A 57,671-nucleotide genomic window follows, 5' to 3' on the forward strand; every position below is an offset into this window, starting at 1 on the left:
CTTTGAATAGTGCTAATAATTGAGTATCTTTAATACCTGTACTGGAGTTCTTTTTTAAAGTCATTACTTGAAGAATAATGCTTTAATATACTGAATTCCAGTATTTTATGCAATATAAAGAAGATTAAAATTTACTTTACTTTGTTAAAAATCAAATAGTTAAACAATTTTTGTCGTGTACTAAACTAAAATTTGTACTTTTGTTTTATTATGAAGCAAGTATTCCGCAAAATATTATCATTTTTCATGGCTTTTATAGTCATGATTTCTACAATGTCATTTGTTGTAGATCTACATTATTGTGGAGAAACTTTGGTCGATAAAGCGATCTTTCATACAGTGGAAACTTGCGGAATGGACATGGAAAATCCTCTAGCTGACGGATGTTCTATCGAAAAAGAAAGTTGCTGCAGCGATGAGCAATTAGTTCTTGATGGTCAAGACGAATTGCAACAATCTGCGAATAAAATAACATTCGAGCAGCAAGTCTTCATAGCTTCTTTTATTTACACGCACATCAATCTTTTTGAAGGACTGGAGAAGGAAGTTATTCCTTTCAGAGATTACAAACCTCCCTTTCTTATAAGGGATTTTCAAAAGATCCACGAGACCTATTTAATTTGATTTTTAGGAGTTGATTCTATAGCAAAGCCTTTGCGTTAGAATCTTTTTGAGTTTTGAAGCAATGTATCATTGACTTCAAAAACGATTGTACTTAATACTTTGTACCAACTGCTAAAATCTTATTACAAATGCTAAACAAAGGCATAAAATTTCTCATAGAAAATAAACTCGTTGCTGTATTGCTGCTCGTGTTTTTTGTCGGTTGGGGTGTTGTCAATGCACCTTTTAACTGGAATACAGGATTTATACCTACCGATCCTGTGGCTGTTGATGCCATTCCTGACATTGGAGAGAATCAACAAATTGTATTTACAAAATGGGAAGGTCGATCTCCACAAGATATTGAAGATCAAATCACTTACCCATTAACCACTTCATTATTGGGGATTCCTGGCGTGAAAACCATTCGTAGTTCTTCTATGTTTGGTTTCTCTAGTATTTATATCATTTTTGAAGAAGATGTTGAATTTTACTGGAGTAGAAGTCGTATTCTCGAGAAATTAAATTCTTTACCAAATGGATTACTTCCTGATGATGTTAATCCATCTTTAGGTCCTGATGCTACTGGTTTAGGACAAATTTATTGGTACACTTTAGAGGGACGAGATAAAGATGGAAACGTCACTGGCGGATGGGATTTACACGAACTTCGAAGTGTGCAAGATTATTATGTGAAATATGCGCTTTCTTCAGCAAGTGGTGTTTCTGAAGTTGCTTCTATTGGCGGTTATGTTCAAGAATATCAAATAGATGTTGATCCAGAGAAAATGCGACAGTATGATGTTGCCTTAAGTGATATTGTGACCTCTGTTAAGAAAAGCAATAAAGATATTGGCGCACAAACTCTTGAAATTAATCAGGCAGAATATTTAGTGCGTGGTTTGGGTTATGTAAAGTCTATTTCTGATATAGAAAATGCCGTCGTCACATCTGAAAACTTTACCTCAATACGCATCAAAGATATTGCTGAAGTTGGTTTAGGGCCAGCACCAAGACGAGGAATTTTAGACAAAGAAGGAGCAGAGGTCGTCGGTGGCGTTGTTGTTGCCCGATATGGTGCTAATCCTATGGAGGTGATCAATAATGTTAAAGATCAAATAGAAGAACTTCAAGCTGGTTTACCTTCAAAAGAACTGGCAGATGGCCGTACTTCTCAATTAACTATTGTTCCGTTTTATGACAGAACAGAGCTCATTCAAGAAACTCTAGGAACGCTTGATGAAGCTTTGACTCTGGAAATTCTCATTACCATTTTTGTGATTATCATTATGGTGTTCAATTTAAGAGCCTCAATTCTTATTTCTGGATTACTTCCAGTAGCGGTTTTGATGGTTTTTATTTCGATGAAACTTTTCAATGTTGATGCCAATATAGTCGCATTATCTGGTATCGCTATTGCTATTGGGACGATGGTTGATGTGGGTGTGATTCTCTGTGAAAATATCATCAGGCATCTCGATGATGAAAAAGAACGATTTGAAAAAACAGGCAAAAAACAGCCTATCAATACTGTTGTGTTTAATGCGACTTCAGAGGTGTCAGGAGCTATATTGACTGCAGTATTAACCACCATTATTAGTTTTATACCTGTTTTTACGATGATAGGTGCTGAGGGAAAGCTGTTTAGACCTTTAGCTTTTACTAAAACGATGGCTTTAGTCGCTTCCCTGATTGTTGCTCTGTTTTTAATTCCTCCTTTTGCATCTTTTTTATTCCGTAGGAAAAGTATCAGACAAACTAGTCAACTCTTGATTAATGCTTTATTAATTATTATAGGCATAACAGCAATTTTATTTGGTTATTGGTTAGGTCTTATATTAATCGTTTTTGGAGTGACGGCATTTTTAAAGGATGATAAAATCACTTCTAAAATTTCACCAAAATTAGCTATAACAGAGAAGCGAGCAAACAGCATAAATATTCTTATTTCTGCTTTAGCAATTGTCTTTTTACTTGCAGAATATTGGCGACCACTGGGTGTTGATGAAAGTATTTTTTGGAATTTACTTTTTGTCGGAGTCATCTGTTTTGGTTTATTAGGCGCGTTTTGGTTATTCCAAAGCTACTATACCAGAATTTTACGTTGGGCACTTAGAAACAAGTTTTTATTTCTTTCCGTACCTACTCTGATCGTCATTTTTGGTATCTTAATTATGCAAAATACAGGAAAGGAATTTATGCCGTCTCTAAATGAAGGTTCTTTTCTTTTGATGCCGACCTCTTTGCCTCATGCTGGAATAGAAGAGAATAAAAGAGTCCTGCAACAATTAGATATGGCGGTGGCAAGTCTTCCAGAGATTGAAACTGTGGTTGGTAAAGCCGGACGCACAGAATCTGCTCTTGATCCTGCGCCACTTTCAATGTATGAAAATATTATTCAGTATAAATCTGAATATATGTTAAATGAAAACGGAAAGCGTCAGCGATATAAAATTAATGAAGACGGATTGTTTGTTTTAAAAAATGGGAATTTGGTGGTAAATCCCAATCACGATGTGGTTGAAAATAAAAGTTATACTGATTCAGAAATTGAAGATCCTTTTCAAGTCAAAAGTCAAAACCTCATTGCTGATGAAGATGGAGAGTTTTACAGAAACTGGCGTCCAGAAATACAATCACCAGATGATATTTGGAACGAAATTGTTCGGGTCACTAAATTACCTGGCGTGACTTCAGCTCCTAAATTGCAACCTATCGAAACCCGTTTAGTCATGCTGCAAACAGGCATGCGTGCACCGATGGGAATTAAAGTAAAAGGCCAAGATTTAAAAGAAATTGAAGACTTTGGAATGCAACTAGAAAACATTCTTAAACAAGCTGAAGGCGTCAAGGAAGAAGCTGTTTTTGCGGATAGAATTGTGGGGAAACCTTACCTTTTAATCGACATTAAAAGAGAACAACTTGCAAGGTACGGAATCTCTATTGAAGATGTTCAAGAAGTCTTAGAAGTTGCCGTCGGTGGGATGCCACTCACCCAAACCGTAGAAGGTAGAGAACGTTATAATGTGAGAGTAAGATATCCGCGTGAGTTGCGAGCCAATCCTGATGATATAAAAGGAATATATGTGCCTGTCGAAAAAGGCAGTCCAGTACCACTTGGAGAATTAGTTGATGTTCGATACGAGCAAGGCCCTCAAGTGATTAAAAGTGAGGATACCTTTTTAGTCGGTTATGTTTTATTTGATAAATTGGATGGTTTTGCTGAGGTTGATGTCGTTGAAAATGCGCAGGCCTTGATTCAAGATAAAATTGACAATGGCGAGCTAAGAATACCAAAAGGAATTAATTATCAATTTACTGGAACTTATGAAAATCAAATACGAGCAGAAAAAACTTTAAGCATTGTTGTTCCAATGGCTTTGGCAATCATTTTTCTAATCCTCTATTTTCAGTTCCGTTCTGTATCCACTTCATTAATGGTATTTACTGGTATTGCAGTGGCTTTTGCAGGTGGCTTTTTAATGCTATGGTTTTATGGTCAGGATTGGTTCTTAAACTTTAGTTTTTTTGGTGAAAATCTAAGGGATTTATTCCAGATGCATCCTATTAATTTAAGTGTAGCCGTTTGGGTAGGATTTATTGCCCTTTTTGGTATTGCGACTGATGATGGCGTTGTGATGGCAACTTATCTCACCCAAACTTTTGATCGCAATAAACCAGAGAACAAAATGGAAATACGCAATTCAATTGTAGAGGCTGGACAAAAAAGAATTCGTCCGTGCTTAATGACAACAGCCACGACAATCTTAGCCTTATTACCAATTCTAACATCAACAGGAAGAGGAAGTGATATTATGATTCCGATGGCGATTCCAAGTTTTGGTGGGATGCTCATCGCACTGATTACACTTTTTGTAGTCCCAGTTTTATTTAGCATGAAAAAAGAATTTCAACTTAAAAGAAAAAACAAATGAGATATATAATTTTAATAGGATTTGCTTTTTTCGCTTTTACAAAAGTTAATGCTCAAGATTTGCAAAGTCTTATTCAGGAAGCAATATCAAATAATCCGCAGATTCAAAAGTTTGATCTTCAGCACAAGATTGCGCTCGAAAAAATCAATGAAGCTAATAGTTTACCAAATACTGAGTTTAATGCGGGTTATATGGCGATAGCTCCTGAAATGGAAATGCCGATGGAAAGATTTAGTGTTTCTGTCATGCAGATGCTACCTTGGTTTGGAACTATTTCTGCCAGAGAAAATTACGCCGAATCAATAGCTGATGCTCAATATATTGAAGTAACCATTGCTAAACGTCAACTGGCACTTTCTGTGTCTGAGTTTTATTATTTGCTCTATGAAATTAATGCTAAAAAAGAAGTGCTTAAAGATAATATTGAACTCTTACAGACTTATGAAGAATTAGCGCTTAATTCAGTTGAAGTCGGTCAGGCTTCTGCTGTTGATGTGTTGAGATTACAAATGAGACAGAATGAATTAGAGCAAGAAATAGAAGTTTTAAATCAAAAAAGTAAAGGTATTCAGGCCGCATTAAACAGTTTGATGAATCGTGAATTTGATAAAAATGTTTCCGTGATCTCTACTTTAGAAATGCCAGAAAATGATGATTTCTATAGTTACGATAATTTATCTGTCAATCCAGAACTACTGAAATATGACAAACTTTATGAGTCTGTAGAACAATCTGAGTTATTAAACCAAAAAGAAAGTGGTCCTCTAATAGGTTTTGGTGTGGAATATATCAATCAAGAAAACAGCCCGATGATTACGAGTTCTTATAAAGATATGGTGATGCCAATGCTTTCCTTGTCGATACCAATTTTTAACAAAAAATATAAATCTCAGACAAGACAAAATGAATTGCGTATGCAGGAGATAAAATCTCAAAAAAATGAACGTTTAAATACGCTCAAAGCTGATTTATCCCAAGCAATATCAGAAAGGAATCAATCACGAATTAAATTTAATACGCAAAAGAAAAACCTAAAACAAGCTGAAAATGCTCAAGAAATTCTCATTAAAAATTATGAAACAGGAGATATCAATTTTAAAGAGGTTTTAGATATTCAGGAGTTACAGTTGAAATTTCAGAAAGCTCAGATTGAATCAGTAAAAATCTATTACGTTCAATCTGCTCTTATTAACTATTTAACAAATTAAGGCATGGGAAAGACTTACTATATAAAAAGTATAGCTTTCAAGCGTAGAATTATGATTTTAAAATAAACAACAGTTAAAAATAAATATTAATAACACTAATTCAAATTAAATCAAAATGAACAAATTAAGATCAACATTAGGTGTAGTTGCAATAGCATTTATAACCTTAACGATAATGTCTTGTAAAGAAAACAAAAATGAGCATAATAATGCAGATGGTCACCATTCTAAAATGAGTTCTGGAGAAGATCATTCAAAAATGAATCACCAAGATGGTATGATACACGACAAGATGAATATGTCAAGTACTATAATGGATTCTGAAACACAAAATTCAGCTTCACAAAAAGTATTGGCTGATTATATGACGCTTAAAGATGCCTTAGTGGAAACTGATAAAAATAAAGCAGCTCAAGCCAGCAATAAATTGAATAAAACTCTAAACGAATTTGATCTTAGCGAGTATAATTCAGAAGAACAAAAAGAACTAAAACAAATTATCGCTGAAGCCAAAGAGCACGCAGAATATATCGGCAAAAACGAAATGAAAAAGCAACGTGAACACTTCGAAACATTGAGCAAGAATATAATGGATATGGTTGCAATTACTGGCACTGAAAATACTTTGTACCAACAATTTTGCCCGATGTATGCTGATAATGGCGGTGTTTGGGTAAGTACTGATAAAAATATTAGGAATCCATATTTCGGTAGTAAAATGATGAAATGCGGAGAAGTTCAAAAAGAGATTAATTAATCAAAATTTGAATTCAAGCCTAAGTTTTGTCTTGGAACTTTATCGCGCATTTATGTCGAGTGTTTGGATCGCCACTCGTGACTAATTAAAAATAAATTCAAGTGAAGATCCGCAACAGCATAGGGTTTAAGAGTTTTGATGACCTTCAAACCCTATGCTAATAAGTCATAAATAATTAAAACCTCATTATGAAACACACATATCACATACACGGAATGACTTGCCAAGGTTGCCGCAAGCATGTAGAAGAAACACTTTCAAAAGCGGAGGGTGTTTCTAATGTATCAGTTAATTTAGAAGAAGAAAATGCAACAATCGAAATGAAATCGCATATTCCTCTTGAAAAATTTCAAGATGTTTTAAAAAATGATGGAGGAACTTACAGCATTCATAAACTAGGTGAAAAACCTCAAACTAAAGAAAAAAAAGATTTGCAACCTAAAGGGAAAGGAACAGGAACTTTTTATTGTCCCATGCATTGCGAAGGCGATAAAACCTATGAAGAACCTGGCGATTGCCCTGTTTGCGGAATGGACTTAGTCGAAGAGCAAAATTTATCTGCTTCTACAGGTGATCAATGGACATGCCCAATGCACCCAGAAATTGTTAAGGATGAAGCAGGTTCTTGTCCTAAATGTGGGATGGACTTGGTGCCAAAAGAACCAGATTTGTCCGCTGAAGAAAAAACCTATAAAAAATTATTAAAAAAGTTTTGGATCGCAAGTGCTTTTACATTGCCAATTTTTATTATCGCCATGAGCGAGATGTTGACTAACAATCCATTATACGATCTCATGGATCAAAAAAAATGGAATTGGATTCAATTTGCTTTATCAATTCCAGTCGTATTTTATGCCACTTGGATGTTTTTTGAGCGTGCGTATAAAAGTATAGTCACTTGGAATCTCAATATGTTTACGCTTATTGGTATTGGTGCAGGCGTAGCTTGGCTTTTTAGTGTATTTGGAATGTTTTTTCCAAATTTCTTCCCAGAGCAATTTTTATCTGAATCTGGTGCTGTACACGTCTATTTCGAAGCAGCAACCGTTATTTTAACGCTTGTGCTTTTGGGTCAGCTTTTAGAAGCTCGTGCGCATAGTAAAACCAATTCAGCTGTAAAAGAATTACTAAAACTAGCGCCAAACAAAGCCGTCAGGGTTGAAAATGGAGAGGAGATTGAGGTCAGTATTGACGAGATTGAACTTGGCGATATATTAAAAGTAAAACCCGGCGATAAAATTCCTGTTGATGGTGTCATTACTGAAGGCGAAACCAGTATAGATGAATCCATGATTACTGGAGAACCTATTCCTGTTAATAAATCAGTAGATGACAAAGTAAATAGCGGAACAATCAACGGTAATCAATCCTTTTTAATGAAAGCCGAGAAGGTGGGGAGCGACACATTACTCTCTCAAATTATTCACATGGTCAACGATGCTAGCCGAAGTCGCGCCCCAATTCAAAATTTGGCAGATAAAGTGTCAGGTTATTTTGTACCGATAGTTGTTATTATTTCAGTAATAACCTTTGCAGTATGGGCTATTTGGGGCCCAAAGCCTGCTTATGTTTATGCTTTGGTTAATGCGATTGCCGTTTTAATTATTGCTTGTCCTTGCGCTTTAGGTTTGGCAACTCCGATGTCGGTTATGGTTGGTGTTGGTAAAGGCGCTCAAAATGGGGTATTGATTAAAAACGCTGAAGCCCTCGAGAAAATGGATAAGGTTGATACGCTTATCGTCGACAAAACAGGAACAATAACTGAAGGCAAGCCTACTGTCGAAACTGTTGGTGCTTTTGGTAATTCATATAACGAAAAAGAAGTCTTGCAATACATTGTATCATTAAATACAAATAGTGAACACCCTTTGGCAGAGGCAACTGTAAAATATGGAAAAGAAATTCTTACTGACTCTGAAACTTCAGAACTAAAGTCCAAAGATTTTAGCGCAGTAACAGGTAAAGGCGTTGAAGCCAAAATTAATGGTAAAAATGTGGCATTAGGTAATCCTAAAATGATGGAACATGCTAAAGCAGAAATCAAGGAGGAGATGCAGAAGGAAGCTAAAACTTACCAAAAACAAGGCAAAACAGTTTCTTATTTAGCTATAGAAAAAAACGTTATTGGTTATGTCATCATTGGCGATAAAATAAAAGAGACAAGTGGCAAAGCTGTTAAAACGCTTCAAGACAAAGGTATTGATGTCATTATGCTTACTGGCGATAATCACGATACAGCCCAAGCTGTTGCTTCAGAATTAAACCTGGCAGATTTTAAAGCCAGTATGTTACCTGAAGATAAACTTAAAGAAGTTGAAAAATTACAAAATAATGGACATGTCGTTGCCATGGCAGGCGATGGTATCAACGATGCGCCAGCTTTAGCTAAAAGCGATGTTGGTATTGCAATGGGAACAGGCACAGACGTTGCAATTGAAAGCGCGATGATAACCCTAGTTGAAGGTAATTTACATGGAATAGTTAAAGCCAAAAACTTAAGCCATGCAGTTATGAAAAACATTAAGCAAAACCTGTTTTTTGCACTTGTTTATAACGCTTTAGGTGTGCCCATTGCAGCAGGTGTTTTATTTCCGATTTTCGGAATTTTATTATCGCCTATGATTGCTGCTTTAGCCATGAGTTTTAGTTCGGTTTCTGTTATTGGAAATGCGTTGCGATTAAGAAGTAAAGAAATTTAATAATGAAGCAAGAAGATATTTTATTTGGGCGCTCGAGCGGGCTTTACGCTATATCTTTTTTTGTTATGAAAAAAACAAAAAAAGGATGCCACTTCAATCCCTAGCGCAAATGCAGTGCCTTAGTAAATCAATCAGGTATAAATAAAATTAGATTTCAAGGCCAAAAACAACATAAATTTAAACGAGTATTAATGTAAAAATTTAAAATTATGAATACACAAAAAGATAAAAACAAAGAAAACGGAATGAGCAACTACACAAAATTCTTTTTGATGTTAGGCGGATCTTTTGTTGCAATGTACATCACCATGTATCTTAATACTTATGAAATTGATCACGTTTGGTTTAGTTTAACAAGGGTTTATATGGTTTGTTTAGGCATCTCGGCAATGGCATTAATTATGTTTTTCTTTATGAAAAATATGTACAAGAATAAAAAGAAAAATATAGGTATTATTTTAGGAAGTATCCTGCTTTTCTTTGGAGCCTTAGGATTGGTACGTGACCAAAAATCAACAGTTGGTGATGTGTTATGGATGAAAGCTATGATTCCGCATCACTCCATTGCAATATTAACAAGTGAAAGAGCAGATATCAAAGATCCAGAAGTTAAAAAGTTAGCAGAAGAGATCATTAAGGCACAACGAAAAGAAATAGAAGAAATGAAAACGATGATAAAACGATTAGAAAATGAAAAATAATAAAATATTTATATACATAGGCTTGCTTGCAGCAGGTGTACTTTTAGGATGGCTGTTTTTTGGAAACTCATCAGAAGAAAAAACAGAACATCAGCATGATGAAGTTGCAGAAACCAATCAAATGTGGACTTGCTCAATGCATCCTCAGATTATGCAACCAGAACCTGGCGATTGCCCGATTTGCGGAATGGATTTGATACCAGCAGAATCTGGAGATGATGGTCTATCTGTAAATGAAATTAAAATGACAAAAAATGCAATGGCATTGGCAAACATACAAACCAGTATCGTTGGGAATAGTGTTGGTGAAAACGGTAACACAACTTCCTTGTCAGGTAAAATTGTGAAAAACGAAGAAGGAAACTTTGTACAAGCTAGTTATTTTGATGGACGTATTGAACGTCTAAATGTTAATTATGAAGGACAAGAAGTTCGTAAGGGACAGCTTTTAGCAACTATATATTCGCCTAATCTCGTTGCTGCACAACAAGAACTTTTAACCACAGCTTCTTTAAAAGAAAGTCAACCAGCGCTTTATAAATCAGTGCGAAATAAATTAAAAAACTGGAAACTTTCAGAAAAACAAATCAATAGTATTGAAGAATCAGGAAAAGTACGTGAATTTTTTCCGATTTACGCTACTGTTTCAGGTACGGTTTCAGAAAAAATGCTAAACGAAGGTGATTACGTTAAGCAAGGTCAGCCTATTTTAAAACTGAATAACCTCAGTACTGTTTGGGCTGAATTTGATGCTTATGAAAATCAAATTTCACAATTTAAAAAAGGTCAAAAAATTAAAATAAAAACCAACGCTTATCCTGAAAAAGAGTTTGAAGCAACAATTTCTTTTATTAATCCTCTTTTAAATACCCAAACAAGAATAGTGACAGTCAGGGCAACGATAAATAATAAAGATAACTTGTTAAAGCCAGGGATGTTTGTTTCCGGTCAGGTCGAAGGTGTTGATTCATCAAAAGAAAAGCTGCTCATCGTGCCAGCTTCAGCCGTTATGTGGACAGGCGAGCGCTCGTTGGTTTACGTCAAAACAAATCCTGACCAACCTACTTTTGAAATGCGAGAAGTCACGATTGGCAACCGAAATGGAGAAACTTACATGATTACAGGAGGTCTTGATAATGGAGACGAAATTGTGACACACGGCACATTTACAGTCGATGCTGCAGCTCAGCTACAAAATAAAAAATCTATGATGAATCAAGATGGTGGAAAAACAACAACTGCTCATGATCATCATAAAGCAACCAGCAGTCATTCATCTGAAAATACAAGTGCTTACACTAAAACAAATAAGCGTTTCGAAGTACCTCAAACTTTCCAAAAGCAATTAAATAAAGTTTATAAAAATTATATTGATTTAAAAGATGCATTAGTCCAAGACAATACAGCTAAAGCAACTGAAGATGCCAAAGCTTTACTCAATAATTCGAGTCAAGTCGATATGACATTAGTTAAGGGTGAAGCGCATGAAAATTGGATGTCGTTGTCAAAAGAGATCAAAGCTTCTGCAACTGCTATTTCTGAGACATCAGATTTAGAAGAACAAAGAAAATATTTTAGAGATTTGTCTTTACACTTCATTAAAGCTGTGCAAATTTTTGGTGTCAATGAAAAAGTTTATGTGGAATTTTGCCCAATGGCAGATAGCTATGAAGGCGCATATTGGTTGAGTCAAGATGAGAAAGTTATCAACCCATATTTTGGAGACGCAATGCTGACCTGTGGCGAAGTGAAAGAAATTATTGAATAAATGATTGCTATTAAAAACAAAAAAAGACCGTTGAAAAACGGTCTTTTTATAATAAGTTTTCACCTGTAAGAGGTAAATATTATTGAGAATTAATCTATAACTTCTACATTGATAGCGTTTAATCCTTTTCTTCCTTGTTCAGTGTTAAACTGTACTTTATCATCCTCTCTGATATCATCTCTTAAACCAGAATTGTGTACGAAAATATCTTCGCCTGTTTCTGATGATTTAATAAATCCGAATCCTTTTGAGTTGTTGAAAAATTTTACTGTGCCTTCTTGCATCTTTGTTTAATTTTAAATTATTAATTATTTTTTCACAATAAAACTTCCTAGTTAAGAAAAACATACTAAAGATTTATAACTAAATTGTGATAACAACCTGTTAACTAAAAAAATACTATTGAAAAAGTAATTGTAAAAATAAAATTTGAAAGAAGAGATAAACTCGAAATAACTAATTGTACTATATAATAACTTAAAATTCTATAGGAATTTTTATTGTGCTGCAAAGATGCATCATTTTTTTATATAAAAGTGTGTTTTGTTTAAAAAATAATAATTTGAATTGTGTTGTTGTGAAAAAATCAAAGCTTTTTTAGCTTTCTGTATTTAAAAAACGATGCTAGAGAAAAAGCGTTTTACACTTATTAATACTCCGTTTCTTCCCCAGCAAATTCCCAACCTGCAAGAATTACATGAGATTCTTTAGTCAGCATCATAACAAGGTTTTCCATTAATATTTCTTTCTTCCCAATACTAGCAATTTCGATACTGATACTTATTTCATGAGGTCTAGATTCTTTTGTTTCACGATTAATTGATCGCAATAATAACTGATCATTATTTTCAATATAAGTCAATACCAGTCCTCTGACGTTAGATTCATTATTGATACCACACTTAATGAACACGCGATAATAGGTTTCAATAACTTTATTTTTTCTGTAAGCTGATATTTTGGCAAGCCGATTACTGATAGGTCTTAACAATACGTGAGATAAGACGACTGCAATTGTCGTTAATAAGGCTTCAATTACAAATCCCATTCCTGCTAATGTGCCAACTGCAGCAGAACACCAAATGGTTGCAGCCGTATTTAAGCCTCTGACATTAAAACCATCCTTCATAATAACGCCAGCACCTATAAAACCTATACCTGTAACAATTTGTGCTGTAATTCTGCTCAGGTCGCCACCTGTTAATTCGTGAAGATTAACTGATAATAATACAAAGGAAGCTGCACCAATCGCTACCAAAGTGTTGGTTCTTAAACCTGCATTTTTTTGATGCCACTGCCTTTCAAAACCTATAATGCCTCCTAATACAAAGGCAGTTGATAAGCGTAAAATGTATTCGGTTATTTCCATTAAATTTTTTTAAAAAAAAAGATTATATCAGCTTGCTAAACTAATTATGTAATTGGCTTGTTGTTAATCAAAGGTAAAGAATATAAAATTTAGCTTTTCTTTTCAGGCTTATATTTAAATCTTATTTTTTAAATAAGAAGCATAAATCCTTGATTATAAGTATAATGAATATAAAGACTATCATTTTGAAAACTTAGTAAAACGACTTTTCAAATCGTATTAAGCTCATTTAAAGACTTATCTTTGTCTTTTGAAAACAGCAGAGTATGGCGATTCACAGATCAACTTTAAGAAATAAGAAAAATACCCTATCTCTTGATCAACTTCACTTAAAAAAAGAAAGCAGAAAGCAAATTAATCAACTTATTGAGGAATTTACTTTTCTGGAAGCACTCAAAAAGTATGATATTCCTGTTGCTAATAAAATATTATTATACGGCCATACAGGTTGTGGCAAAACAGCCACGGCTCATGCTATTGGTCAGGCTTTAGAAAAAGAAGTTGTCACTTTAAATCTCGGTGGTTTTGTGTCTTCTAAATTAGGTGAAACTGGTAAAAATGTGACAGATGTTTTCAGAAAGGCTTCTTTTGGTGATACCGTTTTGTTTATTGATGAATTTGATTTTATAGGTAAAGTAAGAGATTATGATAATCAAGATTCTGGTGAAATGAAACGTTTAGTCAATACATTGATTCAGCAAATAGATCAATTACCAGAAGATACTTTACTGATTTGCGCAACCAATCATGTTGAAGTAATCGATACAGCTTTGCTCAGGCGCTTTCAAATCAAATTAAAATACGAGCTGCCAAGTCAAGAAAAACTCGATGTTTACTACGATGATATTTTAGAACGCTTTCCGGATAATCTTACGAATATTAAAAGAGTTTACGATATATCTTATGCAGAAGCAAAAGACGTTGCTTTACAGCAAGTGAAAACAAAGATCATCAATCAAGAGAAGTTGAAGTTAATATCTGAAGTTAATTAAAATCAACTTCTACCCATAGTAGAATATGATCTGAAATTTTTCTAGCTAATTTCATGTTTTCAAAATCTTCATAAAAATGAATAACACCACAATCTATAATTGAAAGATTGTCTGTTTTTAAAAAGATATGATCATATTCAGAAGCTAAGCAATCGCCATCAATACATTTGGTTCTTAAAGAGGTTTTCTGATTTTCAAAGACAGATATAAAGTTCATTTTTTTAAGTGGATTAAAAACTGAATGAGAATTTGGGATATTGAAATCTCCTAAAAAAATCAATTCATCTTCGGGATATAAAGCAGGGTATTTTTTGAAATATTTAATCTCAGTTTCAGGTTGTTTCTTTTTAGGAACGGCATGAAAACTAACAACAGTGAAAACATGTCCATCATTATCTTTTAGTCTGATAAAATAGGGTTCGCGCTCAATTTTATCGATAAAATTCTCATCTAACCAAGCCTTGCCAACAATTTTTAGCCGGCTTGTTTTCCATAAGTAAGCATAGCGTTCGCTACTGTAAGGCGAACTTTTTGTCGGGTTACTAATGCTGTAATCCCATTTTGCACCCTTTCTGTTGAGTTCGTCAGCCAATCTTGCAACAGCCTTTGCGCCTCCTGGTCCAGCGACAACTTCTTGTATCGCAATGAGATCATGTGTTTTTAAAGCATCAGCGATATATGAAATCTCTTCATCAGATTTTGATTTTCCCATGTGCTGAATATTCCATGTACTCAATTTAACCTGAGCAATACTAATAGAAAAGCAGAAGAAAAATAGGATAAAGCTAAGTTTACTCAAAGCTTGAGAAAAATTCTTCATGTATAAAGATTAAAAGGATTTTTTGACGCGTTAATAAAAATTAGATTTCGATCCAATAACAATTGCAACAAGCTTATCGTCTCTTTCAATTGACCTGATAATTTTGGTTCATCATTTTCAATTTTGCCTTGTTCAAAGATTTATATAAAAAATATAATCAAACCAAACATGCAAATAACAAATCTAATATTTTAAGATGAATCAAGATGAAGAAAAGTTAACATAAAAAAAGCTGAACAATAAAGAATTGCCCAGCTTAATATTAGTAAGTATTTATAATATAAAAATTAAAGAAAGTTTAAAGGTGTTATGATTCCAAAGGACAATCTTCCTGTATCTCCATTGGATAGATTAAATGTATCTTCAGCGAAATCTGTGTAACGGAAAACTCTACCCACATAATTTACAAATAGCTTGACGTTGTAATCTTTAAAAGGGTAGTATTCAATAGCAGGTATGTATGAATATGCATTTCTTACTTTTTTGTAATCACCCATTTCATTTTTTACAGATGAGAAATCAACAAATGCAGTTAAACTTAATTGCCATTGCGGATGTATTCGATGCTGTACACTCAGCCAGTGACTTTCGTATCGTGTGTTTCTTAAAACGTATGTTTGATCATTAGTCGAGATAAGATTCCTAATGATACCAGTTCTATCTACATCTTCTAAACTTAATTTGTAGTCATAGGCGATACTCCATTTATTTAAGTTAAGTTGTTGACCAAAGGCCATGTAGTTCTGGAAATCATCATCACCCTCATTAAATACAGAGTAATGCCATAAAGTATTTAATTTTCCATCAAAGAAGCTACCGCGCCAGTTGAAAACACCAGCCCAAGGCGCTTTTGCAGTTTCAATATCCCCTCCGATAATGACATCTTCACCGTAGATTTCTTCGGCTGTCTGTGTTCTTGGGTTAAGAAGTTGTAATCCAAATGAATGGTCTTTTGTTGCTTGGTATGTAGCTCCTACACCAGCGAGATAGTTGTCAGCTTGTTCGATAATGTCTGAATAAGTATAGATATCAATAGGGTTCAAGTCAAATTCGATACCACCCCAATCTGTCGCCATTTTACCGGCAGTAATAGACCACTTTTCATTTACTTTAAAAGTTAATGCGGCGTAATCAACCCCTTTTATAATGTTATCAACACTTTGTGGTTCAAAAGAACTAGTATAACGGTGTCTAAAACGGAAATATAATTTTTCTGTCACCCATCCTCTTATTTCCATTCTAAATTGATTCATGTTAAATTTAGAACCTTGCCAGCTGCCATCATCCCAGTCACTACTGTGGCCAAATTGCATGTTTGCAATCAAATCTACATTGCTCAGTAAACTTTGTCTTTCAACAGGAATTATAGACTTGTAAGTTGATACTGTATCGGCTTGTTTCAATTGTGAAAAACTTATTTGGGAAGCTCCAAAAACCAGAATAAGTAGTAAAAGATTTTTAAGTTTCATGATTATAATTTTAATGTTCATAAATTAAACTACACACTTCATAAAAATCAGTCTCATCAGTCTGAGACTGATTTTATAAAGGTTAAATCATATAAAACTCAAGCTCGTTAAGCTTTGTATGATAATTAAAACGTAAAACAAGAATTATTAATAATTGAAAAATATTTCTTGGATTTCGTTGAGGCTTCGGTCTTTTAAGAGAGTTAGCATTAATAAAACTCTTGCTTTTGCAGGATTAAGTTCATCAGAAACAATGGTTTTGTACTCATCGTCATTGACTTCTGCATTTCGCAATACATCACCAAGAGGAACACGTGTACTTCTAACGACAACAATTCCTTTATCTGTTGCTTTCTTAACTTCTTTAAGAGTTGCTGCATTCATATTTCCATTACCTACACCTGCTATAACGATGCCTTTTGCACCTTTTTTAATAGAACTTGTTACAAAATCTGCAGGCATATCTGCATAAGCATAAATAATATCTACACGAGGAAGAGATTTAACGCCCTTAACAGAAAATACGCTTTTTGTTGTATGTGTACTGTATGGTTTTCTGAAGTATTCTATATCGCCATAAATCACACTACCGATTTGACCTTCTATTGGTGACATAAAACTCTGTACAGCTGTTGTGTTAAACTTGGTCACATCATGCGCTGCATGAATTTGATCGTTCATAACAACAGTTACGCCATGCCCTTTTGATTTTGGACTTGCAGCTACAGCTACAGCATTGTAAAGATTCAACGGCCCTTCAGCACTCAGAGCAGTCGCTGGTCGCATTGCTCCAGTAGTGACAATAGGTTTGTTACTGTCAACAACTAAACTCAAGAAATAAGCTGTCTCTTCTTGTGTATCAGTTCCGTGTGTGATAACGATACCATCAACATCATCTGAAGCTAATAATTCATTCGCTTTTTTAGCGAGCTTTAACCAAATGTCTATTGACATATCTTGTGAGCCAACGTTAGAAATTTGTTCTCCAGTAATATTGGCTAGTTCTTTAATCCCTGGTGCTGCATCAATCATCGTATTGATGCCTAATTGTCCAGCTGTGTATCCTGCTTGATTACTACCTTCAGCTGTACCAGCAATGGTTCCTCCAGTCGCGAGAATGACCACGTGAGGAAGGTCTTTGTTTTGAGCAAAACTTATATTAGTTAAACCAATAACTAAAACAAGTAAAAGCGCATGTCTAAATAATTTGAAAGTTTTCATTTTAATGAGATTTATGTATTAAACATTAATTAATTTGCTTATTAAGCATGATAGTTTTATTCTAAAAAACTATTAACAGTCATTGATGTGCTCCAGTGATTTTTTTACATTTTTTTAATCAGCTACAAAATTTTGCTTTCACATAGCGAGCATTTCCATTATTTCTATCACTGGTTAATTTTATAGCAATATTTTATTTTTTAATCACTGCAGTATATTTCGGATGCATAAGGTTCTCAGGACTTAAAATTTTATCCAATTCCTCTTCAGAGAGCAATTCTTTTTCAAGAATAAGTTCTCTAATTGTTTTTCCTGTTGCAACTGCTTCTTTCCCGATTACATCTCCCATATGGTGACCTATATAAGGATTAAGAAAAGTGATTAATCCTACAGAGTTGTAAACCATTTTTTTGGTATGTTCAGCGTTAGCTGTGATGCCTGAAATACATTTTCTAGCAAGTGTTTCAATGGCATTTGACAATAGTTCCATTGACTCAAATAAGCATTGTGCCATCACAGGTTCATAAACATTAAGTTGCAATTGTCCTGCTTCAGCAGCAAAAGAAACTGTTGCATCATTACCTATAATTTTAAAACAAACTTGGTTCACAACTTCTGGAATAACAGGATTAACTTTAGCTGGCATAATAGATGACCCAGCTTGCATTTGCGGCAGATTAATTTCATTTAATCCGCAACGAGGTCCTGAAGAAAGCAAACGTAAATCGTTACAGATTTTTGAAACTTTGACAGATGTTCTTTTTAAAGCGCCAGAAATAGTCACATAGTCACCACAATCTGATGTTGCCTCAATAAGATCTTCAGCTTCAACAAAACTTGCCTTTGTAAATTTTTGTAAATATCCTATTGAAAGTTCTGTAAATCCATCAGGTGCATTGACGCGTGTTCCTATTGCTGTACCGCCTAAATTAACCGGTAAAATAAGGTCTCTACAAGCCTTGAGATTTTTTGTTTCTTCTTTTAAATTTGTTGACCAAGCTGAAAACTCGTCACCTAAAGACATTGGGACTGCATCTTGCATTTGTGTTCTTCCCATCTTAATAACTTTTCTAAATTCAGCACTCTTTCTATCAAATTGATTAGTTAGAATATTGATTTTTTCAAGCAAATGGTTGATATAATAAAATATGGCAACGCGAAAACCAGTTGGATAAGCATCATTAGTCGATTGAGATTTATTAACATGGTCATTCGGATGCAGAATATCATAACTGCCTTTTGGGTGGCCATTTAAAGTAAGTGCCACATTCGTAATAACTTCATTGGTATTCATGTTAACTGAAGTTCCAGCGCCTCCCTGAAAAACATCAATCGGAAAGTATTCGATATATTTTTCCATATTATTCAAGATCTCGTCACAAGCCTCAATAATCATGTCTGCTTGTTTTTTAGGGACCGTTCCGATATCTTTATTAGCAAAGGCACAAGCTTTTTTAGTTGTGACCATGCCTTTTATAAATATTGGATAATCACCTATCTTTCCATTTGAAATTTGGAAATTATTGAAGGCACGTTGAGTGTGTACACCAAAATAAACATCATCATTGATATCTAATTGTCCTAATAAATCTTCTTCTTTTCTAGTTTTCATAATATTTATTTTTTGATCAATAGCTTATTTTAATAATTTTAAAGTATTAAACCTCCTATCACAAAGCCGAACACGACACTTAATGCAATAGTTATTATTCCTGGGATGAGGAAAGAGTGGTTAAAAACATACTTTCCTATTTTGGTGGTTCCAGTATCGTCCATCTCTACAGCAGCGATTAATGTTGGATAAGTTGGTAGTACAAACAATGCGCTCACCGCTGCAAAAGATGCTATCGCAGCAACTGGACTCACTCCTAAAGAAAGTGCAGCCGGCATCAAGGCTACTGTTGTTGCAGCCTGAGAATAAAGCAGCATACTCGCAAAAAATAGTATGACAGCCAATAACCAAGAGTAACTATTTAAAAGTCCTCCTGCAGCTTCTTTGATTTCTTCAATATGATTACTTACAAAAGTATCTCCTAGCCAAGCAACTCCGAGAACACAAACACAAGCACTCATACCTGATTTGAAAGTGGACATGCTCGTCACTTTACCGATATCTATTTTGCAAACTAAAGCAATAACTGCTGCTGTTAAGAGCATAATAGCGATGATGGCTTGGTTACGAGAAATAGTCACATTTGTGATAATCCCAATATTCTCAGATGTTAATGTTGCATAAGCGACAACGATGATAATTGCTGCAAGAAAAATTCCTACAGAAAATTTAGCGCTTTTAGAATCTTTATGATCTTTTTTGTCTAAATGTTTGACTAAACCTTTTGCTTCTCTCTTTAAATAAACAGGATCTTGATCTAAAGGTTTTTCCATCAAGTTTGCGATAAAGGCGCTACCCATAACTGCTAAGAAAGTGGTAGGAATCGCAACTGCTAACAATTGAAGATATGATACGCCGAGAGGCTCAAGATAGTCTGCGAAAATAACAACAGCTGCAGATATTGGAGATGCTGTAATTGCTATTTGAGATGCAATGACAGATATGCTCAAGGGTTTAGAAGGTCTTACATTTCCTTCTTTAGAAACTTCAGTAATGACTGGCAATGCGGCATAGACGGTGTGGCCTGTGCCTGAAAGTAAAGTCATGAAATAAGTGACTAATGGAGCTAAGAAAGTAACGCGTTTAGGATTTTTACGCAATATTTTTTCGGTAACGTGAACGAGATAATCCAATCCACCTGCGTTTTGCATTGCTGCAATTGCTGCAATAACAGACATAATAATCAGTATAACATCCACAGGAATAGAGCCAGCCTCTAAACCGAAAACCATAGTAAGGACAATAACGCCAGCACCACCAGCGTAGCCAATTCCGATACCTCCCATTCTGGCTCCAATGAGTATAAATAAAAGGACGATTAATAGTTCAACCCAAATCATAAGATATAATTTTAGCGTTTGCAGAGATTTGATATAACCTCTTTAATCTTGTTAATAAATTTTGTAATGGATTCAGTGGTGTGGTATGTCGATTAACATTTACAAATGGCCATTCTAATTAATGGGAATTAGACCGCCTTCTGAATTTTTCCATTCTGCGAATGAACTGTCTAAAGCTTAAGAAGTAATAATACCTTACAAAAAGAGCTTTTCTAAATCTGAAGATTTGCAAATTTTCGCAATCTACTATCAGATTACAATACAAAATTACGCTTCATAAGGATCGCAGTAGATGATTTATATCAGTTATGATTGTTAATGATTTGGTAATGATTTAATAATGCTATTTTAATCTTATTATTTGAAGCTTTATGTCTCTATAAATTAATGTAGAATACTGATAATCATCTTGAATAAGAATATTGATAATCTCACATTTAATTTTGATTTAAATTAATATGGATTTCTGTGCCTAATGCATTCCCATCTTCGTCTTTTTTATCGATGATTTTTAAACTAATTTTTCCTGGGTTTGATTTATTATAAAGCTCAATACGTTCTTTAATAATCTGCATTCCCATGCTTTTGTGAGGTTTTTTCCTTTTACGATTTTTGTTTTTATCTCTACCGACACCGTTGTCTTTAATAATGATCTGAGCTTTATGTTGATTAATAACAATATGGATACTCAATTTTTTCTCAGGATTTTCACTTAATAATAGGCCATGCCAAATTGCATTTTCTAAAAAGGGTTGTAAGAGAAGAGGCGGAATAAATACATTTTCTATCTTCTCTGAATTGTCACCTGTAATATTAAAAATAAAATCTTTTTCAAATCTATTTTCTTCAAGCATCATGTAATACTGTGCGAGTTTGAGCTCTTCTTGTAAAGGAATAACATGATGTTTTGAAGTTTCCAAAACCATCCTTGTATAGCGACTAAATATTTTAAGATACTTAATCGCCTTTGCGTTTTGTTCACTTTGTATTAAATAAGTTATGGCATTCAAGCTATTAAATAAAAAGTGAGGATTGACGCGTAATCTTGTTACCAAAATTTCTGCTTGAGCAATATTACGCTCGTAAATTGCATTCATTTTTTCTTTTTCTTCCTTAGAAATGCGTTCGGATGTTTTTTTCTTAGTTCTGTAATTTCTGTATTGTAAAGCAAAAATGATAAGAATGAAAATCAAACCAATGCTCAACAAGATAGTTACAATCCGTCTGCGTTCAAGCTGTTCTTTTTGTTGTTCAACAACGGCTTTTTGTAAAGCTTTATCTTTTTCTAAAAGTTGAATATGGCTTTCTTTTTTTTCAAGATTGTATTGACGTGTGAGTGCTTCTATTTTGATGTTTTGATCTTCTATTTTAATACTGTCTTCATAAGTTTCAGATATTTTATAAAACTCTAAAGCTTTTTTATAGTCCCCTTTTTTTTCTAAAAGTTGAGATATCTTAAATGTGTTAGCGATGATCAAGCCTAATTGATTGATTTGTTGCGAAATCTCAAGTGATTCACTAAAATAGTCTTCAGCCTTATTGTAATTTTTTTTATTATAGTTTACTTGACCTATTCTATATAATAGGCCAGCAACTTTACGTTTGTTTTTTAATTCTTTAAATAAATCGAATGATTTCTCATAATATGATATGGCTTTGTCATAGTTTTTAGCTTCTTTTAGATATGAAGTGCCGAAATATTCATAAGTGATTGCTAGACCAAATATGTCATTTCTATCTTGGTTAAGTTTAAGTAATTTCTGTAGGTATTGTCGTGCTGTTACGTAATCTTTTTTGTCAACATAATAATCAGCAATAGAGAGATAATTCATTGCAGCACCAAGTGTATTTCCAAGTTCTAATTGAGTTTTAAGAGCTCTTTCAAAATAAGATAGGCTTTCATCTTCACGACCTGGTAAGCCGCTTAAAGCGTTCCCGATACCATTACAAGCAATACCTATATTTTTGAGATCATTTTCTTTTTCAGCAATTGATAGGGCTTTCATGTAATATGAAATGGATGTATCATACTTTTGATTGTAGCGGGCAGCAACGCCAGCATTGTTAGCGAAAATCATTTTTTGAAGCGTTTCTACATCTTTATCCTCAACAAGTTTAAAAGCTTTGATGTGCAAGTTCAGAGCTTGATCATAAAGTTGATGATATCGGTTAAGCAAGCCTAGGTTATCCAAGGCTTTAGCATAAAGTAAGGTGTCATTTATTTTAAGCGCTAAATTAACTGCGTCTTCTGCATAAGATATTTCAATAGCTTCATTATGTTGCTCTCTGTGAATCTGCCTGGCAAGCTTCATCTGGTAATCGACTTTTAGTTTTGCTACTGTCGTGTTTTTAACTAGAGATTTTAGGCTGTCAATTTTAGATTTTTGTTGAGCCGATAATTGATTAAAACTAATGACATAACAGATTAAAAGAACAACTTTTAAAACTTTATAGAATACATTTTTTGAAGAAAGAATTAAAGTGAGTTGAGGTTTCAAATTTTTCAGATATTGGTTAGTGAATTCTATGATTTAATTACTAGAGATTAAGTTAATGATTTTTAAGATATTAGACGTTGTCAATCTGATATTTTTGTACTAATGGTAATATTGAATTGGCTTATTTGTATTTTAGTTCGAGTATAACTTCAGTTCCTGTGGCTTCATTATATTTATTTTTTAGATCATCGATTTTAAACGTATAGTTAAGACCATGTTTTTGATTGAAGTGTTGTAAACGTTGTTTGTTTATTTTTAGACCAATAGGCTCTTTTTGTCTTAATTTTCGACTAGAATAATGCTCTGATTTTTCTCGGCCAATACCATTGTCTTTTATTTTTAAAACAACTTTATTTTCAGTTTTTTCAAATGAAATGTCAATTAACTTATCTTCCTTTTTGAGCATTAAACCATGCCAAATTGCGTTTTCGATAAAGGGTTGCAAAATCATAGGCGGCACCATGATTGTACTGAGGTTTATATCATTAGGTTTACGAATTTGAAGTTCGATTTTTTCTTCGAATCTGATGTTTTCTAAACTTGCATATAACTTTGTAATTGTGAGTTCTTCATCCAAAGTGATGCTGTCGAGTTCGGTACTATTAAGTATATGTCTGATAAGTTTTGAAAATTTATTGAGATAATAAACAGCTTTTTCTTTTTGATCTTCAATCAAGAAAACTTTAATGGAATTTAAGGCATTAAAAATAAAATGTGGATTCATCTGGCTTTGTAAAGAAACTAAATGAAGATGGTGTATCTGCTCTTCAAACTTTGCCTTTATAGTTTCTAATCTTTCTTTTTCTGCATTTGCTGTTAATTCAAGTATTTCTTTTTCTTGCTTTTTTAATTGATCTTCTAAAAGTCTGTTTTGGTTTGCCTTAATGTTATGATTTTCTATTGATTTATTGATGAGTTGAGTGTTAATCAAATTGATTTTATAAGCTAAGCCTATTGCAAAAACAATTTGTTCAATAAAAATCCCTATATAAAAAAGAATGAATGGATTGATGTTAAGAAAATTCCATCCCATGATAGGGAAGAAAAGAGCAATCATAGCCAGAGTGATAAAAGTACCCCCTCCTAATATGAAAAAATATTTGAGTGAACCTGGAAGTTTAAATGCTTTGTAAAGAGTATAAACTGCAAAGCAAAAAACAATAGGTACAAAAACATAAATATAGAAAATATCATAAAGCCTTGTGTTGTCAACATAGATTGTGTAAATAAGAAACAACGTACTGATTAAGAATGCAATAGAAACAACTTTAGTAATGAATTTATAAAATTGTTTTAAATGCTGCTTGATGTCTAGGAAATAAAGGAAAAAGATAAAATAGGAGCAATTATAGATTACCTGAAGATACCATTTGAGAGAACTAAACGATGATGAACGAATGCTTTCTAACCATTGTGCTTCATAAGGAGACATAATGATGAAATATGCTAAAAGAAAAAAGGTGTAATTTGAATACAGTAAAAAGCTTTTCTCGCGTGAGTTGAAACCAATAACGAAGCTTAAGGCACAAAACACGACTAATGTACATACCATTAATTGCCAGAAAAATACGGATGGTTCAAATAGCATGGGGTAAAATGTTTAAGATCTAGTTATATCTTATCTAAAAATTCTGATTTTTTATTACGTGAAACAGGAATTTCTTGTTGATTATCAAGGATAACGTAGCCTTCAGTTTTTAGATATTCACTAACTTTTTTTAGATTGATTAGATAACTGTTGTGAACTCTAAAAAAATCTTGATTGGATAACAAGCTTTGAATTTCTTTTAATTTCTTTGAAATAAAAAGAGGTTTTCTATTTTCAAGATGAATTTTACAGTAATTGCCATCGCTTTTACAATATATAATTTCATCTGTGTTAATGAATACAAGCTTCCCTTCAACAGGGATTGCAATGCGTTTATCAGTATGTGCTTTCAAACGTTCTTCAAGAGCATCATAAGTACGTCCATTTCTTTTATCCGCTCTTACCTTTTCTATGGTTTCGGTTAAATCATCAGAGTCAATAGGTTTTAGTAGGTAATCCAAGGCATTTTCTTTAATAGCTTGAATAGCATATTGATTATAAGCTGTGACAAAGACGACACAAAAATCACGTTTTTGAAAATGATCTAAAAACTGAAAACCATCCATCTCAGGCATTTCAACATCTAAGAAAACACAATCAGGATCATTGTGCCTTAAATATGTAATAGCTTTCTCAGGGTTTGTGAAAGTTTCCATGACTTCAACATCCTTACAGAAATTATTTATTTCCCATTCAAGACTTTTGATTGACTTGAGTTCGTCATCAATTAAAATTACTTTAAGCATTATTAAAAATAGTTTAGGTTCTTTTTAAAATTACAAAAAAAATGAGTTGCTAAACTATAATTTGTATGCATGGTCTAAAAGACCTTGTATTTGGCTGTTTTTAAAAGATAATTGAGAAACTTGAGTTTTGGTTAAAAACAGCAATTACCAATTACCCTTGAAAGTGTACCGATTATAAACTCTATGTTCCCATCTGCAAATTAGCCCGTTGATAATCATTTATTTATCTCAATATTTGTTTTGAATTGAAAAGATAAAAATTATGAAATCTAATCTTCACAGTATATTATTTATGGTAGCAATTTGTAGCTCCATAACTCTCAATGCACAATTTCTTAAAAAATTAGGAGACAGAGTCACTGATGCTGCAGAGAATACCATTACAAGGAAATCTGCTCAAAAAACCTCAAGAGAAGTTGGTAAAGGAATGGATGGTTTTTTTGAAAGTACATCTAAACAACAACGCTCTAAACTTTCTAAACCTAATTCTAAATATGCATTTGATTACAATTATCAAATGCAGATAACAACCGATGGCGAACAAATGTTAATGAACTATTACTTCAAACCTAATAGTGATTATGCAGGGATGGCAATGTCACAAGACAATGTCAATATGTTTATTGTTTTTGATTATGATAAAGAAGCAGGTTACACTTTTATGAAAAGTAAAAATCAAAGAATGTACACATCTACGCCTCTCGATATAGAAACAGATAATGATTGGGCTAATAATCCCTACACAAAATCTGATTACACAGTTAATGATCTGCCAAACAAAAATTTTTTAGGATATACATGTCAAGGAAAGCAAATAGAAAATGATGAATGGACTTTTACGATGTATTACACTGACGAAATTGAGATTAGTTTTCACAATATTCTAAACGCTTCAAAAGATCAATCTAATGATCCTTCAGTACTTCGAGATTATTTCGCTGAGGCTGAAGATGCTATGATGATGTATATGAAAACAGTTGATAAAACTGGAAGAAAAAATCAAGAAACCATTATGGAGTGTGTTGCTTTTGAAAAAGTGAATCAGAATTTCAAAACAAAAAATTACCAATCTATAAATTATTAAAAATAAACAAGATGGAGAACAACACAAAAACACCACCTGCAGAACAAGCAGCAACGACAGATACTGAAATTAGTTTAGAAGCTAAAACCATTGCTATCATCAGCTATATCACGCTCATCGGTTTAATCATTGCTTTTGTAATGAACAATGATAAAAAAGCAGATTTCTCAACATATCACATCAAACAAGCTTTAGGCATTGGGTTGACGGGTCTTGCTTTAGGTGTGGTTGGGATGATACCTATTTTAGGTTGGATAGCCTCATTTTTAGGAACAATCGCTTTAATTTATTTATGGATTATGGGATTGGTAAATGCTGTAAATGCAAAGAAGAAGCCAGTACCATGGTTGGGTAAAAAGTATGAGGAATGGTTTAAAAATATTTAATATCTAAAAAACTTTCAGCAAAAAACAGAAATCTGAAAGCAATTCAATTAACTATAAAATTTATTATTATGAAAACGAAAAACTACTTATTTAACAAAAGTAAATTAGGAAGCAGTATTTTAAGTTCCAGAATTTACGTTACGCTAGCAGCATTGCTGATAGGGAGTACAATGTTAGCTCAAACACCAGAAATGGTCAGTGGATCACCATTAAATGCTAAAGGTTTTACTGAGCTTGGCAATAGACTATATTTTAACGGAGAAAGCTCTTCTACAGGAGACAGATGGCTTTATAGTACAACTGGAAGTAGTGCAAATATCCATTCAGGTTATGTTTCATCAGGCGCTACTGAAAATGACCCATCTAATATGATTGCCTTTAATGGACAATTAATTCACCGAGGTTATCAACCTAATTCAGGCTCAGGATATAGTTATGAATTAGCTAGTTTTAACCATACTTCGACCTATGATGTTTATGCCTTCCCAGAATTGATAAAAAACATTAACTCTGGAGGTGATAGTAATCCTAGAGGTCTAACAGAACTTAATGGGAATTTATATTTCTCTGCTGACGATGGTATAAACGGAAGAGAATTATGGATCACAGATGGAACTGAAGCTGGTACGCAATTACTTAAAGATATTAATACTGGGTCTCAAGATGGAAATCCTAATTCTTTTATTGAATATAATGGCAACTTGATATTTGAAGCAGATAATGGCACAGATGGTACCGAATTATGGATCACAGATGGGACAAGCCAAGGCACTGAAATGTTAATAGATATAAGACCAGGCTCTCAAAGTTCTAACCCGCATAGATTTATTGAATTTGATAACAAAATATTTTTCACAGCTAATGATGGAACTAATGGTCGAGAATTGTGGGCTACAGACGGTACAGCCTCTGGAACTTCTATGGTCAAAGATATGTACCCTGGACCTCAGAATATTTACCCAAGTGATTTCATCGTTTATAATGGGATGCTATATTTTAACGCTTCCAATGATGTTAATGGTAGAGAAATTTGGGTTTCAGATGGAACTCAAAGTGGAACTTCAATGTTAAAAGACCTTAATCCAGGTGGAGATTCTAGTAGTCCTACACACTTTCAAGAGCTTGACGGTTTATTATATTTTTTCGCTGATGACGGCACTGATGACGGATTATGGGTAACGGATGGTACTTCAACAGGAACAACACTTGTAGTTACTGTCTCTAGTATGCCATATCAAGGTATGACCAATTACGATGGTCGTCTATACTATGTAACTAATGATGCTAATGGAGACGGTAAGTTATGGGTAACAGATGGATCTGCTTCTGGAACTGAACTAGCACCATCTCCTAACGTTGCGCCTAACGATAGTCCATTCCCTAATGGACCAGGAACTTATAACTCTGCTGTGTTTAATGGTTCATTTTACTTTACAGCAGATTATGATAACAGTGGCCTTAAACTCTATAAATTAACCACTAATAATCTTGGAATTAAAGATTATGAAACAATTGATTTTGTTATTCACCCAAATCCAGTTGAAGATGTACTTTATTTAGAGTCTGGTTCTAATCAGATATCTGAAATTATCTTGTTCTCAATAACAGGGCAACGTTTACAATCTTGGGAGGGGAAATCCGAAATCAATCTTTCAGAATATAACAGTGGAAATTATTTAGTAAAAATTACCACAGAAAATAACAAATCTGTTACAAAGCAAATCATTAAAAAATAATATAAATAATCAAACTGCGGGAGCTTAGGATGAGCTTCCGTGGTTTTAATTTCTTGAATCAGAATTTTTAAAAACAATTAAATCATGAAAAAACAATTATCAACTATGTCATTATTAAGCTTTTTCTTTTTTAGCTTAATTTCTTTGACAAATGCACAAGCTCAAGAAATCGATACACGCATTGGCGGTATGATTGCTTATGGTACCGAAATAGAAAATATAGGAATTGGCGCTAACGCCGAATTTGGAGTGATGGATAAATTAAGCATCTCTCCGAGTTTTATTTACTATTTACCAAAAGAAGAAGGACCAATAAAAATGGACTGGTTTGAAGTTAATGCTAATGCTAACTACTATTTCTTAAGTGACGATAAATTTGATGTTTATGGCTTGGGAGGTCTTAACTATAGTAGCGTTAAAGTTAGTTCCGATGCAACTTTTTTTGGAGAAAGCTATTCAGTGTCTGACGGTCGCTTTGGTTTAAACTTAGGCGGAGGAGCAAATATGCATTTAAATAACGATAGTATCATGCCTTTTGCGGAACTCAAGTACGTCATTATCGATGGAGGACAACTTGTGTTAGCTGCAGGTGTAAAATTTAAAATTTAAAAAACAAAAATTATGAAAAATTATCAATTTAACTTAAAACACATTTTTTATTTATTCACTGTAAGTTTACTCATGGTAGGTTGTAGTAGTGATGATGACGGAACGCCAGATGATCCTGGAGAACCAGACCCGACAGTTGAGCCAGTTGTACTTGATTGTGATTTTTTTCAAGAAGGAAATATTCATCTTGAGAAAGTTCCTAATGCAATAGTTGATTATATTGTAACATGTGATCCTAAAATTAAAGGAGATCTTATAATAGATGAAGGAGTAGTTATTGAATTTGAAAGAAATGCTGGATTACAAATGATTCATGACAATAACTACAAAATACAAATGAATGGTACAGTTGATAATCCAATTTTATTAACAGGCGTTGAAAAAACTAAAGGCTATTGGAGAGGCCTCTTAATGACTAGTGACGACCCTACTAATGTTATGAAACATGTAACTGTTGAATATGCAGGACAACAAAGACCTGGAGGTTGGGGTTATGAAGGGGCTGTTATTGGCTCGTGGGGAGCAGTTATGAGTTTTGATAATTGTACGATTCAACATTGTCAAGAAATAGGGCTACACTGGGTTGGTTATTCAGCAGAATTAAATATTTACAATTCAATTTTCACAAAAAATGACCTTCCTATAAAAACTAATCCAAATTTTATCAATTCGATTGATGAAACAAGTACATATCAAGGTAATATAAATGATTATGTAAGGTTAGAACATACCGATGTTAATAAAGATATTACATTCCACAACATTGATGTGCCGTTTTTTTCAAATGGATTTAAGCCGTCTAATGGAGCTAAACGTACCTTTACTTTTAAACCAGGAGTTACTATATTGATGGATGCTGGTAGCCAAATGCGATTTCAAAACGCCTTTTCATATCAACATGAAACTATTATGATTGGTACTCCAGAAGATAGGATAACGATTAAAGGTAAAGAAGATGTACCTGGTTACTGGAAAGGTTTAAGTATTGAATCAGACAGTCCACTTAATGAAATTGCTTATTTAGACATAGCTAATGCTGGACGCACAACTGCCTATCCTAATGGAGCGATAAATCTTGGCTATTCTAGTTATCTGAAAATAGAGAATGTTAATTTCATAGATTGTTTTGAATATGCAATGAGTCTAGATTACAGACAAACAATGTTTTATTTAGAGTATGATAATTTAGTTTTAGATAATACACCAAAACTATTTTCTGATCGTCATGGAGTTGAAGTCGCAGATCCACATAATCCATAATAATTAATATTAAAATACCTTTAAGTGATTTAAACGATAAGTCTAATGATCTTAGAGGTATTAATTTATTAAATAAATACTATGAAAAACTTGAAACTTAAACACCAACAATTACTTTTTTTGGTACTTATTAGTTTAAGTCTTTCTTGTAGCATGCTTATTTATTCACAAAATCTAGAAGGTCATTGGATTGCCGCCGGAGATAAAGGGCCTTTGTTACAATTCACTAAAGATAGTCTGCTAATTAATAATTTAGATAAACGCATAGATGCAAAACCATACTTTGTAAAGGACGATCTCATAAATGTAGGTGAAAGCAAAGTTTTAAAGCTTAAATTCATAAATCATAACAGATTACGCGCTGTAAAAGATCAATCAAATGCTGCAAAAGACATTATCAAGCTTCAACCTACAAAAACAAATTTAACAAAGCCTGAGATACAAAATACAGAGTACTTCATCCCTAATGATCCTCATCATAAAACATTTAAATTTAATAAAGCTTTCGATGACTCTAATAAAATAATCAAATTAGAAAAAATAGGATCTACTTATTTTTTATCACAATACATCAATGATGATAGAAAAAATTATGTGCCTATTGAAAGCTTAACTTCTGATGAAATAGTGATAAACATTTCACCTGAAAAAAAGATGGTTTTAAAAGCTAAAAATACGGATGGAAGCTCTGTTAATGACAATACTTCTTTTTCTTCTCGTAATGGAATAAATATCGCAGAAATAATCATAGGTAAATGGTTTTATAAACGTTTAGCTGGCAGACCAAGCTTATCAAAGTGCACTAAAAAAACTTTCTTTCTTTTTAAAAAAGATCTAAGCTTACAAATAAAACCCTATGCAGAAAATTTTGATAACGGAAAATGCATTGAGGGCTCAATCATAGACAGAACTTATGAAATTCTAGAGAACAATCAAATCAAAGTTTTCCAAAATGGAAAATCAGAAATTTGGAAGATACAAGCGCTTACAAAAACAGAGCTCGTTGTAGAAAAAAACGATAGAGTACTGACGCTAACAAAAGAATAGGAAAGTATAAAAGCGATTTATAAAATTCAATTTTGAGGCAAAAAAATGAAAACACAACAATCAAATTATAACAAGAATAGATTTAAAATTTAACTCTAAAACCCTTTAAAAATGAAACCAGTTCAGCTTAAATTCAAAACTATGTTATTCTTACTCGTCGTGGGTTGCACTCTGAGCAGTTGCAATAAAAAAGGAGTACTTGTTGAAAGCCGTTTTTTGAAAGATGCAGAAGGCTGGAAAATAATAGGTGATGCTCAAGGGGGGAATGGGGAACAAGTCGAATCTTCCTATTCGCCAGATGACGGTGTGCAAAACGGCCATATTCATGCTAAAGACAATGCTACAGGAGGAACGTGGTACTTCTCAGCTCCTAAAGATTATCTTGGTAATCACAACGATTTTTATGAGGCGAGCCTCAGTTTTAATCTGTCTCAAAAGTCAGCAATGAACAGTCAGTTTAAAAACAATGATATCATTTTTAAAAATGGAGAAAAGAAGATAAGCTATCAATTTAAAAGCTATCCAGGGGAAGACTGGACCGCTTATAGTGTTCCAATTCATGAAGATAGTGGTTGGATGAAAGGAAATTTTGACAGTGAAAAACCCGCTACCAAAGCAGATATAAAAGCTGTGCTGTCTAATGTGACCGAATTTTGGATTCGTGGCGAATATGAAAGTGGAGGTGACGAAGGCAGTTTGGATGAAGTCGAAATATCTAAAAAATAAATAATCTTAAAAACCTTCTAAAAATGAATACGTTTCAACTAAAATTCAAACCGGTATTAATCTTGTGTTTAATCGGTTTCGTCGTTGCCAGTTGTGGTAATGATGAGAAGAGTGAGAGCAGTGACTCAGAGAAAGATTCTGGTAAAGTAGAACAAACCTCAATATTAAAAAATGATAAAGAGAATAAAGATTCTAAATTATCCAAGAAAGCTAATTCGCGAATCGCTATTGAGGAAGATGACGAAACGAGCCCCGAGTCACCAGAAGGGAATACCGCTCCAATCGCATTAGACTGTGATTATTTTAGAAAAAATCCCAATACAGTCTTGATAAACAATCTTGATTCTACTGTAGATTATATGATATCTTGTATGACTAGAATAGATGGAAAACTAATAATCGAAGAAGGGGTAGTTATCGCATTTGATCAAGACGCAGGAATGTATTTTACTGATAAGTCGACTTTTAAAATGCAAGGTACCGCCGAGAAACCCATTATCTTGACAGGGAAAGAACAAACGAAAGGCTTTTGGAATGGCGTTCTTAGCAAAAGCTCTAGCTCAAATAACAAAATGAGCCACGTAACCATCGATTATGCAGGAGGCTCAAAAGCAGCCTTAGAAATTGATAATGAAGACAGCAGTTTAAAACTTGAGCATTGTACGCTTTCAAATAGTAAAAACTATGGGATGATTGTACATGATAATGTCGGAAAAGATGTGCATAATATCTTTATGGAAAACTGCACATTTACTAAAAATAAAATTCCATTTAAAACAGACGCAAGTCGCTTGAGATTATTTAATGGAACCAATAGTTTTTCAGGAAACGATGAAGATTACATTGATCTTAATGGCGGAACACTATACGGCGACGCAACATGGGCAAACTTAAATGTGCCTTATTTTCTTCAAAGTGATTTTAGGTACAGAGACGGCGTGCTAACTGTAGAAGCTGGTACTGAGATCGTAATGCCAGCTCAAAGTTGGATGCATTTACAAGATAAAGCTTCTTTAGTGATGGTAGGCACAGAAGAAGACCCCATCATCATCCGTGGTGAACATGATGTTCCTGGTTTTTGGAATCAACTGACTATTGATTCTAGCAGTCCGCTTAATGAAATTGGACATGTTGTTTTTAAAAATGCAGGACAAACGACTAAGAAACCAAATGGGGCAGTTTTTTTAAAAAGATCAAAATACCTCAAAATTCATGATGTAGTTTTTAGCAAGTGCTTTGCTTATGGTGTAAGCATACAAGATTTAAACAAATCACATTTGGAATATGCTAATTTAAAATTAGACAATACCTCTAAATTATTTTCTGATTGGAGAGGACAAGAAATATCTGTGCCTGATAATTTGCAGTAAATCTCTGATTTTAAAACTTTTATTTATATCAGATTTGAGTGGAGTCCAAGCTAAATAACTTAAAAAACAATGATGAATTTAAAAACCATTAAATTATGAAAACAAACTTTTAAAAAATCAGAAATATTAATTTGATAGCATGTCTTGTACTTATTGTCACTTTAAGTTCATGCCAAGAAGAAAAAAAAGGCAGTTACTTTGGTTCTAGTCAACGTGACGATATTGGCGAACTCATCACTAAAGAAAATATTCGAGATGTATTTGATTTAAGTAATGATGTTGTTATTGAAAAGAAAGTTAAAAAAGATGCAATAACTTCTTATGACTGGGAGTCACCTGAAACAAAAAAATTGTTTTATTCTATTAAACTTAATTTCTCAAAAGGAAATCGACGAAGCAGTAGTAAGATTGATAAAGTGTGGGAAACACAAAATAAGTTTTTAGAAAAACACAATCCTCAAGAAGTATGAGGTATAGGCGATAAAGCTTCTTGGAGTGAAATGGGAGGAGGACAACTTCGCGTAGCAGCGGATGGATATATCTTCTTCGTGTCTTTCTATATCACACCTAGAAAGGACAATCCTTTAGAAGCTCAAGAAATGATAGATAAGACCAAATCTTTAGCAAACCGGGTGATCAAAAAGATGTAAAACTTCAACTCTCTTTTAAAAGTTAAACTTCCATAAAACAACTATCATGAAATATTTTAAAAAAACTTCTTATTTAATTCTATTAATAGCCCTAAGCTTTTTAGTAGGCTGTACTAGTGATGACGACTCCAATCCGTCAAATCCGAGAGGAAGTCAACTTGAATTTGCAGGTGATCCACATACATACAATTTTACAATTACTGGAGGAGAAATAGCTGGCGATTACATTGGTGAAATAGAAAACGATTTAACCGTCACCGAATTGTTGCTCGCTAATTATTCTGCTTACATGCAATTCGGTAATGAAAAGGATATAAGCTTAAATATTTTTAAAGAGAACCTTATTATTGGTGGTAGTTTTAACTATGCAAACGGAACTATTGGAAGTTTAGATAACAATGCTTCAAATTTAAGTTTCCAGTTTGAGCCCTCAGCCATTAGATATAATAGTGTCTCTGGTAGTATGCAATTATCAGAAGTTGATTTTACAGATTCTCTTGGTATAAATACAGCTTACACAGGATTAGCTGCTTATGAAATTTCTTTTAACGGAACTTTTATCAACGCATTAAATGGTAGTGAAGTACAGATAGAGGGACCCATAAAAGTGAATTTTCCAGAAAATGTAGAGCAGTATTGATCATTGTAATTATGGCTAAGCGCAATTTGATAAATATACAAAAGAATCGTTTTCGTGATTTTGAGATGATGCGTCACTCAATAGCCAAGAAACACACAAAAATTAATTATAAAAATAACTAAAACCACTTAAAATGAAAGCTTTAAAAAATCAATTCAAAACAATCCTTTTTTTATTAATAGTTGGCGCCATATCTGTCGGTTGTAGCAGCGACGATGATATTGGTGACAATGGTGGTGAGCCAAGTATAAATGAAGGAAATGCATCGGCAGTCATTAACGTTGATAATCAGATAATCGAATTCTCATCTGAAACCGATAATAGTTTTGCGACAATAACTCAATTTGAAATAGAAGGAAATGAAATCGATAAATTAACAATCATTATGGCCGATGATAATTCAGGTTTAATGATAGCAGTAGAGGTTGCACCTGCTCCCAACAGCCCAATGAACTATGATTTAAGTAATGTGGGCTTTGGCCAAGACTACATGTTAACGGCCACTGTACTTCTTGATGGAGAAAATTCATCTGAGACAGATATTTACGGAGTTGGTTCTTATAGTCAAGATGGGGAATTGACACAAAGTCAAGGTTTATTTAAAATTACATCCATAACAAACACCACTATTAAAGGGACATTCAACATGACGTTGTATAATAGTTATAGTCCAAATGATGATTTTAACACCAAAGAATTGACAGTAACAGAAGGAGAGTTTGAATTACCAATAGTTGATATAAACTAGACTTATAGCTTACTTATATTATTTCTAGCATTTTTTTCATCCAACATAAATTTAATTATGAAAACACTTTTTAAATTATCCAGAACTACCAAGATTATGCTAGCTGTTTTTTTGATAAGCATATCAGTTTCGTGCAAAGATAAAAAAACTCAAAAGGACCAACCGAAACAGCTTGATCAAATAGAAGAACTAGAAAATGAGGAAAGTTTTGCTGGTTCCAGTAAACGTAAAGATATCTGTCAACTTATAACCGAGGAAGATGTCCGTGGTGTTTTTTCGCTTTCGGATAATGTAGAAATAAAGCAAAAGAAAAATAGAAGTTCATCATGTTCTTATGATTGGGAAGCGACAGGCGAAAAATTTGAGCGATATACCGTTTTATTGAATTTTGCAAAAGGAAAAAAGCGAACTAATAGTCAAATCGATAAAATTTGGAAAAACCAAAATTCAACGGTCTATAAAAATCGTGAGTTACAAAAAGTTTCTGGAGTAGGCGATAAAGCTACTTGGAGTAATCTTGGTGGTGGACAACTTCGCGTATCCAGCGATGGATTTATCTTTTACGTTTCTCATTCCGTGATGGTCATGCCAGGAAAAGATAAACCTAATGATACAAAAGAGATGATTGATAGAACGAAAGATTTAGCCAGCAGAGTGATAGCTGAGATGTGACCTTATTTTAATAATTAAAATTTAATTCTATCAAAACCATGAGATATTTTAAAATAACATATTATTTAGCATTTGTATTAATCATCAGTCTTGCATCATCGTGTAGTAGTGATGATGACACTAACCCATCAGCTCCAGAAGGAAGTCAACTTGAGTTTGCAGAAATAGATTTTACCAATTCTCTTGGTATAAATACAGCTTATAAAGGACTAGCAGCTTATGAAATAATTTTTAATGGAACTTTTGTCAATGCTTTAAATGGTATTGAAGTCCAGATTGAAGGAACTTTAAAAGTCAATTTCCCTGAAAATGTAGAACAATATTGATTTTAAAAATTAGTTTATTTGTTCGTTTACAAGTCCCGTGTATCTAATAAATACTCGGGACTTATTTTTTAGACTTTAGCTAATTCATAACTGATTTTGTTCTTTAAAGTTCCTTAGGATTTTAAATGAATCATACTAATTACTAAAAACAAATGAATTTTCAGCCGTATAGATTGAAGTCTTAAAATTAACAATCACTATGTTTTAGTCGGAAAGTCGAAAAACTGAATTAATGCTATTTACCAAGCATACATTAAACCATGTCATTTATAAAGTATTTTATGGCGCAGATAAATTTCCTCTATGATTTTTAGTGAGTAGTTTGTAATTTAACTCACTTAAAATCAATAAATTATGATGTATCTTGAAAAGATTAGAGTGATTGCTAGTTTTGTTCTACCTTTTATCATTCTTGTTTCTACTCCAAATATAATATCTGCCCAATCCACAGTAAACACTTCAGGAGGAAGTAATACATTATCAATTGGAGCTTTTGATTATTCCATAGGTGAAATGACAGTCGTCAGTACACAAAGCAATGCTAATATCACTGTGACACAAGGATTACTTCAAGTTGAAAGTTCAAGTTTAGGGACTCCAGAAGAAATACTATCGGATCAAGACTTGACAATATATCCTAACCCAACGACAGATTTACTTTATATCAAGCCGTCATTAAAGGGTTCTGGGGAGCTTTCAATCAAACTTTACGATTTACAAGGACGTCGCGTTTCGGAACGTACTTTCTATTTGGAAACAGGTTTAGAAAAGCAAAAAATTGATTTGTCTTATTTACAAGAAGCAACCTATATGCTCAGTGTGGAGTTTATTCATGAACAAAAAAATTATCGCCAAACTTACAAGATTGTGAAATCTAGTTTATGATAATGGTTATCAATTATTAACCGATTAAATCTAAATATTATGAAAAAAATTGTTTTATTTTTCTCTGTCATATTATTGTTTAGTTATCATCTTCAGGCGCAAACGCCAGAGGAATTTAATTATCAAGGTATTGCAAGAAACAACAGCGGAGACCCAATGACCAATCAAAGTTTAGGATTGCGAATTAGTATTCTTAGTGGAAGTTCAGCCGTTTATATAGAGACACATAATGTGACGACCAATAATTTTGGTTTATATACATTATCTGTAGGAGGAGGGACGCCAATTTCAGGAGCGATGAATACTGTAAATTGGAGTTCGGGAAATAAACACATTAAAGTGGAGATTGACCCTAATGGAGGAACTAATTATTCTGACTTAGGAACATCTGCGCTATTAAGCGTTCCATACGCCATGTATGCTGCATCTAGTGGTGGTGGTGGTGGCGGAAGCCCAACAGGAATTGCAGGAGGAGACTTATCAGGAACTTATCCCAATCCAGATATTGCCGATAATGCTATCACCACAACAAAAATAAACGATGCAGCAATTACTGCAGAAAAAATAAACGCGATGGGCGCCACCAATGGCCAAGTGCTTACGTTTAACGGCACCAATTGGACCCCAGACAATATAACCGGCGGAAGCGGCGACAACTGGGGAAGCCAAGTAGCTGAAACCGATGCAACATTAACAGGGGATGGAACAACAGGTAACGAGTTAGGCCTTGCCCAAAATGGCGCCACCGACGGCCAAATCCTGCAATGGGACGATACCAATGCCAATTGGACCCCTACAGACCCAACCGCTGGTGCTGATGCTTTTTTTGAAGCCGATGCCGATAAAATTAACTATACCGAAACCACTAATTTTGGAAAGGATTTTTTGGTTAATACAGATGAGATTGATTATCCGACTGGTAGCACAGATATTAAGAATAAGTTGATGTTTGTTCCCTCAAAAGAAGGTGCTTTACGAGTTGGAAGAATTTCTAATGAAAATTGGAACTTAAGCAATATTGGAAATTCAAGTGTGGCATTTGGAAGCAATACGGAAGCTTCTGGTACAAACTCTTTTGCCGCGGGGGTTGTATCAAAAGCTACTGGCTTATACTCCACCGCACTAGGATATCATACAAAAGCCTCTGGTTGGTATTCGACAGCAACGGGAAAATTTGCGGAAGCATCTGGGTGGGGCTCCACTGCTATGGGACAAAATACAAAAGCATTATCCTTTGTCGAAACCGTAGTAGGAACTTACAATACAGAATATACACCTGCAGATATAGATTCATTTGATGATACAGACAGGCAGTTTACCGTAGGAATTGGAGACGCTACAAACAACAGAGCCGACGGGTTTATGGTAATGAAATCTGGCTTGGTAACTGCACCGGAATTGACCAATACATTAATTGACAGTGATCAACAAGCATTGGTGACCAAGGAATACCTTGATGCCAATGCAGGAGCGGGCTTTTTTGAAGCCGATGCCGATCAAATTACGTATGGAAATACCACTAATTTTGGGAAAGATTTATTGTTTAATACCGATGAGATTGATTATCCTACTGGCAGTACGATTGATAAATACAAAATGATGTTCCTCCCTTCTAAAAATGGAGCTTTTCGTGCCGGTTCGGTTTATGGTGATCCGTGGAACGTGAGTAATATAGGAGATGGGAGTGTCGCAATGGGGTATTATACAAAAGCCTCGGGTGAAGCCTCCACCGCAATGGGTGGTAGTACAAAAGCCTCGGGCGATTATTCCACTGCAATGGGTAGAAGTACAGAAGCCACCGGCGCCTACTCCACTGCAGTAGGCAATTTAACGCTAGCCCCGGGCGAAAACTCTACCGCAATGGGAAATGAAACAGAAGCTATTGGCGAAAACTCTACGGCAATGGGAAATAAAACAGATGCTATTGGCGAAAACTCCACTGCAATGGGATATGGCTCAAGAGCCAATGGTTTTAACTCTACTGCAATTGGGCTTAACGCTTTCGCCACCGACTCTTTGTCCATCGCAATGGGTTATTTTACAGAAGCCTCAGGTGTACGTTCCACAGCAATGGGAGGACTTACCACAGCATCTGGTCGAGCCTCTATCGCAATGGGATATAATACCGAGTCCTCGAGCTTTACCTCCACCTCAATGGGATGGAGAACCGAAGCTTCGGGCCGCAGTTCTACGGCAATGGGACAATATTCAACAGCCTCTGGCGAGGGTTCCACGGCAATGGGGAATGACACACAAGCTCTTGGTCAAAATTCCCTCGCAATTGGGAGTGATACAAAAGCAGTAGGCAATAGATCTCTCTCAATGGGTTATATGTCAGAAGCTAATGCGCATGGTTCTATTGCGATGGGAAATAATGTTGTAGCGAATGGATTTAGTTCCACAGTTATCGGTTCTCATGCAAAGGTAACCAAAGAAGGCGCAATGTATTTAGCGGACTACAGTAGGGATGTAAGTACCATAGACACCCGGGTAACGTCCAACCGTTTTTATGCCAGGTTTGACAATGGATACTATTTATATACCGATGGTTTAGCAGATATAGGTATCTATATGCAACATGGCGATAACTCGTGGAGCACCATTTCCGACAAGAACAAAAAGGAAAACATAAAACTTGCAAAGGGAAATTATTTTATCGAGAGCATTAAAAAAATGCCGCTGGGCAGTTGGAATTATATTGGCCAAGACAAAAAGAAATACCGTCACTGGGGACCAATGGCACAAGATTTTCATAAATATTTTGGCAAAGATGGCATCGGGACCATCGGGAACGATACCACTATCGCAAGTGCCGACATTGATGGCGTAATGATGATTGCTATTCAGCAATTGGCAAAAGAGAACGATTCCTTAAAAACTAAAATCGCTATATTAAAAAAGAAAATGAAAAAACAAGAGATGTTTTTAGAAGCTAAGGTGGAGAATCTTCATAAAGCCAAAGGCAAGATGGAAGAACGTTTATCTAAAATAGAAGCCTTAATAAGACGCAATGAGCCAACTAATTACTCGAATCGATAATAGTTTTATTTGTTCGCGAGATAGTCTCGGGTATTATATCAATACTTGGGACTTCTTGTTATTAAAAAAGCTCTTAAGATTCAATTCTTAAGAGCTTCATTTATTTTGAAATTTGAAATACTATTTCTTAATTAATTTTTTAATCGCAACACCTTCATTTGTACTGATATGAATCTGATAAAATCCAGATTGCAAATGAGTCAGGTCGATGTTTTTCATTTTTGAGCTTAAAACAAGTTGACCTGCCGCATTATATATATTGACAGCTGTAACCTCTTTCTCAGTTTGTATTTTAATATTTGATGCTACAGGGTTTGGATAAACCAATAAATCATCAGAAGAAAACTTTGTCGATTTGAGTACCGTTTCTGCTTCTTGAGGAATATAAGGTCTTCTTTCAGAAAAACTTAATCCCACCCAAGAGTTATTTGTTAACTGAATTTGATTAAAATCTGTAGCTGTTTGCCAGTTAGATAAATTAGTTCCTGTGTAATACTTCCATTGGTTTTCAGCTGAATTTTGTCCAGAATGTATATCGAGTTGTACATCTGTAACCTCTTCGCTATCAAATGTATAACTGAAGTAGTTTGTGTTGTTTTCAATTATACTCAAAGCTTCTTCAGCAGTTAGGCTTCCATCATATTGAATGCCAAAAACAAATGAATCTTCAACGCTATCAGTTGAAGTTCCAAAATCAACAATCACTAAACTTCGGTCGCTCCCAGTGCCAATCCAATTTTCAATATCATTATGGTTCAACCATAATGAGCTGTAAGCAGGAATAGGTGTGATTGGCGCTTCAGCCTCAGGATTTGAAAAACCATAAGAACAGCCATACCACATGCCGTTTTCAACAACTTCGCCAATTCCGCCATTCATTTCAAACATTTCTATTGAGCTTCCGCTCCACGTACTCCACCAATCAGGTTCTCCACTTAATTGACTATGATTGTTGTAAATAATATCATTTAAAAAACCACCGGTTTGATCAATCTCAAAAGCAGGTTCTTCCATTTCAATTGTTTCTAAAATATCTTGAAAAGTAGGATTTTCACTAGCGTTATATCTAAAGCCCCAAGCATAAGAGCGGTCATCAGTTTCGTCTTTAAAGTCGATGACCATATAGGCTGTTTGATCTCCTTCTCCGACATAAAATTTAACATCCTCTGATGTAAATTGTGCGAAAACAAATTGCGTCAAAAACACAAATAATAAAAAAGTAATTCTTCTCATAACTATATAAAATTTAAAAGTTTAACTCCCGAAACTTTATAGAAATTGAGTTACATAAGAATTCAGCATTGAATAATGCGCAAGTGAAGACTTTTGTAAACCTTTATTCCCGAAAGTTTATTTTTCATTCTAAAGGCAGGTCTCCTGGCTTGCTAATTATTGTTGGCCTTCCCAGATAAATCCAGTGGCATGTTTCAACAATAACGACAGTATAGCTTACAGTTGCGGGTACAGCTCAAGATTTGATATCATCTCACTTGATTCCCTTTTCATGAACAATTGTTCAGCCTTATGGCGCAAATATAGAGTTAAATTTTGAGATTTGTTTACTCTCAGTTTCAATCTTTCTTATCTCTATCATTCAGAGATTCTATGCAGATTATTTTTTAGGCTTTAAAGCAATTCAACTTTCCATCAACTTACTTTTTTATAGCTCCACACCGCTAGACCATTCATGACAATAGCATAAAGAAGTGTTTTTAAAACTTGCGGAAGAATATCTAAAGGCCCAGAGCCTTTGAGCAAAACCATGCGTACAATTTCCACAAAGTATTTAACAGGATTAAATTCTGTGATAATTTGAGCCCACTTCGGCATACTTTCAATGGGTGTAAATAAACCGCTCATCAAAATAAAAATTACAACAAAAAACCATGAAATGAACATGGCTTGTTGCTGGGTGTCAGTAAAGTTTGAAATAAACAATCCCATCCCTAAAACCACTAAAATATAGATTGAAGTATAGCCGTATAATAATAGCAGACTGCCGACCATTGGAATATTAAAAATAACTTTTGCGAGGATTAAACCTATTGTTAATAAGCCCATCCCGATAATCCAAAATGGAAATAACTTTCCTATGATAAATTGACTTTTTCGAATGGGTGTCACATTCATTTGTTCAAGTGTGCCAATTTCTTTTTCTCTCACAATATTCATTCCTGACAGAAATAAAGTAATCATAGTCACGAGCAACACCAAAATACCAGGGACCATAAAAGTTTTATAGTCTAAAGTCACATTATACCAAAAAGAAGGAATACTCACGATACTGACGGGTTGCACGGCTTTTTGGGAAGCATCCATCAATTCGGTCTTGATGTTTTGATTATAATTCTGAACAATTTGATTAACATATCCGCTTTCAACACCGGCAGCAGCACCATCAATGGCATTGATGATGAGACTAAGACTTGCCTTTTTTTCTTTTAAAAGATGGCGTTCAAAATTATTAGGAATTTCTAATATCACATCTACATCACCTGCCAACATTGCAGAACTTGCTTGATCGTGAGAATCAAAATCAGCTAAAACATTAAAATATGTTGACGCATTAAATTTTTCAACTAATTCACGTGAAGTTGATGTGTGATCACTATCAATATAGGCGAACTTTATGTTTTTTACTTCATAAGTTGCAGCATTTGATAAAATGACCAATTGCAAAATCGGTAATATAAAAATGATAGGAAGCATCCCTTTGTTTCTAAAGATTTGCTTAAACTCTTTTTGTACGATGTAAGCTATTGTTTTCATTATTCCAATCGTATTTTATATTTTTTGATACTGAGGCTAATGAAAAATAGAGTCATTGCTATCAATATTAAACTCTCTTTCCACAAATAAGAAATACCGACGCCCTTGAGCATAATGCCTTTAATGATGATGATAAACCACTTGGCTGGTATGATGTTACTGATGACTTGTAAAGGAATAGGCATACTGGTAATTGGAAATATAAATCCTGACAGTAAAATCACAGGAAGCATTAATCCCATTAATGAAATCATCATTGCTGCTTGTTGTGTTTGTGCAATGGTTGAAATTAATATGCCGAGAGCTAATGATGTTATGATGAATAAAACACTTTCTGCACCTAATAAAAAGAGACTTCCTTGAATAGGCATTTTAAAAATAGTTATACTTAAAAGCACAATGACCATAGCGTTAACGACAGATAAAAAGATGTAAGGCACAACTTTTCCGATGATAACTTGGAACGGTTTTAAGGGTGAAACAAGTAAAATTTCCATTGTGCCTAACTCTTTTTCACGTGTAATGGATATAGAAGTCATCATTGCTGAGACTAACATGAGGATGATTGTCATCACGCCTGGCACAAACATAAAAACGCTCTTGAGTTCAGGGTTATAAACCATGCGTGTTTGAGGTATAATTTGGTATGCGACTTCTATATCTTTATTTTCTGCTTGCTGGTAATTTTGAAGGATCGCATTGATATAGTTGGTAATCGAATTAGCTGTGTTAGGGTCAGTTGCATCAGTCAGAATTTGCAAGCTTGCTTTTCTTTCTTTGATTAAATTTTTACTAAAATCTTTTTCAAAATTGATAACAGCTTTGATTTTTCCTTTTTTAAAGGCAGTTTCTATATTGTCTTCATGTGATATAAATTGAGTAATTGTAAAGTATTTTGATGCTGATATTTTATTGATGATTTCTTCAGTTGTTGCATCTTTTGAATGATCTAAAACAGCGATATCAACATTGTTGATTTCATTTGTAATGGCAAATCCAAAAAGTAAAATTTGGGCAATTGGCATTCCAAATAGAATGAATAACGAACGTTTATCCCTGAAGATGTGATAAAACTCTTTTTTTACAAAGCCTATGAATCTTTTCATTTTTATATATAAAAGACTTTACTGTATTTGCTTATCCATTTAAGCGGAAAGTCAGTTAAGTTTAAATTATTCAATATTTCTTGCTAACCTTAAAAACACATCATTCATAGAGTCAACTTTAAACTGTTTTTTGAGTTCTTTAGGCGTATCTAAAGCTTCAATTTTGCCTTCTACCATGATTGAAACACGATCACAATATTCAGCTTCATCCATATAATGTGTTGTCACAAAAATGGTTGTGCCTCGATCGGCAGCCTTGTAAATCATTTCCCAAAATTGTCTTCTTGTTATTGGGTCAACACCTCCTGTGGGTTCGTCCAGAAAAACAATTCTGGGTTCATGCAAAAGAGAAACGGAAAATGATAGTTTCTGTTTCCAACCTAAAGGCAATGAGCCAACGAGTTGATGTTTGATTTCTTCCAAGCCTAATTCAGAGACTAATTGCTGTGTTTTTTCTTTAATTCTTTTACGACTTAGACCATAAATACCTCCAAAAAATGTAATATTTTCTCTAACAGTGAGGTCATCATATAAAGCAAACTTTTGGCTCATATAGCCAATATTTTTTTTGATATTTTCAGTTTGCGTATAAACATCGAAACCTGCAACATTGGCTTGGCCAGAAGTTGGTTTCGAGATTCCAATCAGCATTTTCATCGCTGTTGTTTTTCCTGCACCATTTGCGCCTAAAAAGCCGAATATTTCACCTTTTTTGATTTCAAAACTAATTTTATTAACAGCCGTGAAATCACCAAACTTTTTGGTTAATGCTTTTGCTTCTATGACGTTTTCTGTTTTCATTATTTTGCTAATTCCATAAAGGCATCCTCTATATTTGGTTGTGTTTTTTCGATGATGATATTGTCAAGACCTTGGTTTTTTAAGTGAGATTGTAAATCTTTTATCTCAAATGCATCCCGCTGATCTGTATAATGTACAAACTCTCCAAATGGGTAAACACTGTATGAATGTTGGTAAGATTGAAGTTCTTGTATCAGTTTATACATATTGTTTGCCTTGACATTAAAAATATTCTTAGGAAACTTTTCGACGATTTTCTCTGGCGAGTCAATATCTAAGATGCTTCCATCTTGTATCAAGGCAATTCTGTCACACAAAGCAGCTTCATCCATGTATGGCGTGGAAACCAATATTGTAATTCCTTTTTTTTGTAAGCGTTTGAGCATTTCCCAAAATTCCTTTCTAGAAACCGGATCAACACCCGTTGTCGGTTCATCTAAAAAAAGGACTTTAGGTTTATGTATTAATGCACAAGACAAAGCCAGTTTTTGCTTCATCCCACCAGATAATTTTCCGGCACGCCGCTTTTTAAAAGGTTCGATTTGAACATAGATATCTTCAATTAAATCGTAATTTTCTTCAATTGTTGTCCCAAAAATTGTAGCAAAGAATGTTAAGTTTTCTTCAATCGTTAAATCTTGATATAGAGAAAAACGTCCCGGCATGTATCCAACTGATTTGCGGATAGATTTATAATCTTTAACAACATCCAGATCAGTGACGGTTGCAGTGCCCTGATCTGGAGTCAGTAAAGTGGTTAAAATTCTGAAAAGAGTTGTTTTCCCCGCACCATCAGGTCCAATTAAACCAAAGAGTTCACCTGGTTTCACTTCAAAAGAAATATCCTGAACTGCTTTTACCTTTTTATAAGATTTACTGATGTTGCTAAGAGAAATTCCCACTTGATTTATTTTTGAGTGATGATTTTAGTTTCCATACTAATTTCTGATTTTACAGAATTAGAGATTAAACATGCCTTTTCAGATTTCTGGAGAACGCGTTCTGCACGATCTTGGTCTTCTTCTGTTTTGATTGTGACTATTGGCTTTAAATGAACCTCTGTCATTAAAAACTTCCCATCCTTTTTCTCCATAATCCCAATCGCATCACAACTAAAATCTTCAAAATCCAATTTTGAGTTTTCTGCAATTGCTAAAAAAGTTGTCATTAAGCAACTGCTTATTGAAGCTGTAAATAAATGCTCTGGTGACCAAATGTTTGGCACTCCGCCAGGAAATGGAGGAGGAGTAGCGATGTCAATGCTATTATTTGCTGCGGTGTTATGACCTTCTTCTAATTCTGGAGAACTGATAACGCCTTCGCGCTCATTCTTCCATTGTAATGAAACTTTAAACTGATGTTTGTCCATGATATTATTATTTGAAATAATTATAATATTTGTTTAAATTATCCTTGATACTCTCAATAATCTCAGCGCTTTCTTCAACAGTTGTTGTTTTTTGTAAAGCAGCTATTTTCTCAATCAAGGGATGTAAGAAAACGTGTAAGTTATCATGCGATGGACCTTCCATTGTACATTTTTTGACAACAAAATTTTTCTCTTCATTAAGTTTTGAAGCTAATTGGTGGTAATCTTCCAAAGTTTTTAATTCTGCAGATTCAATCGAGCTTAACATGTTTTTTACACCTTGATTTGTTTCTGGATTTGCTTTCCATCTTTTGTTTTTATTCATTTGAATTTCATCTACCCAAGCATTTCCTAAATCAGCATTTTTATGCATTTGTTTGCGTTTCTGCTTTTGATGCATCTTTTTTGATTGAGAACCTTTTTTGTTCTTTTTCTGGTGTTGTTTATTTTGCATCATCTCGGTTGATTGTGATGCTTTGTCTTCTGTCTGATTTTCATCATTTTGCTTATTGCAGCTTAGCATAACTATAGAAATAAGCATTGATAATAAAATTGTTTTTTTCATTTTTATAGGTTTTAAAATTCTAATTATTAATTTATTTACTCAGAAATCCACATTTCTGCTGGCATACCAATTTTAAGGCGACCATCATTATTGACTGTTATTTTTACAGCGTAAACGAGGTTCACACGTTCTTCTTTAGTTTGAATAATTTTAGGTGTAAATTCTGCTGATGCTGATATCCAATCAATCCGTCCTTCATAAGTTTTCATCTCATCACCAGAATCAATTTTGACATTGACCATTTGCCCGATTTTTATGGCTGACAATTGTGTTTCACTCACATAAACGCGTAATGTCATTTTGTCGAGATTTGCAATTTTATAAAGAGGCTTTCCAAATGATACAATCTCTCCAGCTTCTGCATACTGCGTCAAAACTGTGCCTTCAATAGGGTTTGTGATTTCACTTTTTTTAATGTTATCATCGATCTGATCAATTTGAGCATCAATAGCTTTCATTTCGTTGACAATTGGAGCATTTTGAGTTTCAACATTTTTTATTTGTTTTTTTAAAACATCAACTTCACTGTTAACGCGATCTAATTGTTGCTGTGTTGCGGCTTTGTCAGCAAACATATTCTGAATACGATTTTGTTCTATTTCTGCAGTTTTTAATTGCTCTTTAAGTACTTTCACCTGAGACCAAACACCATCAGATTTTGAAGCTACTGTGGCTTTTGAAGCTTGTAATTGTAATTTGTTGAGGTGAAGTTGTAGCGTGTCAATAAGACCAACTTTTTCTCCTTTTTTGAGAGTTTGGCCTTCTTCTGCGATTAAAAATTGGAGTTGACCATTGGCCTCAGCAGATACTATTATTTCTGTTGCTTCAAAATTTCCGTATCCATCTGCTTTTTCATGATCAGAACATGAAAATAAAAAGCTGATTGCAACAATGGATGTTATTATTTTTAATTTTTTCATTTTAACTATTTAATTAAAATCCCCTTTAGTGACTCTATAATTTGCTTTGACTAATCCGAGTTGTATTTCGTGCAATTGTTGATTTATTTTTGCTTCGTAAAGTTTATTGAGTTCAGTGATATATTCTGATGATGAAATCACGCCGTTGTTAAGTTGGGTCACAGAAGCCTTTACAACTTCCTCATACATAGCGATGATACCATCATCTTTTTCTAACATTTCTCTGTATTTATCGATGTCATTTTTAAAATTTTGAAGTTCTATGTCATTGTTTAGTTTGAAAGTTTCTTTTTCGGTTGAAACGATTTCTTTAGAAAATTCGATGACTTGTTTTTCTTTTTTTGTTTTTCCCCAATCAAAAATATTCCAGTTGAGCTTGAGACCTACGATATAAAAATCTTGAAAAGAATTATCGAGCATGTTTAAACCAGGATTTCCATAGCCTAGTTGTGTAAATCCTGAAAGTTTGGGGTATCTTGATTTTGAAATAGCATTTTTAGAAACTTCTAATTGGTTTTCTTGTAAATTAAAAAGGGCAAATTCTGGTCTATTTGAAGCTGAATCATCATTTATAAAAATGTTTGGTTTCTTTAATATCGTGTTAGTGCTTATTTTTTGCGCTAACAGTGATGATAAATTATCTACAGCTTTTTGACGATCAAATTCAGCTTCGGAAATCTGTTGTTCTATCTTCAGAACTTCAGCTTTTAAAACTTGTTGGGCAGAGGGTAAAATAGCGCCATACTTAATACCGCTTTCAATTTCTTTTAATCGTAAATGGAGCAATTCCTTTTTAGATTGTAAAAGACTGGCTTGTTCTTGAAGCAACAAAACGCTAAAGAAACTTTGATTGATTCTCGATTTTAATGTATAAAGGTTCACCTCAATTTGTTGTAACTGAGTTTCTGATTGTGCTGTTTTTAATTCTTTTTGAGCGTTAATGTGTCCACCATTATAAATAAGTTGGTTTGCATCAAGTGTCGCGCGATACTGATCTTTATTAGGCGTTTCCATGTTTATATTAGGAATCTGTCCTGCGAATTGAATAACATCAGATTGATATGATGCTTGAGCGTTTAAATCTAATTGAGGAAGCTTTCCTTTGTCGAGAATGCTTATTTCAGAGCTCGTTTTCTTCTGTATTATGTCTGACTGTTTTGCCAAAGGATAATTGGTTTCAGCAAGTTTGTAAGATTGTTTTAAAGTCAATATTTCTTGAGCAGAAGCAATGAGAGAAGCAAGACTAAAAAATAAGAACAAAAATCTTTTCATCTTTTTTATTTTTTAATTGAATTGATGATAAACTCAGCAACATCTATTTTACGTTGTTCAAGTAATTCCTGAAAATCTTTATCGTCTAGTTTTAAAAAACCTTTAATCAGCGGTTTGGCAACAAATGGAAAAATGTTTAGTGACACAATATGTACAAAAAGTTGCTTCCCATCAATGGGTTTTAATATCCCATCTTCGACTTCTTTCTCAACTTGGGCATTAAATTTATCTAATGATGGAAAAGCATCAGCTTGCTGAATTTTTTCTATAAACTTCGGGTTTCTGTTTAATTCTTGAATTACAAAATTTGGAATGTAAGGATGCTTAGCAATAAACGAAATATAGTTATGTGTAAAGCTTCTGATTTTTTCCTCAATTGAATCATCATTGTTTAAAATAGCATTTAATTGAGGCGCTAAAAGCGAAAAAGCATTTTTGAATACTGCTTCAAACAACAGTTGTTTACTTCTATAATAATAGTGAAGCATCGCTTTATTAATTCCTGCTGCATCAGCTATTTCTTGCATTCTTGCACCATTCATTCCCTTAACTTCAAAAATATTTTTTGCAGCATCTAATATTTTATTTTCGGTATTTTCAGTCTTTTCTTTTTTCATAACTAACTTAACGGTTTAACCAAACGGTTAACAAAGGTAAGTAAAATATTTCAATTGATTTTAATGAAGTTTAAAAAATATTAAAATTGACATTTTAAAGCTGTAAATGTCTTTTAATCATGTCTTTATTTACATAATTTTAATTTTTTTATAATAGGAAATACTTAAAAAGAATGTAGGTGTATAATTTAAGTTTAGTTTTGCAAGTCTAAATTTTAGCGATCGTCTTTTGAAATTAAGCTTTCGATAATTTTAATTTATGATTGGTTTGTTTTTCAAAAAAATATTTTTTTTTAGCACGTACCTATTTTATCCTAAATTGAAGAGTTAATTTTTTTAAATAAAACTTATGTTGAATAATAAGTCCTTTGCTTTTGTAAAGCTTTTTAGCTTTATAGGTGTTATTTTTTTCTAAACTCTTGCTCCTTGGTGCGTATCGAGAGTGAACAAAAACCTCTTGAAGTTGTTGATCTTAACACGCGTTTACTGACGCATGAATTTGTAGGTCATGCGATGAATGTCACTCAAAATGCTTCTGACAGTATTCTTAAAAGTAAACCTAACCAAAAGGTTCAACAATTGCTTTTAAGTTGGCAAATAAACACTGCCAAACAACTTAAGAAATTTGGTTTTCAGCCATCACCACAAGTCTCCATGGTTGATGTATGGACATATGCTTTGAAGGCTGATAACTTTTTTGATACCTATAAAAATGAAAATTTAAATGAGCAGCAGCAGCAAATTATTAAGTCAGCAACTTCAGATAATCTAATGCGAATACAGAAAATTGCTTCAAGTGTAAAGTCAAAAAAAGATTATATTGCTTTATCTGATTTCATTGAAAAGCAAGCTGCAAAATCACCATTTAAAACCATAGATTTTGACAGAATGGAATCTGTAAAAGATGCTTATTTTAAATTTAAAGAAACACCTGATGATCTTGCTGTTGAAACTGTAGGAACTTTATCTGAAGTGGTTTCAAATATGGGAAGTAAAATCAGTTATGGTTCAGATTTAACCAGAAAACAATTGCAGTGGGAAACACAACTTTATTTAAATGAAAAAGGAATTGATTCTATTAAAATTGAGCAAAAAATCAAAGAATTTCAATTGCAAACTGAACGTCTAATTAATGTTGCGGAAAATGCTCCAGAATTAATAGATGACGCACTTATTACTTTCCGACAGCAGATGGATCCTTTGTTTTCAGGTTTAAATACAAGTGTCTCGGATGCGATGTTACGTCTTTCAGAAGAAAGGTTACTGATAGATGGAATGATTGAGCGCGAAAGATATGCTTTTGATAAAATGCTTCAACGTGAGCGTAAAATCTTAACTGAAGAAGCTCACACCATTGTCAATGATGGTGTTAAAAACACAATGGCGGAGCTTCGTAGCACTATTCGAACACTCGCTTTGCTGGGAATTCTTTTCGTTATTGTTATTTTAGGACTGCCTTTTTACGCCGGTTATTTATTAGGCAAAAAGAAGAAAAAATGATGAGAATCACCAGAATAATAATCCATAGAGTGTAAGATGGTTTTTGATTCTGATAATGTTTGCTGGCGGACTTTTTCAAAAAATGGAAAATAATCCCAAGGCAAATCATTGGTTTTTCAAAACTGCTGAAGGTCAGCAGCTGTTTAATAGATAAGAAATAGATTATATGCTGTCTTTATGAATCAAGTTTCTTATTTGGACTTTTATACATCAGTCCTGCAATTATGATCGTAAATAAAATTCTAAAAATCATGTTTACTAGAATACGGTTTTCATAAAGTTTCACTGTCTGAGAATGCAAATAAAGTAAAGCCGTTGAGTAAAACAGAAGGAGAGCGACAGAAAGCATGATCCAAAAAGGCCATTTTTGAGACTTTAAATAACCAAAAGCTGCAAGTAAATAAAAAAAACCAGCAGTTAAATTTGTCTTCAATATAAAAGGTGCATAGCTTCCTTGTTTTGCACGAATACCAAACCAATCGAACAAGACAGAACTACTCATAAAGATTGTGGTAAGAGCAAAAATAACTAATATAGTTGCGACAACATATTTGAATTTTTTATTCTTCTTCATAGTTTTATGAGCTTAAATTTTTTGTAATATTCTATATTGAAAATACGATAGAAAATTTTGTATTATTTTGGTTTGTATGAATGTGATAATTTTAAAAAGGGCATTTAAATTTTGCTTTTTGCTCGCGTAATTACAAAGGTATACGAATATTCAATCATTAAAAATATACAGGAAACAAATAAGAATTTTATTGACTTATGTCAATAAGAATTGTGTTTTCTTTTTCTCAGTATGAGAAAAATACATAAGATAGCTCCGAGAATAATAAAGATTATCCACCATTTTATTTGTGGAGAATCTGTTTCTTGAGGTATCTCTATTTCGCCGTAATACACAAATCCAGCCCAATAATAAGGTGATTGTTTATGGTTTCTAATTTCAAAATGATCTAGGTAATCTAATTTTGATTGATGTAAGGCATAGGATTTTGATTGATGATTTTCAAAATAACTATAAAAAGATGTCATCATCTCAGCTGTTGATTGGTCGTTGACTTGCCATAATGAAAAAAGTAAGTTTTTTGCTCCAGCATATTGAAAACCTCTAGCGAGACTCATGGCGCCTTCGCTCCCTTGAATTTTACCAATTCCTGTTTCACAAGCACTCAAAACAACAAGCTCAGGGTTTAAATCTAGAGTATATAACTCGGGTAATATCAGTGTTTCATCATAAAAAGCTAAGCTTGCAGGTACTGAAAAGTTGCCGCCTTGCGCATGAGTTGATAAATGCAATATGTTATAATGAGAGGCTTTTTTTAAAAATTCAGATTTTGTGGCTTTGTTTTGGTATAAAATATCTGAGTTTTCTAATTTTCCAAAGCTTTTTGCTTCTTCTTTTGAGTAGCTTAATTCATAACTGGTATTGTCAAAAATCGGAAAAACGCCAAGTTGATTTTTTAAATCTGATTCTTTTCTATCATCTAAATAAAATGAAATAGAAGTTTGATAAGTCAAAGATTTCTCACGAATTAAAAATGGCATTTTCTCAAATTGGGAGGTCTTACTTTTTTCTGTCAAGAAGGAATCAAATGGCGTAAAACTCAATAAAGCATCAGGAACAATAACAATGTTTTTTGATTGAAGTTGTTTTAAATTTAAATCTTGGTAAAGTCGATGAGCGCTTTCTTTGAAGTCTTTGAGTTGAGAATTGATGGCTGAAGGATCCTCAAAGAAAGATAAGTATGTTTTGACAGGTTTTCGTAAATCTTTAGCGGTTCCTGTTTTGTTAAACGCAGTAGTTTTTTCTGTGATCAGGAAATCGTAAACCGATTCTTGGCCAAAAAAATACAGCTGCATCTCAGCTTTGTCAAGTTCTAATTTCTTTTGAATTTCTCCTATTGAAACCTGATGATTCGTTGTTTGTTTTAAATCTTTATCAATTAGTTCTTGTGTTTGGTTGTATGCTAAATTGATTTTATTTAATGCTTTAAGAACACTGTCAGAAGGTTTTTCATTATTTAATTGAGATCTTATAACACGATTGATAAGTGATTGTTGAAGCTTTTTCAATTCTAGGCTTTTTGATAAAATTGAGTCTTGAGGTTGAGTCTCCGAAATTGCACGTTTCTTTATATTTTTTTTTAAAACGATTGCTTTATTATTTTCAACATAATTCAGCGCTCGTTTGAAAATAGAGTTGTCACTTGATTTTTTTGACTGCTCATATAAAATACCTAAACAAGTTTCGGTTCTTTTTTTTGATGAGCTGAGGTGTAATATTTTAGCTTGCTGACTTGTGATTTCATGATTGATTAAATCAGAAACATAAAAACTCAAATCGTAATACTGAAGCGCTTTTTCCCAATCGTCTTGTAGTTTCGCGAGTCCATCAAAAATTGTGAGAAATGTATTTTCAGGATACAGAATATCTCGATCGGTAAAAGTTTCTAAATCTTGCTGAGGTAAAAGTGTTTTTAGAGCTTTAAAAAAACTTTTTTCAGCTTTATCGTATTCTTTATTGAAGAGATAAATATCAGCTTTTTCAGTATAAAACTTTGCTAAGTCTCTCGCATTGATGTCTGCTTTTTTAATCAGTATTTCTTCAGCTAACTTCATCTTATTTTTAGCTTCTGAAATTTCATTGTTTTTCAAATGCAGTAAAGCCTCATTTTTATAGTAATTGAAAGAACGCTCAACTTCACTAGAATTTGAAACTAATTTCTTTGCTTTTTCGTAATCTTTTAAAGCAATTAGATTTGTGGTTAAATTATTTTTTAAAGCTTCCTTTTGTTCTGGCTTTAAGTCAACTTTTTTTAGTTTTTCTTCTAAAATATCAATCGCCATTTTGAAATGACCTGTGTTGTGATAAACAACAGATAAATTAATGATGCCCGCTATTTCTTGATCTTTATTATTTTCTTTTATCGCTTGATTGATATATGTTTTAATAATGTTTTCAGCTTGAGTGAAATTGCCTGTTTTTGTATAAAGATTGCCTAGCGGTTTAAGGCAATATTCAGTGATGTCGTAATTGTCAAAATTTTCTTCTTGATACAAAAGCCAAGCTTTCTCATATAATGAAATAGCTTCCTGCGTTCGGTTATATTTTTTTGAATAATAACCCATGTTACATTGGGCAATAACCACTGCTAATTTTTCTTCAGGCTTTAAATTTTTCTGAGAAATTTTATTGATTTCTAACTTAAATTGATCGAGATGTTCTTCACTAGGCGAAGCGACAAAAGTATCAAGTGAATTGTATATGCTGTCTTCTAAATTTTGAGCTTGAGCTTGAAAAGCACAGAAAATTAAGATGCAAATAAATCTTAAATATAAATTTCGCATATCAAGCTAATTCTGAATTAAAATTTAGTAATCTAAAACTTCCAAATAGCATAGAGCTGAATGTGATCGTGAGGCGTGTTGTAGTAATAAACATACCTAGCGCCAACACTTGGGCCAATTCTGGCACCACCAATATTGAAGCCTGCAAATGCACCTGCTTGAAAATCATTAAATTGATTTTTGCTTTCTGAAGTTTCCGAGATATCTTTAGATTCATCTCGAATTCTGATATCTTCTCCTTCATAAATCAGGTAATGTTCTGCTTCTGTTTTGTTTTTAATTTTTTGAGACAAATTCATTTTGAGTTCTAATCCTGCACCAACAGCTAAAAAATTATTGATGTTATAGCGGTAGGAAGCGGGAACGAGATGAATGCCAAAATTTTTAATATCGCTTTCTTCTTCATACAGAAATAAGCTAGAGGCATTGATAGCTCCGTTACCTGGTTTCAGTGTTTCGTATTTCTTGAATTCATCAAAAGATTCAGCGGTTATCATCAATTCAGCTTGAAAATATCCTCTGTAAGATTTAAAAGGAGATATAGTGGCACCTACAAAATACGAACTGTGATTGTCCAAGTCTGGTGATAAAATTGTCCCTGCTTTTGCACCGATTGAAATTCCTGGTAAAAAACGTGTTGTGGCTGTATTGGTAATGATGGGTTCGTTTTTATCAAAAATAATAGCTGTTTTACTTTTTGTTTTTTGTTTATGAAAATCATCTTTTAGCTTGATTGTGTATTTGACAAAACCTTTAGTTGAATCAATATCGGTAACGTTTTTTTGTTGACTTCCTGGTAAATAAATATTCTTAAAAGTAAATATGGCTTGTTGTTCAGTTCTTGTTGTGTCAATACAACTATAACGAACTTCAGCTTCATCAGGGCAAGTAGGACATTCAGGATATTGATCAATAATTTTGATTGTTGACATATCAAACATATCTGGAATATCTGTTTTGAGTTGAACTGTACTTGCTGGCCCGTCTCCGTTATTTTGAAACTGCACTTTAAACTTGAAAGTTTTAAACCTGACTAACCTGTAATTCATGACAGTTGCGTTACTCGACATTTTATTGGGATCGTGAGAGTTGACGATTTCCATTTCAAGATCTTTTACTTTATGGTTTTCATAATTTGCATCTGGCACATAAATACTTCTGACGCTAATAATGGCGCTTGTGTCTTTTAGCATTTCTGGTTTTGTGCGTAAAGTGAAAAATATGTTGCGTTCTTCGCTTGGCTTTAAATTTTCAAATTCAATGCTTTGGCTGTTTCTGTATTTTTCATCAGCCTCTAATAAACTGAGTTGTAAATCTCTTTTCTCAGTTGTATCCTGAGAAGTGATTTTCAAATCTTGAAGACTTCTTTTATGCGAAGCTAACCACTGATGCTCAGAAGAAGTTTCAAGTTGAGCTGCGTAAAAAGGTTTTTTGTCTCTTATTGTTTCACCATGATAGCTTCGTGTGTCTTTTATTTCAAAATTATCAGCTTTATATTTTTTTTCATTATAAAAAAGATAGAGTTTACCGTTTGTGACATATTGCTTAGGGTTTTTGTAGCTCATCACAACAACGATTTCTTCATCAGGAATAGGATCTCTATTTTTTCTGAGTTGAATGTCTTCAGTCATAAAAGCTTTATCTTCAACATCAGCTGGTGTACTTCTAACGGAAACAGATTTTGGTCTTGTCGTTGGTGTTTTGCCATTATCATAATGGTTTGTCGCCCATAAACGAACGTCATAATCACCTTTCTTTTTGTAGGTGTGTTTAGGTTCTTTTTTCGTACTAAAACTTCCATCTCCAAACTCCCAGTAGTAATTGTAATAAGCTTGTGGCGCACCAGCTTTCTGGTATAACTCTGGTGTGTCTGATTTGAATAAAACTGAATTTCCTTGCTTTTCAAATTTTATTTTTGCTTCACGCTTAAGTGTATCAATCTTTACTTCTTGAGAGAAACTCAAGAATGAAGTAGATAAGAATATCCAGAAAATAATTGTTTTTCTCATGAGGTTTGATTAAGAAATTCTTAAAAATAGCAAAATGCGGTGAAAAACTCACCGCATTTTTAAAATTCATGTTTTTTAAATGATGATTTTTTCTTCATTCAGGTTTATTAAAATGGCTATTCAATTTTTAGTTATTAAGCCTGATAAAGAGAAATTTCAAAATTGGTTGATTTTTTTCTTTTGAAAATTATCATCATTCTATAAAACATTCACTTAGGATAAAGGACTTTACCAATTTCTATTTAAATTACTTGTGGTTGGAAAAACAACAACATTACTTTATTAAAATTCCACAGTTAGTTTTAATTTCATTGATAAAGCCTAACACAATCGACTGTGTTCTTATATTCTCAACAAAAATAATGTTGAGAATTTTTTGTTAAGGTAAAGCTTCAATTTCTGCTTCAAGTTCATTTAATGAACCAGTTGTCGTGTCATCGATATCTATAACATAAAGATCATTGGCTTGAACTGTAACACCTTGTGTTGCATAGCGGTATTCGCCATTGTCTTCTGTTATAAATATGATGTGCATTTCTAATCCGATTGGAATTTGACCATAATGCTCAGAGAAAATATTAGCTTGATCATCAAAAACATCTAACTTAGCTAGTAAGTTAGGTTCGCCATCATAAGATAGGTAAATAGCACTATTTTCAAAACCGAAACCAGCAGGAACTTGGACTTGTAAAGTTGTTTTAGGTCTAGGATCGCTCCAGAATCTATCAACATTTGTCCATCCAAAATCATTAAAATTTACATAATATGAATCAATATCAGGAAAAACACCCTCTTGTTCTCCTGCTCCGTCAGGGTCAGGCTGATCTTCATTCCATTCAAGATCTCCATTTTCATTCATATTGCCTGTCCATAATGTCATGT

48 protein-coding genes and 1 riboswitch (1 of these 49 running past the window's edge) are annotated in these 57,671 nt (G+C 33.6%); of the genes, 24 read left to right on the plus strand and 24 right to left on the minus strand.

Annotated elements, in window-relative coordinates; all coding sequences use genetic code 11:
* The first annotated feature begins 210 nt into the window (after nucleotides 1-210).
* The 7 genes from BLV84_RS06915 (at nucleotide 211) to BLV84_RS06945 (ending at nucleotide 11,671) form a co-directional block, all read left to right on the plus strand.
* Entirely contained in the window at nucleotides 211-624 is a 414-nt protein-coding gene (locus tag BLV84_RS06915) for an HYC_CC_PP family protein (protein WP_093242349.1), read from the plus strand.
* Between the two features lie 128 nt (nucleotides 625-752).
* Nucleotides 753-4,538 (plus strand): efflux RND transporter permease subunit, encoded by a 3,786-nt coding sequence (locus tag BLV84_RS06920; protein WP_093242354.1) that lies wholly within the window; start codon nucleotides 753-755, stop codon nucleotides 4,536-4,538.
* Entirely contained in the window at nucleotides 4,535-5,746 is a 1,212-nt protein-coding gene (locus BLV84_RS06925) for a TolC family protein (protein WP_093242359.1), read from the plus strand. The genes BLV84_RS06920 and BLV84_RS06925 overlap by 4 nt, the downstream gene beginning before the upstream one ends.
* A gap of 115 nt (nucleotides 5,747-5,861) precedes the next feature.
* Nucleotides 5,862-6,503 (plus strand): DUF3347 domain-containing protein, encoded by a 642-nt coding sequence (locus tag BLV84_RS06930; protein WP_093242362.1) that lies wholly within the window; start codon nucleotides 5,862-5,864, stop codon nucleotides 6,501-6,503.
* 188 nt (nucleotides 6,504-6,691) lie between these two features.
* Nucleotides 6,692-9,202 (plus strand): heavy metal translocating P-type ATPase, encoded by a 2,511-nt coding sequence (locus BLV84_RS06935; RefSeq protein WP_093242367.1) that lies wholly within the window; start codon nucleotides 6,692-6,694, stop codon nucleotides 9,200-9,202.
* Nucleotides 9,203-9,411: 209 nt separating this feature from the next.
* A complete protein-coding gene (locus BLV84_RS06940; protein ID WP_093242372.1) occupies nucleotides 9,412-9,903 on the plus strand; it encodes a DUF305 domain-containing protein in 492 nt (163 codons plus the stop codon).
* Complete coding sequence (locus BLV84_RS06945) at nucleotides 9,893-11,671, plus strand: efflux RND transporter periplasmic adaptor subunit (protein WP_093242377.1); 1,779 nt, start codon at nucleotides 9,893-9,895, stop codon at nucleotides 11,669-11,671. Before BLV84_RS06940 ends, BLV84_RS06945 begins: the two co-directional genes overlap by 11 nt.
* Before the next feature lie 89 nt (nucleotides 11,672-11,760).
* On the opposite strand, the gene BLV84_RS06950 is transcribed toward BLV84_RS06945, so the two are convergent.
* Entirely contained in the window at nucleotides 11,761-11,955 is a 195-nt protein-coding gene (locus BLV84_RS06950; protein WP_093242381.1) for a cold-shock protein, read from the minus strand.
* 365 nt (nucleotides 11,956-12,320) lie between these two features.
* Nucleotides 12,321-13,040 carry an MgtC/SapB family protein gene (locus tag BLV84_RS06955; RefSeq protein ID WP_093242385.1) on the minus strand — a complete coding sequence of 240 codons (720 nt, stop codon included), beginning with the start codon at nucleotides 13,038-13,040 and terminating at the stop codon, nucleotides 12,321-12,323.
* A 266-nt stretch (nucleotides 13,041-13,306) separates the two neighbouring features.
* Between BLV84_RS06955 and BLV84_RS06960 the strand changes: the two genes are divergently transcribed.
* Nucleotides 13,307-14,032 (plus strand): AAA family ATPase, encoded by a 726-nt coding sequence (locus tag BLV84_RS06960; RefSeq protein WP_093242389.1) that lies wholly within the window; start codon nucleotides 13,307-13,309, stop codon nucleotides 14,030-14,032.
* Here the strand turns inward: BLV84_RS06960 and BLV84_RS06965 are convergent.
* The 8 genes from BLV84_RS06965 to BLV84_RS07000 all read right to left on the minus strand — a co-directional run bounded on the left by BLV84_RS06965 (nucleotide 14,025) and on the right by BLV84_RS07000 (nucleotide 25,326).
* Nucleotides 14,025-14,852 (minus strand): endonuclease/exonuclease/phosphatase family protein, encoded by an 828-nt coding sequence (locus BLV84_RS06965; protein WP_093242394.1) that lies wholly within the window; start codon nucleotides 14,850-14,852, stop codon nucleotides 14,025-14,027. The two genes, BLV84_RS06960 and BLV84_RS06965, sit on opposite strands and share 8 nt — an antisense overlap.
* A gap of 287 nt (nucleotides 14,853-15,139) precedes the next feature.
* The gene (locus tag BLV84_RS06970) at nucleotides 15,140-16,321 is read right to left on the minus strand and encodes a porin (RefSeq protein WP_159429400.1); all 1,182 of its coding nucleotides are present in this window, start codon (nucleotides 16,319-16,321) and stop codon (nucleotides 15,140-15,142) included.
* A gap of 147 nt (nucleotides 16,322-16,468) precedes the next feature.
* Nucleotides 16,469-17,542, minus strand: a complete 1,074-nt coding sequence (locus tag BLV84_RS06975; protein WP_093242404.1) for a type II asparaginase — start codon at nucleotides 17,540-17,542, stop codon at nucleotides 16,469-16,471.
* Nucleotides 17,543-17,735: 193 nt separating this feature from the next.
* On the minus strand, nucleotides 17,736-19,154 hold the full coding sequence (gene aspA, locus BLV84_RS06980; RefSeq protein ID WP_093242409.1) for an aspartate ammonia-lyase: 1,419 nt from the start codon (nucleotides 19,152-19,154) through the stop codon (nucleotides 17,736-17,738).
* Between the two features lie 38 nt (nucleotides 19,155-19,192).
* Nucleotides 19,193-20,494 carry an anaerobic C4-dicarboxylate transporter gene (locus BLV84_RS06985; protein WP_093242413.1) on the minus strand — a complete coding sequence of 434 codons (1,302 nt, stop codon included), beginning with the start codon at nucleotides 20,492-20,494 and terminating at the stop codon, nucleotides 19,193-19,195.
* A 437-nt stretch (nucleotides 20,495-20,931) separates the two neighbouring features.
* Nucleotides 20,932-22,992 (minus strand): tetratricopeptide repeat-containing sensor histidine kinase, encoded by a 2,061-nt coding sequence (locus BLV84_RS06990; RefSeq protein WP_093242418.1) that lies wholly within the window; start codon nucleotides 22,990-22,992, stop codon nucleotides 20,932-20,934.
* A 121-nt stretch (nucleotides 22,993-23,113) separates the two neighbouring features.
* Nucleotides 23,114-24,580, minus strand: a complete 1,467-nt coding sequence (locus BLV84_RS06995) for a sensor histidine kinase (RefSeq protein WP_093242421.1) — start codon at nucleotides 24,578-24,580, stop codon at nucleotides 23,114-23,116.
* A 23-nt stretch (nucleotides 24,581-24,603) separates the two neighbouring features.
* On the minus strand, nucleotides 24,604-25,326 hold the full coding sequence (locus BLV84_RS07000; protein ID WP_093242426.1) for a LytR/AlgR family response regulator transcription factor: 723 nt from the start codon (nucleotides 25,324-25,326) through the stop codon (nucleotides 24,604-24,606).
* A 262-nt stretch (nucleotides 25,327-25,588) separates the two neighbouring features.
* On the opposite strand from BLV84_RS07000, the gene BLV84_RS07005 reads away from it, so the two are divergent.
* The 15 genes from BLV84_RS07005 (at nucleotide 25,589) to BLV84_RS07075 (ending at nucleotide 40,504) form a co-directional block, all read left to right on the plus strand.
* Nucleotides 25,589-26,410, plus strand: a complete 822-nt coding sequence (locus BLV84_RS07005; RefSeq protein WP_093242430.1) for a DUF4412 domain-containing protein — start codon at nucleotides 25,589-25,591, stop codon at nucleotides 26,408-26,410.
* Between the two features lie 11 nt (nucleotides 26,411-26,421).
* Nucleotides 26,422-26,796, plus strand: a complete 375-nt coding sequence (locus tag BLV84_RS07010; protein WP_093242435.1) for a DUF4870 domain-containing protein — start codon at nucleotides 26,422-26,424, stop codon at nucleotides 26,794-26,796.
* Between the two features lie 68 nt (nucleotides 26,797-26,864).
* Nucleotides 26,865-28,532 carry an ELWxxDGT repeat protein gene (locus BLV84_RS07015; protein ID WP_093242439.1) on the plus strand — a complete coding sequence of 556 codons (1,668 nt, stop codon included), beginning with the start codon at nucleotides 26,865-26,867 and terminating at the stop codon, nucleotides 28,530-28,532.
* A gap of 84 nt (nucleotides 28,533-28,616) precedes the next feature.
* Nucleotides 28,617-29,141 carry an outer membrane protein gene (locus BLV84_RS07020; RefSeq protein WP_234953110.1) on the plus strand — a complete coding sequence of 175 codons (525 nt, stop codon included), beginning with the start codon at nucleotides 28,617-28,619 and terminating at the stop codon, nucleotides 29,139-29,141.
* Between the two features lie 12 nt (nucleotides 29,142-29,153).
* A complete protein-coding gene (locus tag BLV84_RS07025) occupies nucleotides 29,154-30,401 on the plus strand; it encodes a hypothetical protein (protein WP_093242442.1) in 1,248 nt (415 codons plus the stop codon).
* A gap of 81 nt (nucleotides 30,402-30,482) precedes the next feature.
* Entirely contained in the window at nucleotides 30,483-31,448 is a 966-nt protein-coding gene (locus BLV84_RS07030; protein ID WP_143521337.1) for a hypothetical protein, read from the plus strand.
* A 111-nt stretch (nucleotides 31,449-31,559) separates the two neighbouring features.
* Complete coding sequence (locus BLV84_RS07035; protein ID WP_093243564.1) at nucleotides 31,560-32,174, plus strand: laminin B domain-containing protein; 615 nt, start codon at nucleotides 31,560-31,562, stop codon at nucleotides 32,172-32,174.
* Between the two features lie 23 nt (nucleotides 32,175-32,197).
* Nucleotides 32,198-33,544 carry a hypothetical protein gene (locus tag BLV84_RS07040; RefSeq protein ID WP_093243569.1) on the plus strand — a complete coding sequence of 449 codons (1,347 nt, stop codon included), beginning with the start codon at nucleotides 32,198-32,200 and terminating at the stop codon, nucleotides 33,542-33,544.
* Between the two features lie 131 nt (nucleotides 33,545-33,675).
* The gene (locus BLV84_RS07045) at nucleotides 33,676-34,014 is read left to right on the plus strand and encodes a hypothetical protein (RefSeq protein WP_093243573.1); all 339 of its coding nucleotides are present in this window, start codon (nucleotides 33,676-33,678) and stop codon (nucleotides 34,012-34,014) included.
* A gap of 226 nt (nucleotides 34,015-34,240) precedes the next feature.
* Nucleotides 34,241-34,834, plus strand: a complete 594-nt coding sequence (locus BLV84_RS07050) for a hypothetical protein (protein WP_093243579.1) — start codon at nucleotides 34,241-34,243, stop codon at nucleotides 34,832-34,834.
* Between the two features lie 133 nt (nucleotides 34,835-34,967).
* Complete coding sequence (locus BLV84_RS07055) at nucleotides 34,968-35,582, plus strand: hypothetical protein (protein ID WP_093243583.1); 615 nt, start codon at nucleotides 34,968-34,970, stop codon at nucleotides 35,580-35,582.
* A 57-nt stretch (nucleotides 35,583-35,639) separates the two neighbouring features.
* On the plus strand, nucleotides 35,640-36,254 hold the full coding sequence (locus BLV84_RS07060; protein WP_093243589.1) for a hypothetical protein: 615 nt from the start codon (nucleotides 35,640-35,642) through the stop codon (nucleotides 36,252-36,254).
* Nucleotides 36,255-36,292: 38 nt separating this feature from the next.
* Nucleotides 36,293-36,580: a hypothetical protein gene (locus BLV84_RS07065; protein ID WP_093243595.1), complete on the plus strand. Its 288-nt coding sequence runs from the start codon at nucleotides 36,293-36,295 to the stop codon at nucleotides 36,578-36,580.
* A gap of 354 nt (nucleotides 36,581-36,934) precedes the next feature.
* Nucleotides 36,935-37,465 carry a T9SS type A sorting domain-containing protein gene (locus tag BLV84_RS07070; protein WP_093243600.1) on the plus strand — a complete coding sequence of 177 codons (531 nt, stop codon included), beginning with the start codon at nucleotides 36,935-36,937 and terminating at the stop codon, nucleotides 37,463-37,465.
* A gap of 39 nt (nucleotides 37,466-37,504) precedes the next feature.
* The gene (locus tag BLV84_RS07075) at nucleotides 37,505-40,504 is read left to right on the plus strand and encodes a tail fiber domain-containing protein (RefSeq protein WP_093243607.1); all 3,000 of its coding nucleotides are present in this window, start codon (nucleotides 37,505-37,507) and stop codon (nucleotides 40,502-40,504) included.
* Nucleotides 40,505-40,624: 120 nt separating this feature from the next.
* On the opposite strand, the gene BLV84_RS07080 is transcribed toward BLV84_RS07075, so the two are convergent.
* The 10 genes from BLV84_RS07080 to BLV84_RS07125 form a co-directional block, all read right to left on the minus strand.
* Entirely contained in the window at nucleotides 40,625-41,737 is a 1,113-nt protein-coding gene (locus tag BLV84_RS07080) for a T9SS type A sorting domain-containing protein (protein ID WP_093243612.1), read from the minus strand.
* A 117-nt stretch (nucleotides 41,738-41,854) separates the two neighbouring features.
* A riboswitch (cobalamin riboswitch) is annotated at nucleotides 41,855-42,044 on the minus strand.
* A 107-nt stretch (nucleotides 42,045-42,151) separates the two neighbouring features.
* Nucleotides 42,152-43,273, minus strand: a complete 1,122-nt coding sequence (locus BLV84_RS07085) for an ABC transporter permease (protein ID WP_093243617.1) — start codon at nucleotides 43,271-43,273, stop codon at nucleotides 42,152-42,154.
* Complete coding sequence (locus tag BLV84_RS07090) at nucleotides 43,273-44,379, minus strand: ABC transporter permease (protein WP_093243621.1); 1,107 nt, start codon at nucleotides 44,377-44,379, stop codon at nucleotides 43,273-43,275. Before BLV84_RS07090 ends, BLV84_RS07085 begins: the two co-directional genes overlap by 1 nt.
* Nucleotides 44,380-44,445: 66 nt before the next feature.
* Nucleotides 44,446-45,180 (minus strand): ABC transporter ATP-binding protein, encoded by a 735-nt coding sequence (locus tag BLV84_RS07095; protein WP_093243624.1) that lies wholly within the window; start codon nucleotides 45,178-45,180, stop codon nucleotides 44,446-44,448.
* A complete protein-coding gene (locus BLV84_RS07100; RefSeq protein WP_093243629.1) occupies nucleotides 45,180-46,082 on the minus strand; it encodes an ABC transporter ATP-binding protein in 903 nt (300 codons plus the stop codon). The genes BLV84_RS07095 and BLV84_RS07100 overlap by 1 nt, the downstream gene beginning before the upstream one ends.
* Nucleotides 46,083-46,087: 5 nt before the next feature.
* Complete coding sequence (locus BLV84_RS07105) at nucleotides 46,088-46,549, minus strand: OsmC family protein (protein ID WP_093243634.1); 462 nt, start codon at nucleotides 46,547-46,549, stop codon at nucleotides 46,088-46,090.
* Between the two features lie 7 nt (nucleotides 46,550-46,556).
* Nucleotides 46,557-47,114 carry a hypothetical protein gene (locus tag BLV84_RS07110; RefSeq protein WP_093243638.1) on the minus strand — a complete coding sequence of 186 codons (558 nt, stop codon included), beginning with the start codon at nucleotides 47,112-47,114 and terminating at the stop codon, nucleotides 46,557-46,559.
* A gap of 35 nt (nucleotides 47,115-47,149) precedes the next feature.
* Nucleotides 47,150-48,034, minus strand: coding sequence for an HlyD family secretion protein (locus tag BLV84_RS07115; protein ID WP_093243641.1), 885 nt, complete (start codon nucleotides 48,032-48,034; stop codon nucleotides 47,150-47,152).
* Between the two features lie 9 nt (nucleotides 48,035-48,043).
* Nucleotides 48,044-49,306 (minus strand): TolC family protein, encoded by a 1,263-nt coding sequence (locus BLV84_RS07120; RefSeq protein ID WP_093243646.1) that lies wholly within the window; start codon nucleotides 49,304-49,306, stop codon nucleotides 48,044-48,046.
* 5 nt (nucleotides 49,307-49,311) lie between these two features.
* The gene (locus tag BLV84_RS07125; protein WP_093243649.1) at nucleotides 49,312-49,923 is read right to left on the minus strand and encodes a TetR/AcrR family transcriptional regulator; all 612 of its coding nucleotides are present in this window, start codon (nucleotides 49,921-49,923) and stop codon (nucleotides 49,312-49,314) included.
* Between the two features lie 426 nt (nucleotides 49,924-50,349).
* Here BLV84_RS07125 and BLV84_RS07130 point away from each other — a divergent pair, with 426 nt between their 5' ends.
* On the plus strand, nucleotides 50,350-51,423 hold the full coding sequence (locus tag BLV84_RS07130; protein ID WP_093243653.1) for a hypothetical protein: 1,074 nt from the start codon (nucleotides 50,350-50,352) through the stop codon (nucleotides 51,421-51,423).
* A gap of 175 nt (nucleotides 51,424-51,598) precedes the next feature.
* Here BLV84_RS07130 and BLV84_RS07135 read toward each other — a convergent pair whose 3' ends face one another.
* The 4 genes from BLV84_RS07135 to BLV84_RS07150 form a co-directional block, all read right to left on the minus strand.
* Nucleotides 51,599-51,997: a hypothetical protein gene (locus tag BLV84_RS07135; protein ID WP_100776033.1), complete on the minus strand. Its 399-nt coding sequence runs from the start codon at nucleotides 51,995-51,997 to the stop codon at nucleotides 51,599-51,601.
* A gap of 200 nt (nucleotides 51,998-52,197) precedes the next feature.
* Entirely contained in the window at nucleotides 52,198-54,780 is a 2,583-nt protein-coding gene (locus tag BLV84_RS07140; RefSeq protein WP_093243661.1) for a CHAT domain-containing protein, read from the minus strand.
* 32 nt (nucleotides 54,781-54,812) lie between these two features.
* Nucleotides 54,813-56,789 carry a PKD domain-containing protein gene (locus BLV84_RS07145; protein WP_093243666.1) on the minus strand — a complete coding sequence of 659 codons (1,977 nt, stop codon included), beginning with the start codon at nucleotides 56,787-56,789 and terminating at the stop codon, nucleotides 54,813-54,815.
* 379 nt (nucleotides 56,790-57,168) lie between these two features.
* A protein-coding gene (locus tag BLV84_RS07150) for a hypothetical protein (protein ID WP_093243671.1) crosses the window boundary here: on the minus strand, nucleotides 57,169-57,671 show its 3' portion. 490 nt of this gene lie beyond the right edge of the window; only the last 503 of its 993 coding nucleotides appear in the window; its start codon lies beyond the right edge, outside the window; it ends in the stop codon at nucleotides 57,169-57,171.

The sequence above is a fragment of the Psychroflexus halocasei genome (assembly GCF_900107595.1).
Classification (GTDB): domain Bacteria; phylum Bacteroidota; class Bacteroidia; order Flavobacteriales; family Flavobacteriaceae; genus Psychroflexus; species Psychroflexus halocasei.

Excerpts from the sequence above, each read along its gene's own strand:
- BLV84_RS07035 (WP_093243564.1), top strand. The coding sequence starts at position 31,560 with ATGAAACCAGTTCAGCTTAAATTCAAAACTATGTTATTCTTACTCGTC.
- BLV84_RS06925 (WP_093242359.1), top strand. The coding sequence starts at position 4,535 with ATGAGATATATAATTTTAATAGGATTTGCTTTTTTCGCTTTTACAAAA.
- BLV84_RS06960 (WP_093242389.1), top strand. The coding sequence starts at position 13,307 with ATGGCGATTCACAGATCAACTTTAAGAAATAAGAAAAATACCCTATCT.
- BLV84_RS07020 (WP_234953110.1), top strand. The coding sequence starts at position 28,617 with ATGAAAAAACAATTATCAACTATGTCATTATTAAGCTTTTTCTTTTTT.
- BLV84_RS07095 (WP_093243624.1), bottom strand. The coding sequence starts at position 45,180 with ATGAAAACAGAAAACGTCATAGAAGCAAAAGCATTAACCAAAAAGTTT.
- BLV84_RS06985 (WP_093242413.1), bottom strand. The coding sequence starts at position 20,494 with ATGATTTGGGTTGAACTATTAATCGTCCTTTTATTTATACTCATTGGA.
- BLV84_RS06945 (WP_093242377.1), top strand. The coding sequence starts at position 9,893 with ATGAAAAATAATAAAATATTTATATACATAGGCTTGCTTGCAGCAGGT.
- BLV84_RS07050 (WP_093243579.1), top strand. The coding sequence starts at position 34,241 with ATGAAATATTTTAAAAAAACTTCTTATTTAATTCTATTAATAGCCCTA.
- BLV84_RS06970 (WP_159429400.1), bottom strand. The coding sequence starts at position 16,321 with ATGAAACTTAAAAATCTTTTACTACTTATTCTGGTTTTTGGAGCTTCC.
- BLV84_RS06940 (WP_093242372.1), top strand. The coding sequence starts at position 9,412 with ATGAATACACAAAAAGATAAAAACAAAGAAAACGGAATGAGCAACTAC.
- BLV84_RS07030 (WP_143521337.1), top strand. The coding sequence starts at position 30,483 with ATGAAAAACTTGAAACTTAAACACCAACAATTACTTTTTTTGGTACTT.
- BLV84_RS07015 (WP_093242439.1), top strand. The coding sequence starts at position 26,865 with ATGAAAACGAAAAACTACTTATTTAACAAAAGTAAATTAGGAAGCAGT.
- BLV84_RS07085 (WP_093243617.1), bottom strand. The coding sequence starts at position 43,273 with ATGAAAACAATAGCTTACATCGTACAAAAAGAGTTTAAGCAAATCTTT.
- BLV84_RS06995 (WP_093242421.1), bottom strand. The coding sequence starts at position 24,580 with ATGCTATTTGAACCATCCGTATTTTTCTGGCAATTAATGGTATGTACA.
- BLV84_RS07140 (WP_093243661.1), bottom strand. The coding sequence starts at position 54,780 with ATGCGAAATTTATATTTAAGATTTATTTGCATCTTAATTTTCTGTGCT.
- BLV84_RS07105 (WP_093243634.1), bottom strand. The coding sequence starts at position 46,549 with ATGGACAAACATCAGTTTAAAGTTTCATTACAATGGAAGAATGAGCGC.
- BLV84_RS06975 (WP_093242404.1), bottom strand. The coding sequence starts at position 17,542 with ATGAAAACTTTCAAATTATTTAGACATGCGCTTTTACTTGTTTTAGTT.
- BLV84_RS06965 (WP_093242394.1), bottom strand. The coding sequence starts at position 14,852 with ATGAAGAATTTTTCTCAAGCTTTGAGTAAACTTAGCTTTATCCTATTT.
- BLV84_RS07010 (WP_093242435.1), top strand. The coding sequence starts at position 26,422 with ATGGAGAACAACACAAAAACACCACCTGCAGAACAAGCAGCAACGACA.
- BLV84_RS07060 (WP_093243589.1), top strand. The coding sequence starts at position 35,640 with ATGAAAACACTTTTTAAATTATCCAGAACTACCAAGATTATGCTAGCT.
- BLV84_RS06930 (WP_093242362.1), top strand. The coding sequence starts at position 5,862 with ATGAACAAATTAAGATCAACATTAGGTGTAGTTGCAATAGCATTTATA.
- BLV84_RS07115 (WP_093243641.1), bottom strand. The coding sequence starts at position 48,034 with ATGAAAAAATTAAAAATAATAACATCCATTGTTGCAATCAGCTTTTTA.
- BLV84_RS07080 (WP_093243612.1), bottom strand. The coding sequence starts at position 41,737 with ATGAGAAGAATTACTTTTTTATTATTTGTGTTTTTGACGCAATTTGTT.
- BLV84_RS07025 (WP_093242442.1), top strand. The coding sequence starts at position 29,154 with ATGAAAAATTATCAATTTAACTTAAAACACATTTTTTATTTATTCACT.
- BLV84_RS06935 (WP_093242367.1), top strand. The coding sequence starts at position 6,692 with ATGAAACACACATATCACATACACGGAATGACTTGCCAAGGTTGCCGC.
- BLV84_RS07120 (WP_093243646.1), bottom strand. The coding sequence starts at position 49,306 with ATGAAAAGATTTTTGTTCTTATTTTTTAGTCTTGCTTCTCTCATTGCT.
- BLV84_RS07125 (WP_093243649.1), bottom strand. The coding sequence starts at position 49,923 with ATGAAAAAAGAAAAGACTGAAAATACCGAAAATAAAATATTAGATGCT.
- BLV84_RS06955 (WP_093242385.1), bottom strand. The coding sequence starts at position 13,040 with ATGGAAATAACCGAATACATTTTACGCTTATCAACTGCCTTTGTATTA.
- aspA (WP_093242409.1), bottom strand. The coding sequence starts at position 19,154 with ATGAAAACTAGAAAAGAAGAAGATTTATTAGGACAATTAGATATCAAT.
- BLV84_RS07005 (WP_093242430.1), top strand. The coding sequence starts at position 25,589 with ATGAAATCTAATCTTCACAGTATATTATTTATGGTAGCAATTTGTAGC.
- BLV84_RS07055 (WP_093243583.1), top strand. The coding sequence starts at position 34,968 with ATGAAAGCTTTAAAAAATCAATTCAAAACAATCCTTTTTTTATTAATA.
- BLV84_RS07070 (WP_093243600.1), top strand. The coding sequence starts at position 36,935 with ATGATGTATCTTGAAAAGATTAGAGTGATTGCTAGTTTTGTTCTACCT.
- BLV84_RS07090 (WP_093243621.1), bottom strand. The coding sequence starts at position 44,379 with ATGAAAAGATTCATAGGCTTTGTAAAAAAAGAGTTTTATCACATCTTC.
- BLV84_RS07000 (WP_093242426.1), bottom strand. The coding sequence starts at position 25,326 with ATGCTTAAAGTAATTTTAATTGATGACGAACTCAAGTCAATCAAAAGT.
- BLV84_RS07075 (WP_093243607.1), top strand. The coding sequence starts at position 37,505 with ATGAAAAAAATTGTTTTATTTTTCTCTGTCATATTATTGTTTAGTTAT.
- BLV84_RS06920 (WP_093242354.1), top strand. The coding sequence starts at position 753 with ATGCTAAACAAAGGCATAAAATTTCTCATAGAAAATAAACTCGTTGCT.
- BLV84_RS06950 (WP_093242381.1), bottom strand. The coding sequence starts at position 11,955 with ATGCAAGAAGGCACAGTAAAATTTTTCAACAACTCAAAAGGATTCGGA.
- BLV84_RS07110 (WP_093243638.1), bottom strand. The coding sequence starts at position 47,114 with ATGAAAAAAACAATTTTATTATCAATGCTTATTTCTATAGTTATGCTA.
- BLV84_RS07040 (WP_093243569.1), top strand. The coding sequence starts at position 32,198 with ATGAATACGTTTCAACTAAAATTCAAACCGGTATTAATCTTGTGTTTA.
- BLV84_RS06915 (WP_093242349.1), top strand. The coding sequence starts at position 211 with ATGAAGCAAGTATTCCGCAAAATATTATCATTTTTCATGGCTTTTATA.
- BLV84_RS07135 (WP_100776033.1), bottom strand. The coding sequence starts at position 51,997 with ATGAAGAAGAATAAAAAATTCAAATATGTTGTCGCAACTATATTAGTT.
- BLV84_RS07065 (WP_093243595.1), top strand. The coding sequence starts at position 36,293 with ATGAGATATTTTAAAATAACATATTATTTAGCATTTGTATTAATCATC.
- BLV84_RS07145 (WP_093243666.1), bottom strand. The coding sequence starts at position 56,789 with ATGAGAAAAACAATTATTTTCTGGATATTCTTATCTACTTCATTCTTG.